The sequence below is a fragment of the Mammaliicoccus sp. C-M13 genome, assembly GCF_022386845.1.
Classification (GTDB): Bacteria; Bacillota; Bacilli; order Staphylococcales; family Staphylococcaceae; genus Mammaliicoccus; species Mammaliicoccus lentus.
On the sequence record NZ_JAJNHQ010000004.1, the window covers coordinates 115,343 to 173,013 of the forward strand.

The 57,671-nt window shown below is 32.0% G+C and carries 54 protein-coding genes (2 of these 54 running past the window's edge); 24 read left to right on the forward strand and 30 right to left on the reverse strand.

Annotated elements, in window-relative coordinates:
* The 5 genes in view from lplA to LQ615_RS04705 are tightly spaced (at most 18 nt apart) and all read right to left on the reverse strand, a layout consistent with a single transcriptional unit that may run on beyond the window.
* On the reverse strand, positions 1 to 546 hold the 5' portion of the coding sequence (lplA, locus tag LQ615_RS04685) for a lipoate--protein ligase (protein WP_103268971.1). It extends 477 nt beyond the left edge of the window; only the first 546 of its 1,023 coding nucleotides appear in the window; the start codon lies at positions 544 to 546; its stop codon lies off the left edge, out of view.
* 10 nt (positions 547 to 556) lie between these two features.
* The gene (locus LQ615_RS04690) at positions 557 to 1,447 is read right to left on the reverse strand and encodes an SIR2 family NAD-dependent protein deacylase (RefSeq protein ID WP_103268972.1); all 891 of its coding nucleotides are present in this window, start codon (positions 1,445 to 1,447) and stop codon (positions 557 to 559) included.
* Positions 1,440 to 2,225: a protein-ADP-ribose hydrolase gene (locus LQ615_RS04695; protein WP_239703736.1), complete on the reverse strand. Its 786-nt coding sequence runs from the start codon at positions 2,223 to 2,225 to the stop codon at positions 1,440 to 1,442. The genes LQ615_RS04690 and LQ615_RS04695 overlap by 8 nt, the downstream gene beginning before the upstream one ends.
* The gene (locus LQ615_RS04700) at positions 2,226 to 2,558 is read right to left on the reverse strand and encodes a glycine cleavage system H family protein (protein ID WP_103268974.1); all 333 of its coding nucleotides are present in this window, start codon (positions 2,556 to 2,558) and stop codon (positions 2,226 to 2,228) included.
* Positions 2,559 to 2,576: 18 nt separating this feature from the next.
* Positions 2,577 to 3,581, reverse strand: coding sequence for an LLM class flavin-dependent oxidoreductase (locus tag LQ615_RS04705; protein ID WP_218688778.1), 1,005 nt, complete (start codon positions 3,579 to 3,581; stop codon positions 2,577 to 2,579).
* Positions 3,582 to 3,846: 265 nt separating this feature from the next.
* Here LQ615_RS04705 and LQ615_RS04710 point away from each other — a divergent pair, with 265 nt between their 5' ends.
* On the forward strand, positions 3,847 to 5,037 hold the full coding sequence (locus tag LQ615_RS04710) for an NADH-dependent flavin oxidoreductase (protein ID WP_016998954.1): 1,191 nt from the start codon (positions 3,847 to 3,849) through the stop codon (positions 5,035 to 5,037).
* Between the two features lie 83 nt (positions 5,038 to 5,120).
* Here LQ615_RS04710 and LQ615_RS04715 read toward each other — a convergent pair whose 3' ends face one another.
* Positions 5,121 to 6,095: a ketoacyl-ACP synthase III gene (locus LQ615_RS04715; RefSeq protein ID WP_016998953.1), complete on the reverse strand. Its 975-nt coding sequence runs from the start codon at positions 6,093 to 6,095 to the stop codon at positions 5,121 to 5,123.
* Positions 6,096 to 6,357: 262 nt separating this feature from the next.
* Between LQ615_RS04715 and LQ615_RS04720 the strand changes: the two genes are divergently transcribed.
* Both LQ615_RS04720 and LQ615_RS04725 read left to right on the forward strand, forming a co-directional pair.
* Positions 6,358 to 7,512 carry a hypothetical protein gene (locus LQ615_RS04720; RefSeq protein ID WP_016998952.1) on the forward strand — a complete coding sequence of 385 codons (1,155 nt, stop codon included), beginning with the start codon at positions 6,358 to 6,360 and terminating at the stop codon, positions 7,510 to 7,512.
* A gap of 1 nt (position 7,513) precedes the next feature.
* The gene (locus LQ615_RS04725; protein WP_064211386.1) at positions 7,514 to 8,746 is read left to right on the forward strand and encodes an MFS transporter; all 1,233 of its coding nucleotides are present in this window, start codon (positions 7,514 to 7,516) and stop codon (positions 8,744 to 8,746) included.
* Positions 8,747 to 8,898: 152 nt separating this feature from the next.
* On the opposite strand, the gene LQ615_RS04730 is transcribed toward LQ615_RS04725, so the two are convergent.
* Positions 8,899 to 9,648 (reverse strand): glycerophosphoryl diester phosphodiesterase, encoded by a 750-nt coding sequence (locus LQ615_RS04730; RefSeq protein WP_016998950.1) that lies wholly within the window; start codon positions 9,646 to 9,648, stop codon positions 8,899 to 8,901.
* A gap of 279 nt (positions 9,649 to 9,927) precedes the next feature.
* Here LQ615_RS04730 and LQ615_RS04735 point away from each other — a divergent pair, with 279 nt between their 5' ends.
* Both LQ615_RS04735 and LQ615_RS04740 read left to right on the forward strand, forming a co-directional pair.
* The gene (locus LQ615_RS04735) at positions 9,928 to 11,679 is read left to right on the forward strand and encodes a purple acid phosphatase family protein (RefSeq protein WP_228064687.1); all 1,752 of its coding nucleotides are present in this window, start codon (positions 9,928 to 9,930) and stop codon (positions 11,677 to 11,679) included.
* Positions 11,680 to 11,767: 88 nt separating this feature from the next.
* Positions 11,768 to 12,418: a hypothetical protein gene (locus LQ615_RS04740; RefSeq protein ID WP_070045024.1), complete on the forward strand. Its 651-nt coding sequence runs from the start codon at positions 11,768 to 11,770 to the stop codon at positions 12,416 to 12,418.
* 84 nt (positions 12,419 to 12,502) lie between these two features.
* Here the strand turns inward: LQ615_RS04740 and lacG are convergent, their stop codons facing one another.
* The 8 genes from lacG to LQ615_RS04780 form a co-directional block, all read right to left on the reverse strand.
* Positions 12,503 to 13,906 (reverse strand): 6-phospho-beta-galactosidase, encoded by a 1,404-nt coding sequence (gene lacG, locus LQ615_RS04745; protein ID WP_064211389.1) that lies wholly within the window; start codon positions 13,904 to 13,906, stop codon positions 12,503 to 12,505.
* Between the two features lie 18 nt (positions 13,907 to 13,924).
* Complete coding sequence (locus tag LQ615_RS04750) at positions 13,925 to 15,658, reverse strand: lactose-specific PTS transporter subunit EIIC (RefSeq protein ID WP_082894590.1); 1,734 nt, start codon at positions 15,656 to 15,658, stop codon at positions 13,925 to 13,927.
* A gap of 2 nt (positions 15,659 to 15,660) precedes the next feature.
* Positions 15,661 to 15,975 carry a PTS lactose/cellobiose transporter subunit IIA gene (locus tag LQ615_RS04755; protein ID WP_016998946.1) on the reverse strand — a complete coding sequence of 105 codons (315 nt, stop codon included), beginning with the start codon at positions 15,973 to 15,975 and terminating at the stop codon, positions 15,661 to 15,663.
* A gap of 24 nt (positions 15,976 to 15,999) precedes the next feature.
* Complete coding sequence (gene lacD / locus LQ615_RS04760) at positions 16,000 to 16,980, reverse strand: tagatose-bisphosphate aldolase (RefSeq protein WP_016998945.1); 981 nt, start codon at positions 16,978 to 16,980, stop codon at positions 16,000 to 16,002.
* Between the two features lie 4 nt (positions 16,981 to 16,984).
* Positions 16,985 to 17,917 carry a tagatose-6-phosphate kinase gene (locus tag LQ615_RS04765; protein ID WP_070045022.1) on the reverse strand — a complete coding sequence of 311 codons (933 nt, stop codon included), beginning with the start codon at positions 17,915 to 17,917 and terminating at the stop codon, positions 16,985 to 16,987.
* Positions 17,918 to 17,929: 12 nt separating this feature from the next.
* The gene (gene lacB / locus LQ615_RS04770) at positions 17,930 to 18,445 is read right to left on the reverse strand and encodes a galactose-6-phosphate isomerase subunit LacB (RefSeq protein WP_016998943.1); all 516 of its coding nucleotides are present in this window, start codon (positions 18,443 to 18,445) and stop codon (positions 17,930 to 17,932) included.
* 17 nt (positions 18,446 to 18,462) lie between these two features.
* Positions 18,463 to 18,891, reverse strand: coding sequence for a galactose-6-phosphate isomerase subunit LacA (lacA, locus tag LQ615_RS04775; protein ID WP_016998942.1), 429 nt, complete (start codon positions 18,889 to 18,891; stop codon positions 18,463 to 18,465).
* 186 nt (positions 18,892 to 19,077) lie between these two features.
* Positions 19,078 to 19,833 carry a DeoR/GlpR family DNA-binding transcription regulator gene (locus tag LQ615_RS04780; protein ID WP_064211393.1) on the reverse strand — a complete coding sequence of 252 codons (756 nt, stop codon included), beginning with the start codon at positions 19,831 to 19,833 and terminating at the stop codon, positions 19,078 to 19,080.
* 419 nt (positions 19,834 to 20,252) lie between these two features.
* On the opposite strand from LQ615_RS04780, the gene LQ615_RS04785 reads away from it, so the two are divergent.
* The 4 genes from LQ615_RS04785 to brnQ all read left to right on the forward strand — a co-directional run bounded on the left by LQ615_RS04785 (position 20,253) and on the right by brnQ (position 26,269).
* Positions 20,253 to 22,643: an MMPL family transporter gene (locus LQ615_RS04785; protein ID WP_070045021.1), complete on the forward strand. Its 2,391-nt coding sequence runs from the start codon at positions 20,253 to 20,255 to the stop codon at positions 22,641 to 22,643.
* 14 nt (positions 22,644 to 22,657) lie between these two features.
* A complete protein-coding gene (locus LQ615_RS04790) occupies positions 22,658 to 23,587 on the forward strand; it encodes a glycine betaine ABC transporter substrate-binding protein (RefSeq protein ID WP_016998939.1) in 930 nt (309 codons plus the stop codon).
* 231 nt (positions 23,588 to 23,818) lie between these two features.
* Entirely contained in the window at positions 23,819 to 24,367 is a 549-nt protein-coding gene (locus LQ615_RS04795) for a TetR/AcrR family transcriptional regulator (RefSeq protein ID WP_016998938.1), read from the forward strand.
* Positions 24,368 to 24,904: 537 nt separating this feature from the next.
* Positions 24,905 to 26,269, forward strand: a complete 1,365-nt coding sequence (brnQ, locus tag LQ615_RS04800) for a branched-chain amino acid transport system II carrier protein (RefSeq protein WP_070045020.1) — start codon at positions 24,905 to 24,907, stop codon at positions 26,267 to 26,269.
* Positions 26,270 to 26,308: 39 nt separating this feature from the next.
* Here the strand turns inward: brnQ and LQ615_RS04805 are convergent, their stop codons facing one another.
* Positions 26,309 to 26,734 (reverse strand): MaoC family dehydratase, encoded by a 426-nt coding sequence (locus LQ615_RS04805; RefSeq protein WP_070045019.1) that lies wholly within the window; start codon positions 26,732 to 26,734, stop codon positions 26,309 to 26,311.
* Positions 26,731 to 27,909, reverse strand: a complete 1,179-nt coding sequence (locus LQ615_RS04810; RefSeq protein WP_070045018.1) for a hydroxymethylglutaryl-CoA synthase — start codon at positions 27,907 to 27,909, stop codon at positions 26,731 to 26,733. The genes LQ615_RS04805 and LQ615_RS04810 overlap by 4 nt, the downstream gene beginning before the upstream one ends.
* 101 nt (positions 27,910 to 28,010) lie before the next feature.
* On the opposite strand from LQ615_RS04810, the gene LQ615_RS04815 reads away from it, so the two are divergent.
* The 3 genes from LQ615_RS04815 to LQ615_RS04825 all read left to right on the forward strand — a co-directional run bounded on the left by LQ615_RS04815 (position 28,011) and on the right by LQ615_RS04825 (position 31,584).
* Positions 28,011 to 29,168 carry a thiolase family protein gene (locus LQ615_RS04815; RefSeq protein ID WP_070045017.1) on the forward strand — a complete coding sequence of 386 codons (1,158 nt, stop codon included), beginning with the start codon at positions 28,011 to 28,013 and terminating at the stop codon, positions 29,166 to 29,168.
* Positions 29,168 to 30,445 (forward strand): hydroxymethylglutaryl-CoA reductase, degradative, encoded by a 1,278-nt coding sequence (locus tag LQ615_RS04820; protein ID WP_016998933.1) that lies wholly within the window; start codon positions 29,168 to 29,170, stop codon positions 30,443 to 30,445. The genes LQ615_RS04815 and LQ615_RS04820 overlap by 1 nt, the downstream gene beginning before the upstream one ends.
* Before the next feature lie 395 nt (positions 30,446 to 30,840).
* Positions 30,841 to 31,584 carry an alpha/beta fold hydrolase gene (locus LQ615_RS04825; protein WP_239703735.1) on the forward strand — a complete coding sequence of 248 codons (744 nt, stop codon included), beginning with the start codon at positions 30,841 to 30,843 and terminating at the stop codon, positions 31,582 to 31,584.
* Positions 31,585 to 31,605: 21 nt separating this feature from the next.
* On the opposite strand, the gene LQ615_RS04830 is transcribed toward LQ615_RS04825, so the two are convergent.
* Positions 31,606 to 31,752 carry a hypothetical protein gene (locus LQ615_RS04830; protein ID WP_239706023.1) on the reverse strand — a complete coding sequence of 49 codons (147 nt, stop codon included), beginning with the start codon at positions 31,750 to 31,752 and terminating at the stop codon, positions 31,606 to 31,608.
* 163 nt (positions 31,753 to 31,915) lie between these two features.
* Positions 31,916 to 32,437, reverse strand: coding sequence for a TetR/AcrR family transcriptional regulator (locus tag LQ615_RS04835; protein WP_239703734.1), 522 nt, complete (start codon positions 32,435 to 32,437; stop codon positions 31,916 to 31,918).
* A 140-nt stretch (positions 32,438 to 32,577) separates the two neighbouring features.
* Here LQ615_RS04835 and LQ615_RS04840 point away from each other — a divergent pair, with 140 nt between their 5' ends.
* The 5 genes from LQ615_RS04840 to LQ615_RS04860 all read left to right on the forward strand — a co-directional run bounded on the left by LQ615_RS04840 (position 32,578) and on the right by LQ615_RS04860 (position 36,968).
* The gene (locus tag LQ615_RS04840) at positions 32,578 to 33,495 is read left to right on the forward strand and encodes a ketopantoate reductase family protein (RefSeq protein WP_239703733.1); all 918 of its coding nucleotides are present in this window, start codon (positions 32,578 to 32,580) and stop codon (positions 33,493 to 33,495) included.
* Positions 33,496 to 33,826: 331 nt separating this feature from the next.
* The gene (locus LQ615_RS04845) at positions 33,827 to 34,900 is read left to right on the forward strand and encodes a hypothetical protein (protein ID WP_239703732.1); all 1,074 of its coding nucleotides are present in this window, start codon (positions 33,827 to 33,829) and stop codon (positions 34,898 to 34,900) included.
* A 114-nt stretch (positions 34,901 to 35,014) separates the two neighbouring features.
* Positions 35,015 to 35,875: a WYL domain-containing protein gene (locus LQ615_RS04850; RefSeq protein ID WP_017000014.1), complete on the forward strand. Its 861-nt coding sequence runs from the start codon at positions 35,015 to 35,017 to the stop codon at positions 35,873 to 35,875.
* An 11-nt stretch (positions 35,876 to 35,886) separates the two neighbouring features.
* Complete coding sequence (locus LQ615_RS04855; RefSeq protein ID WP_017000015.1) at positions 35,887 to 36,615, forward strand: hypothetical protein; 729 nt, start codon at positions 35,887 to 35,889, stop codon at positions 36,613 to 36,615.
* Positions 36,616 to 36,617: 2 nt separating this feature from the next.
* Positions 36,618 to 36,968: a hypothetical protein gene (locus LQ615_RS04860; RefSeq protein WP_239703731.1), complete on the forward strand. Its 351-nt coding sequence runs from the start codon at positions 36,618 to 36,620 to the stop codon at positions 36,966 to 36,968.
* Between the two features lie 218 nt (positions 36,969 to 37,186).
* Here LQ615_RS04860 and LQ615_RS04865 read toward each other — a convergent pair whose 3' ends face one another.
* Both LQ615_RS04865 and LQ615_RS04870 read right to left on the reverse strand, forming a co-directional pair.
* A complete protein-coding gene (locus tag LQ615_RS04865) occupies positions 37,187 to 37,348 on the reverse strand; it encodes a hypothetical protein (RefSeq protein WP_239703730.1) in 162 nt (53 codons plus the stop codon).
* A 143-nt stretch (positions 37,349 to 37,491) separates the two neighbouring features.
* Positions 37,492 to 38,643 carry an MFS transporter gene (locus LQ615_RS04870; protein WP_239703729.1) on the reverse strand — a complete coding sequence of 384 codons (1,152 nt, stop codon included), beginning with the start codon at positions 38,641 to 38,643 and terminating at the stop codon, positions 37,492 to 37,494.
* Positions 38,644 to 38,757: 114 nt separating this feature from the next.
* Here LQ615_RS04870 and LQ615_RS04875 point away from each other — a divergent pair, with 114 nt between their 5' ends.
* Positions 38,758 to 39,654 carry a LysR family transcriptional regulator gene (locus tag LQ615_RS04875; RefSeq protein ID WP_103269220.1) on the forward strand — a complete coding sequence of 299 codons (897 nt, stop codon included), beginning with the start codon at positions 38,758 to 38,760 and terminating at the stop codon, positions 39,652 to 39,654.
* Between the two features lie 29 nt (positions 39,655 to 39,683).
* Here LQ615_RS04875 and LQ615_RS04880 read toward each other — a convergent pair whose 3' ends face one another.
* The 3 genes from LQ615_RS04880 to LQ615_RS04890 form a co-directional block, all read right to left on the reverse strand.
* The gene (locus tag LQ615_RS04880) at positions 39,684 to 42,032 is read right to left on the reverse strand and encodes an immune inhibitor A domain-containing protein (protein WP_239703728.1); all 2,349 of its coding nucleotides are present in this window, start codon (positions 42,030 to 42,032) and stop codon (positions 39,684 to 39,686) included.
* Positions 42,033 to 42,211: 179 nt separating this feature from the next.
* Positions 42,212 to 42,730 (reverse strand): transcription repressor NadR, encoded by a 519-nt coding sequence (locus LQ615_RS04885; protein WP_064211441.1) that lies wholly within the window; start codon positions 42,728 to 42,730, stop codon positions 42,212 to 42,214.
* Between the two features lie 4 nt (positions 42,731 to 42,734).
* Positions 42,735 to 43,823 carry a cysteine desulfurase family protein gene (locus tag LQ615_RS04890; protein WP_239703727.1) on the reverse strand — a complete coding sequence of 363 codons (1,089 nt, stop codon included), beginning with the start codon at positions 43,821 to 43,823 and terminating at the stop codon, positions 42,735 to 42,737.
* Positions 43,824 to 43,908: 85 nt separating this feature from the next.
* Here LQ615_RS04890 and LQ615_RS04895 point away from each other — a divergent pair, with 85 nt between their 5' ends.
* From LQ615_RS04895 to LQ615_RS04910, 4 genes are read left to right on the forward strand one after another with little or no spacing between them, the layout of a single operon-like run.
* Positions 43,909 to 45,483 carry an L-aspartate oxidase gene (locus LQ615_RS04895; RefSeq protein ID WP_239703726.1) on the forward strand — a complete coding sequence of 525 codons (1,575 nt, stop codon included), beginning with the start codon at positions 43,909 to 43,911 and terminating at the stop codon, positions 45,481 to 45,483.
* Positions 45,434 to 46,267: a carboxylating nicotinate-nucleotide diphosphorylase gene (gene nadC / locus LQ615_RS04900; protein WP_064204735.1), complete on the forward strand. Its 834-nt coding sequence runs from the start codon at positions 45,434 to 45,436 to the stop codon at positions 46,265 to 46,267. The genes LQ615_RS04895 and nadC overlap by 50 nt, the downstream gene beginning before the upstream one ends.
* Positions 46,268 to 47,368, forward strand: coding sequence for a quinolinate synthase NadA (gene nadA / locus LQ615_RS04905; protein WP_239703725.1), 1,101 nt, complete (start codon positions 46,268 to 46,270; stop codon positions 47,366 to 47,368).
* A 46-nt stretch (positions 47,369 to 47,414) separates the two neighbouring features.
* On the forward strand, positions 47,415 to 47,837 hold the full coding sequence (locus tag LQ615_RS04910) for a pyridoxamine 5'-phosphate oxidase family protein (RefSeq protein WP_239703724.1): 423 nt from the start codon (positions 47,415 to 47,417) through the stop codon (positions 47,835 to 47,837).
* 529 nt (positions 47,838 to 48,366) lie between these two features.
* On the opposite strand, the gene LQ615_RS04915 is transcribed toward LQ615_RS04910, so the two are convergent.
* Together LQ615_RS04915 and LQ615_RS04920 are read right to left on the reverse strand one after the other, a co-directional pair.
* Entirely contained in the window at positions 48,367 to 49,140 is a 774-nt protein-coding gene (locus LQ615_RS04915; RefSeq protein WP_103269228.1) for a cytochrome c oxidase assembly protein, read from the reverse strand.
* Positions 49,127 to 49,588, reverse strand: a complete 462-nt coding sequence (locus tag LQ615_RS04920; RefSeq protein WP_017000043.1) for a DUF2243 domain-containing protein — start codon at positions 49,586 to 49,588, stop codon at positions 49,127 to 49,129. Before LQ615_RS04920 ends, LQ615_RS04915 begins: the two co-directional genes overlap by 14 nt.
* Before the next feature lie 318 nt (positions 49,589 to 49,906).
* Between LQ615_RS04920 and LQ615_RS04925 the strand changes: the two genes are divergently transcribed.
* Entirely contained in the window at positions 49,907 to 51,304 is a 1,398-nt protein-coding gene (locus LQ615_RS04925) for an MFS transporter (RefSeq protein WP_103269229.1), read from the forward strand.
* Between the two features lie 174 nt (positions 51,305 to 51,478).
* Here LQ615_RS04925 and xylE read toward each other — a convergent pair whose 3' ends face one another.
* From xylE to LQ615_RS04945, 4 genes are all read right to left on the reverse strand, one after another.
* The gene (xylE, locus tag LQ615_RS04930) at positions 51,479 to 52,936 is read right to left on the reverse strand and encodes a D-xylose transporter XylE (RefSeq protein WP_064204730.1); all 1,458 of its coding nucleotides are present in this window, start codon (positions 52,934 to 52,936) and stop codon (positions 51,479 to 51,481) included.
* A gap of 20 nt (positions 52,937 to 52,956) precedes the next feature.
* A complete protein-coding gene (xylB, locus tag LQ615_RS04935) occupies positions 52,957 to 54,447 on the reverse strand; it encodes a xylulokinase (protein ID WP_103269230.1) in 1,491 nt (496 codons plus the stop codon).
* 5 nt (positions 54,448 to 54,452) lie between these two features.
* On the reverse strand, positions 54,453 to 55,775 hold the full coding sequence (gene xylA, locus LQ615_RS04940) for a xylose isomerase (RefSeq protein ID WP_103269231.1): 1,323 nt from the start codon (positions 55,773 to 55,775) through the stop codon (positions 54,453 to 54,455).
* Positions 55,776 to 55,922: 147 nt separating this feature from the next.
* Positions 55,923 to 57,077: an ROK family transcriptional regulator gene (locus LQ615_RS04945; protein WP_103269232.1), complete on the reverse strand. Its 1,155-nt coding sequence runs from the start codon at positions 57,075 to 57,077 to the stop codon at positions 55,923 to 55,925.
* Positions 57,078 to 57,296: 219 nt separating this feature from the next.
* Here LQ615_RS04945 and LQ615_RS04950 point away from each other — a divergent pair, with 219 nt between their 5' ends.
* A protein-coding gene (locus LQ615_RS04950) for an NAD(P)-dependent oxidoreductase (protein ID WP_103269233.1) crosses the window boundary here: on the forward strand, positions 57,297 to 57,671 show its 5' portion. The gene runs 246 nt beyond the window's last position; only the first 375 of its 621 coding nucleotides appear in the window; it begins with the start codon at positions 57,297 to 57,299; its stop codon lies beyond the right edge, outside the window.

Below are 57,671 nucleotides of genomic sequence, written 5' to 3' on the forward strand. Positions count from 1 at the left end.
GGATTTTATACCTTTAGATTCAATTTTTTTACGATTTGGTTTAAGTACATTTACCATTGGCTCATAATCGACATCTAATAATAAAGAATAGCCGCCATATATACGATTGTTAATAAGCGTCATAGCTGCTCCTGATACTTTTTTATCATGAATTGCTAAATCATTACGCCCGCTTTGAATCACTTCTGTAGCTCCTAAATTATGTAGGGCATCGATTGCTGGCTCGTAAAACCTCTGAAAATCTCCATAAATAGAAGTATCTTTTTCAAGAATACAGCACATATTTACAGCACCACGATCAACATATACTGCGCCTCCCCCTGTATCTCGGCGGACAACTTGTATATCATGTTCGTCTACATAATCTTGATTAATTTCTATAGCTGTATTTTGGAAACGGCCAATCTCGACTTTCGGATCACAGTAATATGGAAACAAAATATCATCATCCAAGAAAATATTCTGACTTACATAAACTTGCATTGCTAAGGCTATTGCGCCGTCTGCAATATATTCTCCATTACGAATAGGTTCAATTAAATACATATCATCACTCCTAATTTTGTAAGATTTGTTGTGCATCTGTTATTAAAGTAGAAATGTCTTCTGTTAAATGTATCGTTCTATCTTCTATATTTTTAGGAATGCGATACGCTTTTTTGTTTAAAGTCATATAAACTGCATTTTCGTTATGACGTGTCATACGTTGGAAAGGATGTTTCACAAATTGAGGTGTTGTGTAACCAATGCCAATTTCTATATAAAGAACTTTGTCATCTTGATGTTTTTCTAAAAATGCATTATACCGATCTAACTGTGCATGAAAGTCAGCATCTTCTACCATACCTACTTGTGCTTTACGTTTATTTATTTCCATAGGTGCATCACATTTCGGACAATGTGGAATGAGGTCCCAAGGGATTTTCATATCTTCTTGTTGTTCTACCATTTGTCTAATTGCATCATCATCTCGATACGTTTGAGCATGACAGTGTTGACTACATTGCCATAAAATATATTTACCTTGGATGTGGAACACTTTACCCATATCATATTCAGCTATATCAAAAGCATTATCCGCATTAGTTGTTATAATATGGTGTTCTTTACCTTTAAGCATTTCTTTTAATGCAATATATGACTTACCTACAGGTTGATCTATATAATTTAATTTTACAAATCGACTTTCAAAAGCCCAATATTCTTGCCAACTTTCAAAAGGATGTAAACTCGCTTGTAACATATCAAAAAATCCATACTTTTCGATAAAGTCTGGAAAGTTCTTTGTAAAACGATCGCCAATATACGTGAAGCCATCAGAAGCTGACATACCAGCACCAATACCAACTACGACCGCATCCGCTTCTTTAAAAGCTTGAGCAATTACTTCAGCTTGGGTATTGTCGGTTTGGTTCAATGTTAATGCATCCCATGTTTCTTTATTCATGTTGACTGAGTGCCTCCTTGTATAATTGGAAATCTTTATCTTTAAAAACATTAAAAATAACTTTTATAGGTGAATTTGTTTCGTTTAAATAATTTAACGTTGTTTCTATTGCAATTTTTGCCGCCTCTTCTTGTGGAAATCCAAATACACCAGTTGAAATACAGCAGAATGCTAAATGCTTCAATCCATTTTCATCAGCCAGTTTTAAACAACTTCGATATGATTTCGCAAGCAAGTCTTTATTCATTTGTGAGACAGGTTTTCTTTGAACTTGTGGTCCTACTGTATGAATCACATATTGGGACGGTAAATTATATGATGACGTAATTTTAGCTTTACCTACGCCTTCTTTTTTACCTTGTTTTTTAATAATTTCATCGCATGCTAAACGAAGCTGTACGCCAGCTTTTGTATGAATAATATTATCAATACAATTATGGTTAGCCTGCATACAACCTAAGAACTTACTATTAGCAGCATTCACAATACCATCTACTGCTAATGTAGTGATATCACCTTGCCATAAATAAATATTTCGGTTTAATTCTGGCTCCAAATCTTCAATATATGTTACATGCTTTTGGTTAATTTCTGATAAATAAGCATCTTGTACTTGGATAAAAGCATCGTCTATTGGTTTAGGGGGACGAACATTTTGGAGTCCGCGATACAGCTCCCACTTACTTCGTCCCTCATCAACAATAGGGTTGTCTCCATGTGCTTCATTCCATAAATAAGCTGTGAGATAAGCGAGTCTCTCATCTTGTGTTTGTTTCATTTATGCCTCAGGTAATGCGTTAAATGCAGTTTCGTCTACATTTTCTAATTTAACTAACCAATTTTCTTCAGGTTTTTCAGAGTTTAAAATTGTTGGCTCATCTTCAGCTTTTTTATTACGTTCCACGATTGTACCTGCTAATGGAGATTGTACATCTAACACTGTTTTAGATGCTTCAATACTTACAATTTCATCATCTACATTTATGTCGTCTGGTCCCATAAATTCTACATAACCTACAGTTCCAATATCATCTTGTAACTCCGGTGTCATTCTAAAAACATATTGATTATTTACTTTTTCTACCCATAAGTAATTCGCTAATTTTTTCATTAAAAATCTTCCTTTCATTTATAAATATATTTCTGATAATAACTCTAAAGTTCTACATCTCTGTTTAATTCCTGGATGTAATGGTACTAATAAGACTTCATTTGCTTGGAAATCTTCGACAAGTCGATCTACTTTAAGTTTAACTTGTTCTTTCGTCCCTACAATAACACGTGCACGATGTTGTTCAATCAAACGTCGATCTCGTTCACTTAATTTATATGATTTAGCAGTTTCAATAGATGGAAATCGACTGAATTCAGCAAACTGTTTTTTGCCTAGTAACCATACATCTAATGATTGTAACAAGTCTTCAGCTTCTTGTTCAGTATCTGTAACAATAACAAATGTTGTTATCATAACAGTGGGGCTCATATTTAATGATGTGCGATTAAAAGCTTTGCGATAAGTATCGACACTTTCTTTTGCACTATCAATTTGAGCTTGATTAGGTAATAAAAACGTACCTAACGTCAAGCCTATTCCTTGCTCAGCTGCAATCTGAGCTGATTCAGCACTTGTACAAAGTAGCCACATATCCGAATGATGAGATAAATGAGGTTGAGCAATTAATCCTTTATAGCGCTGACTTTCATCTTGATTCGTAATATAATGACGTATATCTTTGATGCTTTGCTCATAATCTAGGAGGTCTGTTTTACCTTCATTCAAAGCACGTTTAACAATCGCAGTTCCTAAATTGCTACCAATGCCTAAATCCGTTCTATTTGGAAACAAACCTTCTAACAATCTAAAGTTCTCTGCTATTTTATACGGGCTATAATGTGGTAACATAACTCCACCAGAGCCTAATTTAATTCGCTTTGTTTCTGATAATAAATGCATCATCATTAATTCAGGACTACTGCAGGCAAACGCTGGCACATCGTGATGCTCTGTTAACCAAAATCTCTTAAAGTTAAGCTTGTCTGCTAACTTAGCCAGTTTCACAGTATCTTGCAAAGCTTCTTCAGCGCTTTTCCCTTCATCTATCACAGCGTAATCCAATACACTTAATTCAACCAAACCATCATCTCCAAGATTACTTACATCACTGCTAAAATCATGTTCGACTATATTATGCATGATGATGTATGAAATATCACATTTATTGCTTAATCCCTTTTTGTCCAATATATATTATAACTTTTTTATCAGTATTTTGTTAACCATTTATGCAATTATTAAATTTCCAGCATATAAATATTCATTTAGCTATTTGTTTATTGATTATTAAATTTTTCAATGTTAATTTGAAAGTAATGAAAAGCGCGAAAGAGGATGTTATAACATGAATAAATACTCACCTTTATTAGAATCACTTCAATTGCCTAATGGCGTTGTATTATCAAACCGTTTTGTACTTTCACCGATGACAACAAATTCATCTACTAAAGAAGGTCATATTACAGAAGAAGATTTAAATTACGCCAAAAGACGTGCAGATTCAGCACCTTTGCAAGTAACTGGCGCAGCATACATAGAACCTTACGGACAATTATTTGAATATGGATTTAATATTTCTGACGATGCTTGTATACCGGGGTTAACTAAAGTTGCTAAAGCAATGAAAGGTTCAGGCAATAAAGCTATTTTACAACTTGCACACGCAGGTCGTTTTTCTAATCATGCTATTTTAAAATATGGACAAGTTTATGGCCCAAGCCCAATGTCATTAAATTCACCTATTAAACATGAAGTACTAGAAATGTCAGTTTCTAAAATAAATGAAGTAATACAACAATATGCTGACGCAACTTCGCGTGCTATTCAAGCAGGATTTGATGGTGTCGAAATATCTATAGCACAACGTTTACTTATACAGACATTCTTTTCTACATTCTCAAATGAACGAACAGATCAATATGGAAGAAACACATTAGAAAACAGAGCAAGATTCGGATTGGAAGTCATGGAAGCTGTCCAAAAAGTAATCGATAAAGAAGCACCTGATGATTTTATTTTCGGTTATAGAGCGACTCCTGAAGAAACACGAGGAGATAAACTTGGTTATACAATCGATGAATTTAACCAACATTTAGACTGGGTATTAGAAGTTGCAAACATTCATTATTTAGCTATCGCTAGTTGGGGGCGTCATATTTACCAAAATACAACGCGCACACCTGGTAAATATTTTGGCAAAAGAGTAAATCAAGTCGTATATGAACATTTAAATGGAAGAATACCACTTATCGTTAGTGGAGGTATCAATTCTCCAGAAACAGCTTTAGATGCACTCCAAAATGCAGATATGGTCGGAATGTCTTCACCTTTCGTTACAGAACCTGATTTTGTTCATAAATTAAAAGAAGGCAGGCTCGAAGAAATTAATTTAAATGTAACATCAGAAGAACTTGTATCATTAGCAATTCCAAAAGCAGCTTTTAAAGACATCGTACGCATGATGGATTATGGGGAAGGTCTAGAAAAGAAAGCACGAGACGAATTACGAAAATTAGAAAAGAATTATGATGACTAAATTTCCTTAACAAAAGCTCCTAACCCGTTAAATAAAGTTTAACGAATTAGGAGCTTTTTTGAAAAATAGAGTTTCTTGCCCTCTTATATTCCCCATTTTATTAATGAACTTGAATATGTCAAACCACCGCCAAAGCCAAATAACAGTATTGTTTCGCCTTTTTTAATATCTCCTCTGTCTACTGCATCATCTATAGCAAGTGGTATCGTAGCTGAAGATGTATTGCCGTAATAAACTAGACTATGTAGCGTTTGTTCAAATGGATATTCACTTCTCTTACAGATGTTCTGTATCATTTTCAAGTTTGCACTGTGTGGTACAAACCAATCTACATCTTTCAATTCTACATTTGCTTTTTCAGCTACTTTTTCTATTTCTCTTGGTACCATTTTAATTGCCCATTTATACACTTCTTTACCATTTTGATTTACAAAACCGATTTGTTCTAAATCTTTTCCGAACATCGTTTTACTTACATCTGTACAGTATAAACTTTCAGCTAATTTTCCTTCTGAGCCACTTGTGGAGGTGATAAAACTTGATTCTTCATCATTTTCTATTAAAAATGCACCCGCGCCATCACCAAATAAAACACACGTATTACGGTCAGAATAATCAGTGATTTTAGATAAAACTTCACCTGCAACGACAATAATTTTATTGTACATACCTGATGATATATATGCATTTGCCATATTAATACCATATACAAATCCTGCGCACGCTGCATTAACATCTATTGCAGCAGCATTTTCAAGACCTAGTCTACCTTGTACATATGAAGCTACACTTGGCGTTCTATAGTCCGGTGTTAAAGTTGAGACAATTATTAAATCCACATCGCTAATGTCTTTATTATATTTCTTTTCTAAATTTTTAATAGCTTCATAACATAAATCAGATGTAAATTCGTCATCTGCTGCTATACGTCGTTCTTTAATACCTGTACGTGAAATAATCCAATCGTCACTTGTTTCAACTAGTTGTTCCATATCTTCGTTTGTTAATACTTTTGATGGCTTATATGAGCCAACAGCTGTAATTTTTGCATGAGTCATCTTTTCCCCACCTCATCTTGATAGAATTCTTATTTTCTTTTTAAAATAATACTTTTGTTATTCATTAAATGATGTGAACTACTTTTTTTATTATCGTACTATAAACAACTATACTCCTAGATTTTAAATTAATAAATGGTCATATTATATATTTTTTGTGTATAAAGTATGTTATTTGGTTTTTTCTTTTGCTCTGAATATGATTAAATCAGGATAATACGGGAATTAATAAATGGTCATATAAGTTTAAGGAGGTCACCTTATGAAGGCTATAACAGTTGGATTGATTCCTTCTCCAGATATGCCAAATAAATTAATTGATAAAGTAATCAATCAACTAGAGGAAACTTTCAAATCTAATATAGATTCAAACGTGGATTGGCACTTTGAACAGGAAGTAGCTCCTATGATTGGCACATCTGAGCATATGGATGAAACACTCGATTTAATAAAAGATAAAAAAGATCAAAACAATTGGGATTATGTTATTTGTGTCACTGATTTACCGAGTATTTCTGGTAAAAAAGCAGTCGTATGTGATATAAACACAGACACACATTCAGCATTTCTTTCTTTACCAGCTCTTGGTGTAATTAATTTAAAGAAGAAATTGAAAAGCTTTCTAGCTTTTGTGCTTAATTACATGTATCGCAAAGAAGACGATGTTGATTTATTAAAAAATAAAGGATTTAAATTTGCCAAAATATCTAAAGTAACACCTAATGAGGACAATTCAACCCAAACTGTACGAATTATAATAGAATCTGCTGCTATAGGTTGGATTCATATTATTGCTGGGATGACTTATGCTAATGAACCATGGTCAGCAATAGGTGATTTCAAAAAGATTATATCTGTTTCATTTGCGACAGGTACGTATGTGTCTATTTTTTCAACGCCTTGGGATTTAAGTATTTCATATGATTATTGGCGTTTTATTTTATTAACGCTTTTATCTTTAATAGGGATGACTGCATGGTTAATTTATTCTTATAAGCTTTGGGAGCATCCTTCTACAAAAACACAAAGGATTTATCGAAATGCTTATAATTTAACAACATTTATGACGGTAAGCTCGATTACTATATTTCACTACCTTTTACTTTTTGTGTTACTCGGAATAAGTGCGTTACTTTTCGTGCCACCTGAGTTATTTACATCATGGACTTCTTTAAATAGCATACACCCAACTTTCATAGACTATGTTAATTTAATTTGGTTCATTACTTCACTAGGCTTTTTAGCAGGAGCTTTAGGTTCAACAGTTGAGAATGCTGAAAAAATTCGTCGCGTAACGTATTCTTACAGACAATACTATCGTTACGAATACATTTCTCAAAGTCAAAGTGAAGATGATAAAGAAAATGAAGAACAATATGAAGGTGAAAAACAATCGCATAGAAAGGAGGAGAAATAAGATGACTAAAAATAAAATAGTCGTAGGTATAGTTGCAGCCCCTGGCCTCCCTGAAAATTTAGCTTATCAACTTGAAAATGAACTACCTGAAACTTTATCTAAATATATAAATTCAGATGTTGAATGGAAAATTAGTTTAACAATCGATCCTTTAACGGGTTCAGCAGAATCTGTTGAACGAATCTATGAAAAAACAAATGACTACAATCATTCTAATGAATGGGCTTATACGATATGTATAACCGATTTACCAGTCTTTCAAGAAAAATATGTTGTAGCTGTCGATATTAATAAAGACACTGGTACAAGTCTTATTTCTCTCCCTTCATACGGTTGGAGACCAATGAAAAAAAGAGCGAAACATACTATCGTTGGCATTATTAAAGAAGTAAATGAGTACAAACATAAAAATAAAAATAAAGAATCAGAAACAAGCCATGAATTGATGAATAGCCAATTTCCTTTATCATCTCTTAAACGTACATCACACTATATAGAAAATACTAAATCAGAACACGTTCAATATTTAGTATCCAATAAAACATTTGGGGCATTTAGATTAATAAGTGGTATGACTTTTGCGAACAACCCGCTCAATATGATGTCTAGTTTAAGTAGTGTTGTGGCAATAGCTTTTACAACTGGAGCATTCGGTATCGTTTTTACAACAATGTGGAATTTAAGTTATGTTTATACAGAGTGGCGATTATTTTGTATGACGATTGTTGCAGTTTTAGGTATGATGATTTGGACAATTGTAGCACATCGTTTGTGGGAGCCTATTAAACAAAGTGAAGATCGTCGCATTACGAGATTGTATAATTTTACAACGGTTTCTACTTTAGCAATTTCATTGATTATTTATTATGTGACGTTATTGATTTTATTCTTAGTAGCCGCCCTTGTGATTTTACCGCCTGATTATCTCGGTCAAACATTGAAGATGGGCAGATCAGCAGACTTCATAACTTTCTTTAACCTTGCATGGTTCGCAGCATCAATTTCTACTGTTGCCGGAGCAATTGGCGCAGGCTTAAATAATGAAGAATTAATACTCGAAAGTACTTATGGCTATAGACAAAAAATGCGTTACAAACGCATCAAAGAATTACGAGAAGAAAAAGAACAACAAGAAGCTGAAATCGAAGAAGAAGACAAAGCAGAGCAACAAGAAAAAAAACAAGACAATAAAGATCAAACAGTCTATAACACGGATAAAAATCAAGAGAAATAAGACTACCCGTATCAGTACGGTCAGACAACCCTTAGACTCCCTCCATGTAAATTCGTCTATAAATATTAAAATTGTCTCACGTGAAACAGAAATATAAAAAAAAGCCTTAGCTTAAAACCTAATTACATTAGTAGGTTTATAGCTAAGGCTTTTTATGAATTTGATAAATGAATTAATTTATCAGCGTTATCTGTGAAGATACCATCTATTCCCCAATTTGCGAGTTGATTCGCACGGGATGCTTTATTAACAGTCCAAACGTTAATTTCATATCCTGCTTCTTTAATCACACTTATTTTAGATTGCGTTAACTGAGATGAATCTTGAACATTAACAGTTTTAGAATGACAATAATCTAAAATTGTTCTCCAGTCTTCTCTGAAAGATGTTGTCCAGAATAAACAAGCTCGTTTATATTCCGGCATTATTTCATGCGATAACTTGATTAATACAAAATTAAAACTTGAAATAAGAACTTCAAGATTAGAGTTTAACTGAGCTAACTTTTCTTTAACTTGTTTAACCATACTATTGGAAAGTGCAGTTCCATTTGGTCCAGTTACACCTTTTAATTCTACATTCAAATTCATATTATATTCATTTGCTATTTCAATCACATCGTCAAATGTTGGCAAAACTTCATCTTTGAATTTCGAACTATACCAAGATCCGGCAGATGCAGTTTTAATGTCACTATAATTATATTGAGTTATTTCCCCGGTCATATTTGTCGTACGATCTAAATAATCATCATGAATAATAATTAATTGTTCATCTTTCGTAATGGCTACATCAAGTTCCAACCATTTTACATCCTCAATTTCGGATGCTGCTTTGAAAGATGCAATCGTATTTTCTGGAGCTTTACTAGGCAGCCCTCTATGTCCATAAACGGTAAGCATATCTTCACTCCTTAACTATATTGAAGGTTTTATTAATCTACTACCCTCTTTTTTTGTATTTTAGATATAAAGAACGTCCAACACAAGAAATATGAGTCTCTTGTAAAGGTCATTCTATTAGTTGATTAGCGGTTTAAAGCAAGTTAAGTATTTTAACAACATCTTAATATTAATTTAACATCCCATTGCTATAATTCGAAGTAATTATACATAGGAGGTTCTTAAAAGATGAAAAGTGGAAGTTTGTTAAAGTTTGTCACAGCAAGTACAGCAAGTGTTATGTTACTCTTACCTGGTTCACAATATGCAGATGCAAGTGGAGCGGGAAAAGCACCTGAGCAAAACAGTTCCCAAGCCCAAAGTAATCAATCTATCAAGATTATGCAAGAAAAACCTCAAGTAGCGCCCGTGCCTACAAATAACAACCCAAATCGTATAATCGCTAATTTTAATGGTGATACAAGAACACAAATGGGTTTTAGTTGGTACACGACAAATAAGTTTAATGATGCAAAAGTATGGATATCAGAAACGGGAGATTTTAGTGACGCGCAAGTAGTTAATTCAAAGCCTAAAAAAGTAAATTCTAAATATGTCGAACGAGATAAAAACGGGAATTTCATTTTTGCTGATGTAGAGAAAGACGATGAAGGCGAAATTATTAAAGATAGTAATGGTAAAGAAAAAATTAATGGCTATTATACTGATGAGAATGCTAGCGGTGCGGAATGGACTAGCGGTGATAAACACGGTAAGTCTGAATTAACTACCGTTCCAGAGTATACATATAAAGCTAAAGCTCAAAATTTAAAGCCGAATACAAAATACTATTATAAAGTTGGTAGTGCGAGTGGTCCACAAAGTGAAGTTGGTCAATTCAAAACATCTGGTAACAGTGGTGATGAATTTAAATTCGTACAGTATACTGATACACAAAATGCTTACTGGAATGAACATGTAAGAAACGAAGCTCAATTCGGTGCTGATACAATTCAACAAGCAATTCAAACAGCAGGAGATCCAAATTTTGCATTACACACAGGTGATTTTGTTGAAACTGCTGAAGTTGAAGATGAATGGGTAGATTTATACGAGCGCTCAAGACCTTCATTTTTATCTGTTCCAGTCGCTTCTGCTCCAGGAAACCACGATGAATATGCTTTAAGTGAAGACGATGACAAATTATTAGGTCAATTTAACAAACACATGAACGTGCCAAAAGAAAATAATGCAGTAAATGGTGGTTCTTATTACTCATTTGATTACAACGGTGCACACATGGTTGTAGCAAATACAAATGACAACAAAAAATCTAAAGATAATCCTGATGAAAAAGCAATCGGCAAAGAACAAATGGATTGGATTAAAAAAGATATTAAGCAAGCAAAACAAAACGGTGCAAAATGGATTATTTTAAACCTGCATAAACCAATGTATTCAAAATCTTATCATGCACTATCCGATGAAGATGTTAATAAAATTAGAAATGAACTGACAAAAGAGATTGATGAATTAGATGTGGATTTAGTGTTACAAGGTCACGATCATGTTTTATCACGAACTAAACCATTGGAGCATACTTCTACTAAAAATAGCTTTGTAAACGCAAAACCTGAAGATGCACCACAAGTTTTAGGAAAAGACCATGTAGAATATTATGATAATCCAAATGGTTCAGTCTATGTGTTGCCAAACACAGGTGGTACAAAAGCTTATGATGCTATTTATGATCGTTCATTAGAACACATCAAAAAAGTACGTCCTGAATTAGGAGATTTAACACAACAACAATTAGATCATTACAACAGCTTGTTCGCACTTGGCAATCAACCACATAAATCTAAAGCTTTTGATACTAGTCATGAAAATAATCGCGATTCATCCGAGCAAAACTTCTCAGTTTACGAAGTATCAGGAAACAAACTTAAAGTGAAAATTTATCAACTATACGGAGATATTAGCAAAGGAGAACAACGTGAAGTAAAATTAGTCGACGAATTTGGTATTTTGAAAAATAAGCAAAATAAATAGTTATGAATGAATTGGGAGTGGGACAGAAATCTTATTTTGATAAAAAGATTTCGTAATCCCACCCCCTTATACATAAAGGAGTTTATTTATGAAAGCAATATTCAAATACATTTTTCTTACAGTTAGCATCGTCGTTTTTACCGTCGGTTGTAGTAGCCAAAGCCAATCTCAACAACACGTTAAATCAGCACATACAACTAAAGCCCAAAAAACAGATATTAATTCATCAGATAAGAAAAAAATTAAAAAATCTATCATGAAATCATTAGATAAATATGCTCAAGAACAATCTTTAGCAATCTCTAATCGTTATTTGAGCTTCGGTGATTATGCTACTGGTGATGCATATACACTTACAGATGATGGTGAAATTCAAGTTAGTGATAAAGGCAAACCAGGCAAAAAAGCATTTGATATACACAATGTTGTTGGGGCTGTCTCATATCATTCAAGTAATGGCACAACTGGGTTTGATAAAGCAGCAGAAAATTTATCTAATATTGAAGGCTATCAAAATGTAGCAAATATGAATAAGCCTATTACAAAATATTTGTTTGCTGATAATGGTAAAGTTTATGCACACACATTTAATTCAGAAGATGACATTACTCTTTCAACAGGGTTCGCAGCAAAAGATCATAATGACAAAGATCCAAACTTAAAACCTAACTTCATTTTCAAAGAAGTAAAAAATGAGACCTTAACAGAAGGTTGGAAAAAAATTCTAAATAATAAATGATATTAAAAGGAATTTTTACACTTTATCACTCATATAAAAAGCTTATCTTTTGGTCGTAACCAATAAGATAAGCTTTTTACTGTTTTATTCAATTGTTTTTGTTTCTGATAGCTTCTTATACCAATATGCGCTTTTCTTTGGATATCTTTCTTGTGTATCAAAGTCTACGTAGAATAATCCATATCTTTTTTCATAACCGTTTGACCAAGAGAACACATCCATTAATGACCAGATAAAATACCCTTTAACATTTGCACCATCTGCTATAGCGTCTGATATTACTTCTAAATGTTTCTTAACATAATCAATACGAGCATCATCATAAACTGTATTATCTTCAAATTTATCTTTATACCCTAGACCATTTTCAGTAATATAAATTTTCTTATAGTTTGGGTAATCTGCTTTCACTCTCATAATTTGATCATAAAGTCCTTTAGGGTATATCATCCAATCCCAATCCGTGCGTGGTACATCTACATCAAACTCACGTTGCCCTATACCTTTAAGTTGATATTTAGATCCACCTTTATTGCCTTTCGAATTATGTGTAATTTCAGATTCACCGTCAAATGCTTTCATCCAATCACTCATATAATAATTGATACCTAAGAAGTCATTTAAGTCTTTTGAATCATTTAATATTTTTAAATCTTCATCGCGAATATCAAGTTTTCCTCCATTGACTTCAAGTATGTGCTGAACACCTTGCATTGTTTTGTCTGAGTACTCGCCCAAGTATGTTGCATCTAAAATAAATTTATTATGGATAATATCTTCAAGTTCCGCTGCTCTCACATCTTCAGGGTTACTTGGATCATATGGATATTTAGTAGGAAGTGCATGAACAATACCAATTTCTCCTTTATACCCTTTTTCTTTAAATATTTTAATTGCTCTTGCGTGCGCTATCATCATATTGTGATGAGATTGAAATACTTTTTCGAAATCATATTTAATACCTGGAGGGAATTTACCTACTAAGTATTGACCATCTCCTATAGGTCCAATTTCATTAAATGTAGTCCAATAATTCACTTCTTCAAATTCATTAAAGCAAAAATCTGCATATTCAACGAAATAATCAATATTTTGACGGTTTAAAAAGTCTCCGTCAGAATGTAACGTTTCAGGTGTATCAAAGTGATGAAGCGTTACAAATGGTTCTACATTTCTTTTTTGACATTCTTTAAATAAATTATGATAATATTCAACACCTTTAGAATTCACTTCACCGTATCCATCTGGAAAAATTCTTGACCATGCTATCGAAATTCTAATTCCATTAACTCCAAATTTTTCACTAAGCTCTAAATCTACTGGATAACGATTATAAAAATCACTTGCTGGCTCTGCCGTATACCAATAATTCTCTTCTAAATAAGTGTCCCAAGCTACTCTTCCTTTTCCATCTGTTTGAGTTGCTCCTTCAGCTTGATATGCTGCAGTTGCGCCACCAAAAATAAAATCCTCAGGTAATTTTTTCATATATATCTCTATTCCCTTCTAATTATTGAATTGATTTTTTACAAACTCTAATGCGCCTTTACCATCACGCGTTAATTTAATGTATTCTGCACCTTCTGTTTTTGCTAATTTAAGACCTAATCTATCAACGTCCTGTTTAATATCTTCGTAGTTTGAAGCTACTTGTGGTGCAAGAACGATTAAATCATAGTCTTTCATAATGTCCATATGAGCACCATAACTTCCAGCTGCTGCCGTAACGTGTGCTCCAAATTCTTTAGCTGCTTTGTTTAAAGCGTTAGCAAGTAATCCACTCGTACCGCCACCTGCGCATAATACTAATACGTTTTTGGCTTCATCGTTGCTTAAGTCATTATTACTTTGTTCTTCATCATATTCTTGAGTTTCATTATTATTAGAACTACTTATAATACTATCAGCTTTACTTGTATCAAAATTTTCCTTAACTTTATCTTGTAGATTCTCAGATTGATTGAGTCCAGAAATTTCTTCTTCAACAATTTGTCTATCGTACACTCTAAGGAATGGGTAATAAATAATAATATCTACTATCACTAAAGTAATCGCTAAAATAAAGGACCATACTCCTAATCCTGTTCCCATCACAATTCCGAGAGGCGCTGGCGTTGTCCATGGAAGGTTAACACTAAAACTATGCATACCAACTAAATCAACAAATATTTTAAAAATCCATACGTTTGCTATTGGCGCTAATATGAATGGTATGAAGAACACAGGATTCAACACTAATGGTGCACCAAAGAGAATAGGCTCATTCACTCCAAAGAATGTAGGTACTACAGATGCTCTTCCAATCGCTTTATTACGCTTAGATTTAGCTAGCCACATAAACATGAATGGCACGACTAAAGTAGCACCTGTTCCACCCATAGTTGCAATAAACATTTGTGTTCCAGAAGTTATGATTTTGTCTGCATGAGCACCGGAACTTAATAATTGATAGTTCGTTTCAATATTAGCATAAGTTATAGCAGCTATTGCCGGTTCCACTATTGAAGGACCATGAATTCCAACGAACCAAAATAATGCAAAAGCTCCAAATATAATAGTAATACCGATATAGCCGTCTGCTGCCGTAAATAATGGTGCGAAGAACTTGATGATAGCGTGAGCAACATTTGATCCTAATGCTGCTCTACTTAGTAAATCAAAACCATATAACACTAAAATAACTAAAGCGAATGGGATAATATCTTTAAATACTTGTGAAATATTTGGTGGAACTTCTTCGGGCATTTTTATCGTGACGTTTTTCTTAACACAAATGTTATATATTATAACTGTAACGAATGCAGATAAAAATGCTGTTAATAAACCTTTAGTACCTAGAAACTCACTCGCAAATCCGCCCTCTTTTATCGAATCAGAAGCTAAAAATAAAAAGCCACAAATCGATGCTAACATAGTAGATATAAAGTTAATTTGCTTTGTATTTTCTAATCTTCGGTTATACGAATCGGTTAAAGATTTAGCAGTAGTACCCGCAACTAACAATGCTACAATACCCATCGTGTATTGATAAGGCTTCATAAGTGCCGCTTCAATACTCTTGCTCCATGTAAAACCAAATACGTTTGGTACATAAGCTATTAATAAGAAAATACTTGAAAATAAAATTACAGGCATTGCTGAAATAAAACCATCACGGATAGCTCTTAAATAAATATTTCGAGAAATTTTTTCAAAAAGTGGCTTAGCTTTTTCAATTTGTGCGATAAGTGCTTCCATAATTATCAGCTCCCTCTTTTATATAGTTCAACGATATGCTTCATCATATCTTTCAGAAGCAGAGTAGTCATAAGGTGGTCTTGACCATGCATCATCGTTACACTATATGCAATGTCTTCGCCAGATGCTTCTTTAGCTAGCAAATCAGTTTGTGCATTATGAGCACTTACAATACATTGATTAGCTCCTTCTATTAATTGTTCTGCTTCATTGAAATCCCCTTGTTGTGCAGCGTTTAATGCTTCTAGTAATTTTGATCTAGCGTCTCCTGCATAAGCGACTATTTCAAAACCTAACATTGTTGTTTCTTCACGATTCATGGTTAACACTCCTTTAATTCGTTCTTATAATTTCTCCTTAACTGAAACAGCTGTTTGTTTAATCACATTATTCAATGCATTAATATTATTAAAGCCTTCTGTTTGCAACCATTTTCTAGCCGCTTCTTCCCCTTTTTCTATGTAAATAGGTACGACTCCTGCCCAAGTTGCTCGTCCACAAAGTACACCATTGAATTTAGCACCTGATGCATGTGCAAATTTCAATGTTTCTTGGAATAATTTTGCAGATACACCTGCACTTAAGTAAATGTATGGAAGATGTGTGGCATCCTCTTGCTCTCTGAAATATTGCATAGCTTCTTCTTTCGTATATACAATTTCACTTTCTCCAAATCCTTCAACGTAATTCATGTTTACAGGAACTTCTACTTTTAATACATCCACATTAAATCTCTCTTCTGAGAATACTTTCATAGCGCCATTAACCTTTCTAGGTTTAACTTTAGCGAATTCAACACTTCCATTATCAGGAATATTATCGTCATAAGTTAATACTTCTAAGAAAAATGGAATATTTTCAGCTACACACTCAGAACCAATCCTTTCTATATATGCCTTTTTCTTAATATTGATACTTTCAGAATCATCAATGTCATAATATAGAAGGAATTTAACAGCATCTGCACCTTGCTCTTTAATCCTTTTAACTGACCAATCTTCTAAACAATCTGGCAATCGCCCTTTAGTGTTCACATCATAGCCTGTTTTTTCATAAGCTAATAATAATCCTGATTCACTATTACGTACTTTAGAAGCTGGTAAACCATATTCTGGATCTAGCAATATTGAAGAAGCATATTCTGTTAAAGCTTCAGAAACTAATGTCTTTAAATTTTCTATTTGCTCTAAAGTTGGTTCTGTATCTTGATACTTAGCCATCATACGTTTTAAAGCGCCTCGTTGATCGAACGCTAAAGCTGATATGATACCTTTCTCATCGCTTAAACGCCTTAATTGTTCAAATTTATGATCTATTTTATTCATTTGTTCACACCTCAATAATTTTGATTTTGTTATAAAGGTCATCGTAGTTCTTTAAATTGATATAACCCGTAACTGTTTCTTGTGCGTTTAACATACCTAGAGTATTTGCCTTTTTAAGTATTTCTTCATTCGTTGCTTTATTAATTAAAGCAGACGCAAAACCAGCTATCATTGAATCGCCTGAACCAACAGGATTCACAACTTGGATTTTAGGTATGTCCACTTTGTAATATTTATCTTTATGTTTAGCGAATACACCATTTGAACCTAAAGACACAACAACCCATTCGATATTTTTAAATATTGGATTCGATACTGCTTGTTTCAATGAATCAATATTTTCATTTATTTGTTCTCCAAGTAATTCAGCGATTTCATCGATATTCGGTTTAATCAACAATGGTTTATATTGACCTCTCAATACTTCTGTAAGCGCTTTATTAGAACAGTCTAAAATTGATGGAACCGAGTGTTTATCACAGGCCTTTATTAAACTTGAATAAAAATTTGGTTCCACACCTTTAGGTAAACTTCCGGATATCACAGCAATGTCAGATTTACTCACGAGTTCTTCAAAATGTTCATTAAAGCTTTCTATTTCTTCAGTACTAATAGTAGGTCCACCTTCAAGTATTTCTGTTTGGTTTCCTTCGTGTAATATAGCGATACAATTTCTTGTATTGCCTTGAATTTCAAAAAAGTGATTTGCTATATTATGATCATTCAAAGATTGTTCAAGAAATTCTCCGAGTTTACCACCTTTTAAACCAGAAGCCACAACTTGTTCATTTAACTGGTTTAAAACTCTCGTTACATTTAAACCTTTTCCACCAGCGGTTTTATTCAATTTATTTGTTCTATTAACATGATTGATTGATAAATTATCCAATTGATATGATATGTCTACTGAAGGATTCATCGTAATCGTTAAAATCATAATAATATCCCTTTAATCATGATATTCACCTTTATCCCACTTCTCTAAAAATTCATCAAAGAAATGAGCGTCTGTTTGGCTTTCACTTTGACCTTCTAAATATTTAATTTTAGAAATAAGCTTTTTATTCTCTTCTGTAGGTTTATATTCAGCTTCAATAAAAGCTTCAATAATATCGCACATTAATAATTCACCAATGATTTTGCCTCCAAATCCAATCACGTTCGCATTTAATTCTTCTTTAGCATAAATAGCAGAAGTCATATCTCTTACTAGAGCAGAACGTACACCTGGAACTTTATTAACAGCATTATTTATACCAACGCCAGTCCCACATATACATACACCCAAATCTGCTTCTCCAGTTATTACTGCTTCTCCGACCTTTTTTCCGTAAATAGGATAATGTGTTCTCGCAAAATCATAAGTACCACAATCAATCACTTCATGACCAAGCGTTTTTAAAAATTGTGAAACTGCCATTTTTGTATCTGTAACAATATGATCACAACCAATTGCAATCTTCATCTATATTTCCTCCTCATTTAGCACATTTTATTTAACATATCGACACGAATTTGATGTCTTCCACCATCATATTTAGCGTTAATAAACTCTTGAACAATGTTAATTGCGAGTTGTTCTCCAACAATTTCTGAACCTATCGTAATCATTCTCGAATTATTATGTTCCCTTGTCATATATGCTGATCTTTCTTCGGAAACTTCAGCAGCAATCATGCCTTTAATTTTTGTTGCTACCATGAAACTGCCTGCTCCGTATGCATCTATTGCAATACCTAAATTTTCTTCATTTGTTTGAACTTCTTTAACAACAGCTAAGGTCGCATCTACGAAGTCAACATCATTACCTTCTGTAGCATCTACAACTTTATAATTGTTTTTCAATAAATATTGTTTGATACGTGATTTTAGATTTTTCCCATGCTCATCTGAACCAATTACGACATTCATTCAAATCTTCCTTTCTATTTGTTTATTTCTTGTTGCTTTAAACAATATAAACGCTTACAAAATGATTATGTTTAGATTATAAACGTAAACGAACATATAATCAACATTTATTGTTCGATTTTGTTTAAATAATATAAAAAAAGACAAAATCTGTTTAGATTTTGTCTTTTATCGTTTAGTTCTTGTTTATATAATGACTTCTGTATAATCTGCTATTATTTTATTTTTGTCTTCGTCTTTACCATCAGTTATGACACCGTTTAATGATTTCAAATCACAAAATGAAACGAAATCTTCTTTTCCTATTTTTGATGAGTCAACGAGCAAATATTTCTCTATAGAATTTCTAAGCGCTAATTTTTGAGTGTATGCTTCTTCATGTGAAGATGTCATAACATCCATTCCTTTTACGCCATTAGCGCTGAAGAACATTTTACTAAACCTCATTGTTTCTAATGCACTATTCGTCATATCTCCTGCAAATGATTCTGTAATTTCTCTCATTTCTCCACCAATTAAATAGACTTTGAAATATTCATTTTTCTTTTTAAACAAAATATTAAATACAGGCAAACAGTTTGTTATAACTGATAAATTTTTATTATGAATTTCTTCCGCTAATAATTCTACAGTTGTACCTGGCCCTAAAAACACTGAGTTTCCTTCTTCAATAAGAGTAGCTGCTTTTTTAGCTATTTGTTTTTTCTCTTCAATATATTGTGTATGTTTCTCTTTATGTGACATTTCTTTATATTGAAAGGCTGAGTTACTTCTTGCCCCACCATGTATTTTGGTTAATATGCCTTGTTCATCTAATTCAGCTAAATCCCGTCTTATTGTCATATCAGAAACATTGAGTTCTTCAACTATTTCAGCAATTCTTATTGATCCTTTTCGATTAACTAAGTCAGTTATTTCATCTAATCTATCATATTTATTCAATTCTTATGACCCCCTTTATATTATTGTTCGTTTTACAATAAAGTTGTTTGAAAAAGAAACATTTACTTATTAATATATCAGACTTTGTTTGATTATGTTTAATTTTTATTAATATTTAACAAATTAATTACTTTTATAAAACTAACTTCATTTGTTGTTACTAATTTTCATTTTTCAATACTTATTCATACATTTTTACTTGAATTTATAAATTAAATGCCAACAAACTTCTAAAAGTGTTGCATTATTCAACACAAGTTTAAAATTATTGGTGTCTTCTTATTGTATAGAGTGTTAGTGTAATCTTATCAAACCGAAATGAAGTATGAAGTGGTGCGCTATTCATAAATATGGATAGTTTTTTTAATTTACCATTCAATTTGTACTGACATTTAAAAATATTTTAGGAGGAAATCGTTTTGGCGAAATTTTTATACAAGCTAGGAACATTTATAGCTCAGAAAAAATGGTTAGCGGTATTTGCTTGGATTATACTAATAGCAGTTATCGTATTACCTTTAACGTTAAATGCACCAAAGTTTGATGATGATATTCAAATGAATGGTTTAAAATCACTAGATACTAATGAAAAAATTAATAAAGAATTTCATCAGGATAGTGAAAAAGCATCAATGCGTATTGTCTTTCATTCCCAATCTGAAAATGGGATAAATGATAAAGACACTAAAAAAGATATTGAAAAAACGTTAGACGATATTAAACAAGATGATGATGACATCTTAAATGTCTCTAATCCTTATGAAAGTAAACAAATCAACGACGACAAAGATACTGCAATTGCAGATATTAATTACGTTGTATCGCAAACTTCATTAAAAGATTCTTCTAAAAATAATATCATGCACGAATTAAATAAATTAGAAGATGATCATAATCTACAAATTGAAACGACAGAAGGCACATCATCTGATGTAGATATCGGTGGTATGTCTGAAGTTATCGGTGTCATTGTAGCATTTGTTATTTTACTTATAACATTCGGTTCATTAATCGCTGCTGGTATGCCAATTATCAGTGCTGTAATCGGACTAGGTTCTAGTATTGGTTTAATAGGGCTACTGACTTACGTGTTCGATATACCTAATGTCACACTGACACTGGCAGTAATGATTGGTCTTGCCGTCGGTATTGACTATTCACTATTTATTCTATTTAGATATAAAGAAGTATCCAAAACTGAAAAAGATCCAATTAAAGCAATAGGTATGGCAGTTGGGACAGCTGGTAGTGCCGTTATCTTTGCTGGTATCACAGTAATTATTGCTGTTTGTGGTTTATCTCTAGTAGGTATCGAATTCCTAGCAGTAATGGGTTATGCATCAGCTATCAGTGTTCTATTCGCTGTATTAGCAGCATTAACATTATTACCAGCGTTTATCAGTATATTCCATAAACATATTAAAATTAAAAATAAGAAAAATACAGATAATAAAGGGTACGATACACCATGGTCTAACTTTGTAGTTGGCAAACCTGTTATCGCTGTTATTTTAAGTTTAGTTGTTTTAGGTTTAGCGATTATACCTGTCGCACAAATGCGCCTAGGTATGCCTGATGACGGTATGAAACCTGCAGATTCATCTGCATATAAAGCAAATGAATTAGTCTCTAAAGAGTTTGGAGAAGGTTATAACGGTCAAATTGTTATGTTAATCAATACAAAAGACAATGGTAGTGAAAATACAATTAAACGTAATCTAGATAATGTTCGAGACGACTTAGAAGATCTAGATAGCGTCGACAAAGTATCTTCACCACAGTTAACAAACAACAATAACTATGCATTGTTAGCAATAACACCTGAAGAAGGTCCTAATGCTGTTTCAACAAACGATTTAGTTTATGACTTAAGAGATTATGATGACCAAGCACAAGACAAATATGACTTTAATACTGAAATTTCTGGACAAAGTGTTATTAACATAGATATGTCTAAAAAATTAAATGATGCTATACCAGTATTCGCTGGCGTTATCGTAGCTCTAGCATTCGTACTATTACTATTCGTATTCCGTTCAATCCTAGTACCATTAAAAGCTGTTCTAGGCTTTGTTCTATCATTAATGGCAACATTAGGATTCACAACATTCGTTATGCAAGAAGGTTTCTTAAGCGGATTATTCGGAATTGATGCTACAGGTCCAATCTTGGCATTCTTACCTGTCATTACAATAGGTCTCTTGTTCGGTTTAGCAATTGACTATGAATTATTCTTAATGTCACGTGTTCACGAAGAGTTCAGCAAAACAGGAGATAACGCACATTCTATTAAAGTTGGTATTAAACAAAGTGGTCCTGTAATTGTTGCAGCAGCACTTATTATGTTCAGTGTATTCATCGCATTCGTTTTCCAAGATGATGTAACCATCAAGTCCATGGGTATTTCTCTAGCATTTGGTGTGTTATTCGATGCATTCATCGTTCGTATGACACTGATACCAGCACTTACAAAACTATTCGGTAACGCTTCATGGTATATGCCTAAATGGTTAGACCGTCTCTTACCTAGAATAGATGTTGAAGGTCACGCTTTACAAGAAGGTTCAGAAGAAGATACTCATAATAGTACTTATAACTTTGGCGTAGACCCAAATAATCAAAATGTTGAACAAAGAACAACTAATTTATTCAAAGATTTATCAAATGATTCTTCAGATCAAATGATACTATTCAATGCATTAATGCTTTACGCAAAAGAATATAATCCTTCCGTTTATGACAAATATATTAATCAGGAAGATTTAAAAGAAGATAATCAAGAAGACTTGAATGACGATAATAATGAGTAAAGGAGGTTCTCAGATTGTTTAAAAATAGTAAATTCAAAATAATTGGCCTCGTCACAACACTAATGATTGCAATGATATTAAGTGCTTGTGGAAGTGGAAGTTCAGAAGAAAATTCATCTACTAATCTAGGCGGAAAAGAAATCGAAATTCCGTATAAAGGGGATAATTCAGCAGCACGTTCACTTGTTATCGCTGAAGTATTGAAAGATGTAGGCTATGATGTCGTAACTACGCCGGTACCTGCTAGCGGACCATTGTATTCAGCAACATCAGAAAACTCTAACTCGTTTAACGCAGCTGGTATTTTTCCGTCAACAGACAAAAGTTATTTAAATAAATATGATAACTTAGAAGTTTACGATGATAAAAATATAATTGATGAAGCAAATGTTTCATTGGCAGTGCCTAAATATATGAAAGATGTAGACTCAATTGATGATTTAAAAAATGATAATGATTTAGGAAAATCAGTAGATTGGACAATCACGGGTACAGATAATAGAAACGGTGTTATGAAAGAAACAAATGAAGCATTAAAAGATAATGATTTCAGTGATTGGAAACTTGATAAATCTTCAGATGAAGAAATGTTAAAAACAATTCAAGAAAAATATAAAAAACAACAACCTATCATCTTCACTGGAACTCAACCCCACTGGATATTCGAAGAAATGGATTTCAAAATGTTAGACGATCCGGATAAAATATATGGCAGTGGTAAAGAACACGTAAACTTAGTATTCAATAAAAACTTCAAAAACAATCATCCAGCAGCTTATAAAATAGCGACACGTATTGCTAATGATTGGAATGAAGATGACGAAAAAGAGTTATCTAAAAAAATCTATGTGGATAACGAAGACCCACAAAAAGTAGCTGAAGATTACGTTAATAATCATGAAAGTAAAAAAGATAAATGGACTGAAGGCATAAAAGAAAATTAATGTTATAGGTCTAGGGAGTAGGATTGAAAAAATTTGATACAATCACTTTTTCAATCCAGTCACCTACTGCCAATTTAATGATAGAGCCCGAGACAATTGTTTTTGTCTCGGGCTCTTCTTTTTGTATTTTATTTAAATTCTCATTTTATATAATGGATTTTATTTGTTATAAGTTGGTGAATACATTAATATGAGTTTATGAATTCCGTAACCAAAAAGGAGAATTTTACAGTGTATTCGTCTGCGCAAAAAAGAACAGTCCAACACATTACTCAAACTTCTTTTGACTTATTGCATGAAACAGATTTTGATCAACTAACTGTTCAAAAGATCTGTAAAGAAGCAGAAGTTAATCGAAGTACATTTTATCGTTACTTTGAAGATAAATTTGATTTACTCTATCATATTACACAATACATAGCAGAACTTTTATATAACGAAGTAAAAGCTTCACGTTATGATTCGTTATTCGAAGCTACAATCCATTATGTATATAACAATAGAGAGCTACTTAATCACGTAATTAATACATCACATCACGTAGATGTTTTTAATGAATTAACCAAAATAAGTAGTAGACTTTTACAAGAGTTTGCTCCGGTTAATGATGACCCGATATGTAAAAAAGTACGAAACTCAAGCCATCCAGATTTAGTAAGTGATTTCTATGGCAGTGGGATTATACATGTAATCAAACAATGGCATAACAATAAATATGATTATACTATTGAAGAACTATTAGAAATAGTAGAAGAAGGCCCAGACAGTATTTTTGAGTAGAAAACACTACCTCAAAAATACTGTTTTTTTAGGGCTTGAAATTTTATTAATGATTCTGAATGTTGCACGTGATGCTCGTCTTGCAATATCCTGACCTTATATGTTGCACGTGGCACTCGTCTTGCAACATCCTGACCCTCTATGTTGCACGTGGCACTCGTCTTGCAACATCCTGACCTTATATGTTGCACGTGACACTCGTCTTGCTACATCCTGACCTTATATGTTGCACGTGATGCTCGTCTTGCAATATTCAGTGCCTTTCTACCTCCAGATTTCCCAACGCTTATACTTAATACTATATTACAATAAATTCACCTAAGTCTTCTTTCTTTTTTTATAACATTCTTATTTCTCTCAAAACCTTATTGACTTGAATGTCTATAAAAATATAAGATAGTTCATATACAATGCAGTTTGTAATTAATTTATTCATAATTAATTATATTATTACAACTTTTTTGTAATTTTATAGGTTGTAGTGGATAAAAATCACTTACTATTCCGCTAAAATAATAATGGAGGATACATGCAAATATCATGAAAACAAAATTAACAATAAAAGAGAATATTTTTATTGGATCCATGCTATTTGGTTTGTTTTTTGGAGCAGGCAATTTAATCTTTCCGCTTCATTTAGGCCAATTAGCTGGTTCTAACGTATTTACCGCGAATTTAGGATTCTTAATTACTGCAATTGGTTTACCTTTCTTAGGTATTGTTGCTATTGGAATATCTAAAACAAGCGGTATTTTTGAGATATCTTCCAGAGTCAGCGTGATCTATGCTTATATATTCACGATTGCTCTATATCTCGTAATCGGACCATTCTTTGCTTTACCAAGGTTAGCTACGACTTCTTTTGAAATTGCTTTTTCACCTTTTATTTCAAGTTCGTCTAGTACATTATACTTATCTATTTTTAGTATTTTATTCTTTGCAATAGCTTGGTTTTTCGCAAGAAAACCTTCCAAAATTTTAGATTATATTGGAAAGTTTTTAAACCCAATATTTTTAGTTTTACTAGGTATTGTTATTCTTTTAGCTTTTATAAATCCTATGGGTGGTATTTCAGAAGCTCCGATTGATCCTAAATATGACAAGAGTTCATTATTATCTGGTTTCATAGATGGTTATAATACACTAGATGCTTTAGCTTCACTAGCTTTCGGTGTAATTATAGTCTCAACAATTAAAAAATTAGGCATAACAAGTCCGAATGGTATTGCTAAAGAAACAATTAAATCTGGGACAATTAGCATTGTTTTAATGGGTGTTATTTATAGCTTATTAGCTTTTATGGGAACAATGAGTCTTGGCCACTTCAAAATCAGTGAAAATGGCGGTATTGCTTTAGCTCAAATTGCTCAATATTACCTAGGAAATTACGGCATTATCATTTTAGGTTTAATTATTATTGTCGCATGTTTAAAAACAGCTATCGGGCTTATCACTGCTTTTTCAGAAACATTCGTAGACCTATTTCCAAAACAAAATTACTTAGTATTAGCTACAGTAGTAAGTATTATGTCATGTGTGTTTGCAAACGTTGGATTAACTAAAATTATCACTTATTCAACACCTGTACTGATGTTCTTATATCCACTTGCAATCACTTTAATATTACTAACACTATTCAGTCCTTTATTTAATCATTCAAGAACGGTCTATCGTTTCACTACATATTTCACAATGATTGCTTCTTTTGTAGACGGAGTTCAAGCGAGCCCTGAAGTATTCTTAAACACAAAATTTGCTCAAGTTGTTATTTCATTCGGTGAAAAATGGTTACCATTTTTTGATATTGGAATGGGCTGGCTACTTCCGTCTATTTTAGGTTTTGTAATTGGCTTAAGCGTATATAAACTAACTAAAAATCAAAACAAAAAAATTCCTGCTTAAGAATAATAAAACGCGCTTTCAAATTGAAAGCGCGTTTTATTATCTTTTTATAAGTGCTGTTAATTCTGCTTGGTATACTTTTATGTTTTTATCATTAAATGTTGATAAACGAACAGTGAGTAACCCTTGTTCATCATTTAATACTTTCTTGTTAATGACTTCGGCTCGTACACTTAATACATCTGTTGGATATACTGGCTTAATAAATTTAACAGCTTCCATCTTAGTCCCGGCAATCACATCATCACCATACTTACCCTCTTCCACCCATAATTTGAATGATAAAGCGAGCGTATGAATACCTGATGCTATAATACCTTGAAACATACCTTGACTAGCTTTTTCATGATCTAAATGCATGTATTGCGGATCAAACTCACTAGCAAATTTTTTAACATCTTCTTCAGTTAAAGAATATGGTTTTGTTTCAAATATATCACCAATGGAAAATTCATCTAGTTTCATGATTCATTTCCTTGTTGTTTATAGTTTCTAATATGACCTTCGATACTATCTAAATATACTTTTGTATATGGATCTTGCGTTAATTCTTGCTCAAGGTCAAATTCTCCATTATCAAAGCGATTAAAGAAATGTTCGTATTCTTCTACAGTCAGTTCTTTTCGAGATTTAAGCATATCTAAATGTCTTTCTTTATCTAACATTTTCTCATAGCCCGGTACAAGTGAACCGCTGAATATTTCCCCTACTGCTCCTGATCCGTAACTAAATAAACAGATTTTTTGGTCATCTTTAAATTCGTGATTTTCAAGTAAAGATATTAAACTTAAGTATAATGAACCTGTATAAATATTCCCTACATCACGGTTATAGTTAACAGAATCTTGATATGCATCCATCAATCTATTTTTTGTTGAATCTTCTACGTTTTCGCTTAAAATAGTCTTAAAGGCTTTTTGTCCCATTTTAGTAAATGGCACATGGAAACAGAATGATTCAAAATCATTCAAACCATATTTAGTTCTTTTAGTGTATTCATTCCAAAGTGTATTGAAAGAATCAATATATGCGTCTTTAGATAAAGCTCCATCAACTACTGGATATTTTTCAGATGTTGGACGCCAGAAATCATATACGTTTGTGGTATGTGCAACACTGTCGTCGTTTAACGTCAAAATTCTAGGGTTGTGGCTAATTAGCATTGCTACTGCACCAGCACCTTGTGTAGGTTCTCCACCAGAGTTTAAACCATAACGTGCAATGTCTGAAGCAATGACAAGAACTTTCTTGTCTGGACGATTAGATAAGAAATCTTTAGCTAATTGAATAGCTGCTGTAGCTGAATAACATGCTTCTTTCATTTCTATACAACGTGCAAATGGTTGTATATTAAGCATGCTGTGTATTTCTATAGATGCTGCTTTAGAATGATCAACACCAGATTCTGTAGCAACGACTACCATTTCGATATCTTTTTTGTCTTCTTCAGTTAACATATTTTGAGCTGCGTTGACACCCATAGAGATTATATCTTGGCTCACGGGATTTACAGCCATTTTTGTTTGGCCAATTCCAATCGTAAATTTTTCTGGTTCTATTTGACGTGCTTTTGCTAAATCAGTCATACTGACATAGAAGTTTGGGATATAAAAATCTAATTTATCAATACCTATTATCATAATAAATTCCTTTCGAGGTTTATTTTATAATAAAATCATATCAAATGAGGGTATTTAATTACAAATATTAATTAATAAATTTATAAAAGGAGATACAATTCATGAAAAAAGTTGTTATCGTAAGTGCTCAAAGAACACCTGTAGGAAAATTTAGAGGGAAATTAAGCCGTTATTCAGCGGTGGAACTTGGCACTTTTGCCTTAAAATCTGCTATAGATAAAATTCAAATAAATCCAACTCAAATACAAAATGTTATTTTCGGAAATGTTATTCAATCTGGCAGTGGTCAAAACCCTGCTCGACAAATCGGTATTAATTCAGGTGTCCCATACAAGACGCCAGCAATGACAGTAAATGAAGTATGTGGATCTGGCCTAAAATCTATTATTTTAGGTAAACAACTCATACAATTAGGAGAAGCTGAGGTTGTAGCTGTTGGTGGTATCGAAAGCATGACAAATGCTCCAGAACTTATTTTTAAAAAGGACACTGCTCCTGTAAAAAGTTTTATGCATGATGGTTTAACAGATGTATTTAATCAAATACCAATGGGTTTAACAGCTGAACGTATTGCTGAAAAGTATGAAGTAAGTCGTGTAGAACAAGATGAATTTGCGTTAAATTCTCATTTGAAAGCTCATGAAGCAATTCAAGCAGGTAAATTTGATAAGGAAATTGTTCCACTCGAAGATACAAACGGCGAAATGATGAATGCTGACGAATTAGTTAGACCTGAAAGTAACATGGAAGATTTAGGTTCTTTAAAAACAATCTTTAAAGAAGACGGTACGATTACAGCTGGAAATGCATCAGCATTAAGCGATGGCGCATCTGCTTTAATCCTAATGGATGAAGACTATGCTAAAGAACACAATTATACAATTTTAGCTACGTTAGGAGAACATTCAGAAATAGGTTGTGATCCTTTATATATGGGATACGCACCTTTTTATGCAGTTGAAGCATTGCTCAACAAAGTTAACAAAACTATCGAAGATATAGATTTAGTAGAAATGACTGAGGCTTTCTCAGCTCAAAGTATACCAGTTAAGAAAAATTTAAATATTCCAGATGAGATTTTCAACATATATGGTGGCGCAATTGCTTTAGGACATCCGTTAGGCTCCACAGGGTCAAGACTTGTTACAACTTTATCTTATGCACTACATCAAGAGAATAAACAAACTGGTATCGCGACAGCTTGTATCGGTGGTGGCTTAGGTATTGCTTTAATGATAGAAAGAGGAGCAGATCAATAATGGAAAAATTAACAAAAGACTTTAGACATTTATCTCGATTAGAGAAAATTGAACAACTCAAAAAACATGGTTGGCTAAATGAAGAATCTGAACAAATCCTACACAATCATTCTGTAATAGATAAAGAACTATTAGATAATTTAATTGAAAATGTTATTGGACAAGGTACTCTGCCAATAGGTATATTGCCAGAAATAATAGTAAACGACAAAGCATATGTTGTTCCTATGATGGTCGAAGAACCTTCAGTCGTCGCAGCTGCAAGTTACGGCTCAAAACTTTTTAACAATACGGGCGGTCTAAAAATCATTAAGACTGGAACAACAAAGTTAGGGCAAATTGTATTTGATCAAGTGAGCAATACAACAGAACTAAGTAAACAAATATATACATTAGAAGAACAAATCCATAAAGTAGCCGACAAAGTGTACCCGTCCATCAAGAAAAGAGGCGGAGGATATCAAAAAATAGAAATAGATGAATTCCCTAAAGAACACATGCTTTCCTTAAAAGTCCATGTGGATACATGCGATGCAATGGGGGCTAACATTATCAACACTATACTTGAAGGTATTGCGAGCTACTTAGAAACAGAACTCGATAACAAGGAAATATTGATGAGCATCCTTTCCAATTACAACACAACATCTGTTGTACGTATCGAGGGTAAAATAAACATCAAAGATTTAGAGAAAAATGGTATGAGTGGAGAAGAAGTTGCATATCGTATGGAAAGAGCATCTGTATTAGCTCACATAGATCCATATAGAGCTGTCACACACAACAAAGGAGTTATGAATGGTATTAGCTCAGTCGTGTTAGTTACAGGCAATGATACAAGAAGCGTAGAAGCAAGCGCACATGCATATGCTAGTAAAGATGGACAATATCGAGGATTAACAACATGGAAATTTGATAAAGAAAACAAACAACTTATCGGCAGTATTGAACTACCACTAGCAATCGGAACAATAGGTGGTGGTATCGGTCTGTTACCAGCATCAAAAGTTGCATTAGACATACTAAACGTACAAACATCACAAGAACTAGGACACGTAATGGCAGCAGTTGGGTTAGCACAGAACTTCTCAGCATGTAGAGCGCTCGTTTCAGAAGGCATACAACAAGGACATATGAACCTACACTATAAATCACTCGCGATTAAAATAGGTGCCAAAGGAGACGAAATACACGCTGTAACAACAGCCTTAAAACAATCATCTAACCCAAATCTGACTACAGCTGAAGAAATATTAAAAGAAATTAGAAGTAAATAGTAAGAAAAAGAGCTAGGGAGATAAATCCTTAGCTCTTTTTTTGATGTGATGATCAAAAAAGTAAGAGTTGTTACTGTTGTTGGATTAAATATTATGTGAATACACGTAGAGGATCTCTTGTTGGATTTTCTATCTCATTAATCCAAGTACATGCCCTCTTATTGGATTTTCTAACTCATTAATCCAAGTAGACACTCTCTTTTTTTGAGGTATAGAGCGCAAGAAAGTTGCAAGAGAAGGTCCACGTGCAACATATTTTACGTAAATATTGTATCAAACTTCTTCAAATTTGATCTTATGTTATAATACGTTAATATTTACTGAATATTCAAATTTACAAAATTATAAATATAGTTTAATGGTTATATATATGACATAGAAGAGAGGCGTAGATTTTGCGTAAAATTTATTTTTTAAGTGGTTTAGGTAGTCATCGATTATATCTAAAAGATTTACAAAAGTATTTCTCAAGTATTCATTTAATTCAAATTGACCTACCTGGTCACGGTTTAAACTATGATTTAAACGTTCAATCTCTTGAAGATCTTGAAAAATGGTTTTTATCAAATATAAATGAAGAAAAAGTAACTGTCGTAGGACATTCGTTAGGAGCTGATTTATTAGTACATCTGTCTAAGTCCATTAAGAAAATTAAAAACATCATATTACTTGATGGTGGTATATTCTCATTGAATCAGTTGAGTTATGACTTTGATAAGGAAATAACAGATGTAATAACCCATTTAAAGAATCAAACATTCGACAATATAGAGTCTCTGCTAAAAGAAGAAAAAAAAGGCTACAGACAATGGACTAAAAATCTTGAAGAAGCCTCAATTGCAAGAATGTATTGCAACTGCAGTACGAAAAAGTACGAAATGGCTTTAAATCAAGACAGTATTAAAAATTTATTATCATTAAGACGAAATATAAAAATTCCAGATTTCTCAAATATTGAAGCAAACATTCTTATTTTACTACCTAGTATTCAAGACAAATTTATAGAACAAATAAAAATACAAAACATACCAAAAACAATTGAAACACATACTATTCCAGACAGTGGTCATGATATTTACCTTGATAATCCTGAAGCTGTTAATATAAAAATTAATGAGTGGCTTAAAGATAAAAGTTGATAAGTTTTAAATAAGCGAATATTATATATAAATTAAACACGGATAAGCATGCATAGATTTTTCTAGGTGTGATTTCATAGCTTTTTTAATAATATCTTTAGTTGTTAGCGCTTTGAGTATTTCATTATGTTCTTCAATTACTTCCAACATTCTACCCTGACTTTTCAATCCTTGTGTTCCTATCAAATGTCTTAAATATGTCTTATCACTAAAAAATAATCAGCACCAAATACCCCTCTTACTAGTGACAACACTAAGAGGGGTTTGGTGATACCTATGGAAGTTGTATTATAAAAACATTATACTAAATCTCCTATAAAATGTAAATATTTCATCGAATTTCTTCAATATGTGGTTCTAATAAATACCATAATTTATTACTTAATTCATCTATAGAACATGGTCTAGATTTTTCTATCCACCAAACAATTACGCCTACAATCGCCGATGCTAGGAATTGTATTGTTATTTCATTATTTTCTTGTTTAATATTCGACTTAAATTTATCTGTTAGTGTCTGTTTCAGTACGTTTAAATCTGATTTTTGTACCAATTTCTTAAGTATTTCGTATTGTTTATCTATAACTTTAAATATTTCACGGATGCTTTCCTGTGCATCATCTCTCTCGGACATGAAATTAGCACATTTTTCAATTCCCTCTGCCATTATAAAATCTATTGCGTGGTCAAGGATGTCATATTTATCGATAAAATTTAAATAAATAGTACCTCTATTAATATTAGATTCTTCTGCTATATCTTTCATAGATATTTTAGCAATATCCTTTTCTTGCATTAATTTTATAAAACTTTCAATAATAAGTTGTTGTGATTTTTCTTTCCTCTTATCCATAATAACTCCTTTTTTCTCAACAATTTTTAATATGTGTGCATTAAACATCATTATCTACTTTTTGTTTATTGAGTTTACTCTTTTACAATGATAACTTCAAGTTAATGAACAAATGTTTATTAACTGAGAGGAGAACAAGAATGAATATACTCATATATGGTGCTGGTGTTCAAGGACAATTTTTGGCACATGCACTAAACAAACGTGACAATAATATTACTATACTTGCAAGAGGTAAGACTTACGAAAGCCTACAAGAAAGAGGTGTCAGATTAAAGCACTTTCTACAAAAGAAAAATTCAATCGACCATTTTAACTATATAAGTGAATTATCTGAGACTGACCAATATGACATTATATTTGTGACAATGAAATACTCGGACTTCTATTCCGTTGTACCTGTATTAGCAAAAAACATTACCCAAAACATTATTTTTGTCGGGAATAACACTAATCCACAGAAACTTCGTAAAACAGTTCTTGAACAATCAAATACAGACAAAAATATTTCTTTTGGCTTTTTAATGACTGGCGGTAATAGAGATAAAACAAAAACAACTGTTCTTAGATTTAATGCCGGAGAGTTAAAAGTAAGTCATCTTGAAGGACAAATACCATTTCACAATATACTTGATGAGATATTTAAAGACTTATCTATAAAATTAACTTACGAAGCAAACTTTGAGGATTGGCTTATGTCACATGCAGCAATGATTATACCTCTGAATACTGGTATAATGTTGAAAAATCAATATAAAGGAAGACAAAAGCAACTTATTAAGAAAATCATAAATTCATACAACGAAATACACTTATTATTAGAACACAGTAACTATAAAATCATCCCAAGAGCACAAGCTACACTATTTAAGAAATTTAAATTTATCGCATACCCTTTACTGAAAATAATTTTAAACATTAAAATTATGAATCAAGTCCAAGGTTCAATGAGTGAAGTAGATTCACTATATGAAGATGTTAAATTACTAAATATGCAAAGTGTAATAACAACTAGACAATTAGATCGGATAGTTAAAGAAGTAAATATACTAACTTAACATTCTCGTTCATAGACATAATTTAAATAAACAAGTGAATTAAATATAAAAATTGTTGAGCGGTAATTTTTTATAATAAATTATATAAAATTGATGAATTTACCACTAAATAAAAATACTTTTGCATATGCAAAAGTATTTTTATTTTTTCGAATTTTTATTTTGGTTATATTTTATAGAAATAGCAGAATTTATCAAACTAAAATGGCATTAATTATTCAAAAGGACACAATATGTCTTTTTGAAATGTTAATTTATTTTTATTAGTTAATTAAATAAATTTTAAATTAAATTTCTTATAACTAAAATTATATGAAAGGAAGAACTAATAATGTCATTATTTGATAATACGTGGAATAATATCGAAGAATTTTGGAATAAGACAAATATTAATAATATATCTGAGCAGTATATTAACTTAAAAAATGAAAATATTAATAACCTAAATAACAAATTTTCTTGGATTCATGATGAAGATAAACCTTTTATCAATACCGATAATTGCAAAGCGGCTGATTGGGGCATACCTAATCAAGTGTTAGGTAATCTTGAAAATGCAAAAATCATCATTGGACTATTTAACCCTAAGAGTCATATGTCGAATAGCCAAGCTAATAAATGTTTATCTGTAAATGAATATATCAAGAATGAGTTAGCTGAAAGTCAAAATGATTATAATTTAGAAGCTCACGAATTCTTTATAAATATTGAAGATTATAAAAACCACATCTTTTCTAAAGATAATGTTATATCTCAAGAACTTAAAAGTTTATATAAACTACATAACGAATCAGTGCCTATTCTAGATCAAAAGCAAACAGAAATAAAAAAAGTAGCTTATTATTATAGTTTATATTTTAGTAAATCTTTTAATAAGCCTTTTAGAGAAGTAAATACTTATTATAAAAATATGTTCGATAAAATAAATAAATTAAAAAGTTATTCAAGCTCTAACTATGACATTGAAAATGAATTTTATTTTCATTTAAGCACTATGAGAATATGTAGTGTAGAACTTGTACCATACCGGAGTAAAAATAAAAATGACTTGAAAGTAAAAACTGATAAATTACCAAGTAGTATATTTATTGCGAAACAGATAATTAATTGTATTTTAAATGAAAAAGACATTAAGAATAAACCAAAAGTAATTCTTCGTTCTATTAAAGATTGGGTAAATGTTATGCAAAAAATATGCGAAAAGCTCGACATCAACTTTAATAAGGAGATTGCTCCATATTTGTATTCATTTAAGTCTCAAAATGCTTCTTTATCTCAAAATAATATATTACCTTATACCACTAAAAATCAAAATGTTTCAGAAGTTATTAACCTTATTTATCAAGAAATTTCATTAACTAATTTTTATCAGGTAATATCTCAACGCTTAGAAAATATAAATTAAGTGATTATTTTTAATATCATTTTTGTTACAATTTATTATTTATGATATTTTTTTATTAAAAAGACACATTTTGTCCATTTTAATTTTTATATTATATATTAGGAGTTGTTTACGTTGGATAAAGCGACACGTGTACTAACACTACTTACTCGTTTATTAAATGATGATGTAGTAAATACTTTTGAGTTTAGTAGAATTGCTGGGGTATCAAGCAAATCGATTCAAAGAGATATCAATGATTTAAATAATTTCTTTTATGAAAGTGATTATTGGAATAATAAACATACAAAAGTTGTATATAGTCGTAACTTAGATGGTTATCAACTTTCTAATGGCTCTTATTCGAAAAATAGTTTAGCTTTATTAAGTTTATTAATTACAATTAAAAGTTTAACACCTATTCTACATAATAATGTATACAATTTATTCTTGGATGAAATTTCTAAAAATCGTTTAGAAGATAAATTTGTGTTAAAAAGCGTATTAAATCATTTTAATATACGTCCCGATATTTTACCTGGTGAACACCTTATGACTTTGCAAAAAAGTATCGCCAAAAAATTAATGGTACGTATTACTTTAGATAAAAAAATTGTAATAAAGCCTTTATCACTAATATATATGCATTATGACTATTGGTTTACATATGAATATCAAAATAATATTTATACTATTAAAGTTCGAGATATTCTTGATATCCGATTATTAGAATCAAAATTTGACGAAGCCAAGAATAATAAACCTTTCAAATTTGAAATAGACAAATCTATTTGGAAACAATTTGAACAACAATATTCTATTCAAAAAATTTTAAAAAATGAAGGCAATAAAATTATTACTGAGGTATCATGCACTGATTTAGATGCCTATTATATCGCTTACCAACTTGCACCTTTAGCACGTATGTTAGCACCAAAGTCTTATATCAATAGCTTTATTGATCGTTTAGAAACAATAAAAGGTCTATATAGTTAAAGGAGATGAAAATGTTGAATAAGGAACAAACATTGCATGATTTAGGATTTTTAATTAATGCACATCAAAAAGTTATAGCTGAACAAGATACTATACGTGCTTGTAGAAATACAATAGCCAATGAAAAAGAAGCAATCAATTATAAACATCGTCGCAAGCAAATGATCATATTAAATTGGGTATGTCTTCCACTATTATTTTTTACTTTTATAGGTTGGAAATTTTTCGTCATTCTTTTAATTTATATTATTTTATTTAAAAAATTTAAATTAAAACCTTTTGCCACAAAAAAATACAAAAATGAAATGAATGAACTAGAAAATACTGTTGTAATACCTAGTTTAAATCAAATCAAAAATTCTGAACAACTTATCCCAAGGATTAATAATCTTATTTTACAATCTTCTGAATATCAGCGTATTCCAAATTCATACTCTCACTTAAATGCACTTGTAAATTTATTTATATATTTAAGAGATGGTAGAGCTGATAACTTAAAAGAAGCAATTAATTTATATGAAACTGAACAACATAGAGCACGTATGGAACAGAATCAGCAAGTTATGATTAGTAATACAGAACAAGCTGCAATTGATGCATATGCCGCTAGACAAAACTCTGAAATAGCAGCTGCTCAAAGTGCTGATGCTGTGAATAATAGTAGAAAGGCCAGTGCATATGCGAGTGACAATAATGATTTATTAAATAATAGAAAACAACCAGAATATAGGAGGTATTAATAATGAACAAGTTATTCATTCTTTGTTTATCAAGCTTATTTTTATTAACTGCATGTGGTAGTAAAGTTGATGGTACTTATTCAAATAACGATATGAGCATTACTGCAGACAGTGATTCAGGTAATGCTTCATTACACCTTAATGCAATGGAATCTGAAGGGTTTTTAGGTATAGGTGAAAGTGATGGAACAATTGATGGTAACATTAATCCTGATGAAAAAGTTATGACCTTTAGCTTAGAAGGAGAACAGATGAAATTAAATTATAAAGTTAAAGGTGATAAATTAGTCATAGAAAATCCAACACAATACGGTAATGAAGACGACACGTTAGAATTAACAAAAGAGGAATAAAACTCAACATTGAATAAATAAGATACAAGAGTAACATGCGCAAACATGTTACCCTGACAAGCACGTTCGAAAGACGGTGCCTTTATGTGATTTTGTAATAACCATCCGCCAAAGTTGGATGGTTATTTTTTTGTTTCATTTTGATAATTGCGAACACTAGACTAATCAGTGTTAGTATGAATATACTAATATTGATTAGTCTTTTGTCTCAATAAATATTAAGGGTGTATATCAATGCTTACTGATCTAATAATTGCAATCGTGTTAATTACTGTTTCAATAATTCTTTCTATATACATATCAATAACAAAGAACCTCAATATAATCTCAGGTATTGAACCAGAGAAAATCCCTGCAAATAAAATTAATACTGTTATCAAAATTTTTAATACTTGTTTGTTAATTTCTACTATTTTAATAGCTATTAGTTTTTTATTTATTGAAAACAATATAGTGTTAGGAATAATATTTTTGTTTACTGGTGTGGTTGTCTTATATTTGTTTTATATTTACTACATGAAAATCATAAAGAATTAATTTTTTTATTTCTAATGATTACGAATACAATGTTAAGTATACTTATTAATATTCCAGCTAATATAACAAAGTTAGATCCTAATGACGCTATAAAAATACCACCTAAGAAAGTCCCTACTGTAGTTCCTAAGTTTACAGATGATAGAAAGATCCCATTTGATAAGTCAGGTGCATCTGGAGCCGACGATGTAATGACATATTGTGTAACGTTAGCAGATATTCCTGCTAATGTTCCCCATATTATTGAAATAACAATCATTAAAGCAAAGTATTTTCCTAAACTAAACATAAGTATATAAGTTACGATTAGCCCAATTGGCAAGAAAAATATAGCTTTTTTGGGGATACTCGTTAATAGACGACCCGCTATAATGTTACCTACTATATTAGATGCTCCATACAGAAACAGCACTGCAGTTACTGAACTACTTGATGCTTGTGTAACAATATTTAAATAATCCGTTAAATAACTGTATACACCAAATACTGCCGCATTAAATAGAAATGATACTGTAATTGAAATCCATGTTAAAGGGCGTTTCAATACACTTAGTTGACCACCGTAACTTGTTGAAGTTTTCGCTGACATTTTTGGAACAAAGAGCAAAGTCATAATAAGTACGATTATATTAACTACTGCAAAGAATAATAAAGCTACTTGTAAATTAAATTGTGTAGCTAAGAAATTCACAATTGGAACACCTACAACCATCCCCGCTGATACTCCTATAAATACACGTGCCACCGCTTTAGGTGCATCTTTTTTATCTACTGAATCAGCAGCGACTGAAAAAGCTAATGATATATATACTGGATGAAATATAGCCGGAATTATTCGAGCAATCAATAATACTGTAAAGCTTGATGTAAATAATGTTACAAAGTTACTAATAATAAAAATGACAAGTACAAACATCATAACTTTCTTTCTGTTTATTTTTGATAATAACAAAGGCATAACTGGACCTGATATTGCTATACCTATAGCAAAGCTAGAAACAAGCCATCCTGCAGTTGATACACTTACATCAAACGCATCTGCAATAATAGGTATGAGTCCAATAAAACCCATCTCTGTGTTCAAAATACCGAATACACCTATAGTGAGTATAAGAATAACCAATTTATTATGTTTCAATACATCACCGCTCCTGAATTTCTTGATATATAAAGTGTAGTGTGTAAAATGAGTTATAACAAATACTTTTAAATCATCATTAGAAATGCCTAAAAGGTATAACGAGGTGTATAAATGGAATTAAGAATACTAAAATACTTTGTCACCATAGCTAAAGAAGAGAACATTACAAGAGCCGCGAATTCATTACATGTTACTCAACCTACCTTATCTCGACAAATTAAAAATTTAGAAGAAGAACTAGGTGTATCTTTATTTAAGAGAAGCAATCACAATATACATTTAACAGAAGAAGGACAACTTTTTAAAAAGAGGGCCGAAGAATTACTAGCTATGTCACAAAAAATGCAAGATGAATTTAAAGTGATAGATAAACAAGTAGAAGGCGATATTTATTTAGGATGTGGCGAGACGAAAGGTATGCAGTTTATTGCTCAAATCTTTAAAAATATTCAAACTACCTACCCGAATATCAATTTACACATATACAGTGGTAATGCTGATGATATTGCAAATAGATTAGATAAAGGTTTATTAGATTTCGGTATCCTTATACAACCTGCTAATTTAACAAAATATAAAGCATTAACATTACCTTCATACGATAAATGGGGAGCAGTCGCTAAAAGAAATAGTCAATTAGCAAAAAATAAAACCGTCACTAAAGATGATTTAATAGACTTACCATTATTATGTTCTAGACAAGCAATCGATCCAACTATCATTAATAATGAATTTACAGGATGGTTTGGAGATATGTTCGACCAATTAAATATTGTATCTACTTTTAACTTAGCTTATAACGCTGGACTGATGGTTAAAGAAAACGTAGGATATGCATTAACTTTAGACAGCATCATTAATACATCAGAAGAAAGCGACTTATGCTTCATACCATTCAAACCAGAACTTATAGCAAAACATAACATCGTATGGAGAAAAGACCATAGCTTCTCCAAAGCCGCACAAGTATTTCTTGATAAGGCAAAAGAGCTTGAAACGACTTTTTAAAGTTATTTCAAGCTCTTTTTATCTATACTTTATTTTGTGATTTTTACTTTCCCTACTGAATTGTCTTTACTTTTTGCTGCTACTTCAAATTTTAAACCATGGTTTGGCACTAAGACGCCTGCGTCTTCTTGCCCTTTATTTGAATAGTCTTGGCTATCATCGAATAATGGATTTTTCTTCGTTTTATTATCGTGTAGTTCGTATCCTTCTTCATTTTTTAATTTTAATTTTGGTTGGTGATCTAAGCTAAATGCTGCATCTCTAATTTGGAATTGCGTTGCTGCCGGGTCATCTTTGAGACCTTTTTTCTTCCAGTTTAATGTGTTTTGATCTGCATCCACTATACTTATAAATCCTTGTCCTGGATGGTCTTTTACATTATTATCAGAAAAGCTTTTATCTACGTACCAAACTGTTAATCCGGTATTATAAGCCATCGTTCCGCCACCGCGTTTAATGTTCTTTAATCCTTTGTCTGGTCCAGTATAGTTTCTCCATTGTAATAAGTAATAATTTTCATCGTAGCGATTTCCATCACTTTGGGTAAATCCTTGTAGTTCAAAATCAGATTCACTTTCTGCATCATCATTTAATATTTCTTTTCCATCTTTTGATGTTACTTTAATTTGGTCGATAAACCAGCCTGGATATGTTTCATATTTATCTGTAACGTATGAGAAGCGCAGTTTAATCTTTTTACCATCGTATTTAGATAAATCAAATTTAGCATCTTTATACTCGTTAGATTTACCGTCTATACCGTTACCTTGGTTTTGTCCGCTTCCTTCTGGATCATCATTGTTTGTTATATTGCCTTTAATATTCTCCCAATTTTCACCGTTGTCTGTTGATACTTGTACGTAACCATAATCAAACCCTTGTTCAATATCGTACCAAGTTTTGAAGTTTAACTCGCTTGTCTTAGCTGAAGTTAAGTCTAAATCTGTTTCCATCGAATATTGTGTATCATCTTTCGCGCCACTCCAATATGCTTGCTTACCTTGTACAGGTTTTTGGAGCAGAGTTGATTTGTCAGGAAGATTAACTTTTATTGCGTCGTTATTCGTACCTTTCGTTGCTGCTTCATCTATTAACTCTGAAGTTTCACCTTTAAATTCACTTGCATTAATTTCACTTCCCGTTTGCCAATTACCACCGTGTTGTTCTTGCAACATTTCTTTCATATATGGATCAAACCCAGTAGGTTCTGTTCCTGGTATTGCACCAGCCCAACTGCCTGAAGACATAATTGACCAGAATGATACCGGCTCACCTTTACCTGTATATTCTGTGTCATATTCGTCTGGTAATCCTAAGTCATGTCCGTATTCATGGGAAAATACGCCGGCTGCCCCATCTTCTGGTTGTATCGTATAATCAATAGCTGCTAATTTACCATCAAATTGGTCTAATCCTGAATTAGTTCCTGGTATTGTATAAGGCTCACCTTTTTCATCAAAATCAAGCGACCATCTATGTGACCAAATTGCATCTGTTCCAAGTTTACCACCACCTGATTCTTCACCTGGACCAGAGTGCACAATCATGATATGATCGACAATTCCATCTTTTTCGTCATACACTCCATCGCCATCTATATCATCACGATCCCATTGGTCATAATCACTTAAATCGATACTAGGTTCTTTTGCTGCTTGTTCCAATGCTTCTTGCACTAATTCTTTCGGTTTACTATCGCTACCACCTTCGTCTGGTGCGTTACCCCCATAATAACTAGCTGGGTGTTTTGCTTTATACCAACCGTGTACTTGACCATCTATATCATAGCTGCCACCTGATTGATTTTGATAATATTGCTTCATGCTCATCAAGTTTTTACCATTTGGGCCTTTATATCCTTTCTCTCCAAACACCATATCTTGAAAATGAGAAACAGGGTATTCGTCATAATACATATCTGTTTCATCTTTTGTAATAGAGCTATTTGGATAATCTGGAAATTCCATTGCTATAACTAATACTTTATCTTTACGAACTTTACCAGTATATTTTTCTTCTTGAACTTTATCTACTCGTTTACCATTATTCTTTTTCTTATACATTTCTTTTTCATTTTTGTTCAATTGACCTAAACGTTTACCATTATTACCTTTTTTATAGCGCTTATCAAAAAGTCCTTTATTAGGTATGTATTTTTGATGATATTGTTCTCCTTTACCATCCATATATCGTTTTAATCTTTCTTCTTTTTCTTCAGGCGTATTCGTAGATTCAATAACACCTTCTTGTTCTAAAGTTTCAAGTAAACGATTTTCATTTGGTGCGACTTGGTTAGCAGAAGCGCCTTGTGATAAAAAAGGAAGTGCTATTATTGTGCTTAAAGAAACACATGTTAATTTTTTAAACCATGAATTCACTAAAAATCCCCCTTATTTGTGTAATATAAACATATTATATACAATAATCCATAAAATAGTAATGAAAAATTCAAATAATTCAAATAATTATTTTTAGTATATAAAAATAATACACCTCCATATTAGTTCGTTATTATACGAAAAATATGGAGGTGCTTTTATAGATTAAAATTTGATTTTTATTCCACTATAAATTGATGTGCTTTTAAATCTCTAACAGCATTATCTAGAATCTTTTCAGTATGCGCTGAAATCGTATGCAAATGTACATTGTCCGTTAAATGAGCTAACATTTGTCCTTCAAATTTATTCATTGCATGTATAAACTTATCTAAATCGTCTTGTGTTTCTATCATTAAGTTTGCTTTTATATTCCCATACACAGGATGATCAATTGCCACATCATCAATCATGGCCCCGTTATCTATAATTAATTGTAGTTCTTCTTCCATTCTTTCATTGTTATGCTGGCATACAATAACACGTTTATACTCTTTACCTTGAGGCGTATTATTAATCACATATCCTCTGCTTGTAGAATTAATAATATGTTCTTGAGATTTGAGAATAGAGATATCTTTCACAATAATTTGTCGTGAAACACCAAATTGTTGGCTCAACTGTTTACCACTAATTGGCTCATTTGTTGATTCGAGTAACTGCAGAATTGCTTTCCTGCGATTAAAGGGATTATTCATGTCGCTAGTCTCCTCTTAAGATTGTTTTTAAATGTTCAAAGCAATTATTTATATCTGCTTTTGTCGTATATTTACTAATTGAAAAACGAATATATTGGTAATACGTCTTTTCTGCTATTGTATCTATTTTAACTTGTAAACCGTCACTTAACAATGCTCCGTGACCACAAGCTGTACCTGTCGATATACATATATTTCGATTAGATAAGTATTGCATAATATATTGCCCTTCAAACTTTGGAGAAAGTAAAGCTAAAATATGAGGTGCTTCCACATTGTATACTATGGGTGTAAACCTTAATTCGACAGCTTGATTCAATAAATATTGTTTCATTTTCTTCATGTGATTAATATCATCATCAATCGATAATGCTTTTGTCATGGCTACAATACTTGGTGAATCTATCGTGCCATTTTGTGTATTCATCTCATGAAAGTAATAATCATTTAATGGTTTTACATATTCGTGGTTTATTAACAAGCTACCCGAGCCCTTAGTTCCGTGAAATTTATGACTAGAAAAAGCATATGAAGTAAACAATTGTACGTTTATATCTTCTAATTTATGAACAGCTTGAACGCCATCAACATGTATAGGAATATGATTTTCCATTGCAATGTTACTCAAATCATTTATCGGCAAAATATACCCAGTCTCTGAATTCACATGTTGTGCAATAATAAGAACAACTTCATCCATTACCAATTTTGTTGTTCTCTCCACATCAATTTCTCCGTTACCGTCTAAAGGTAAGTCTAAAATTTCGAATTTCGACTTATACATTTCTAATGCAGCATGTATAGAAGGATGCTCGTATGGTGATACAAGTATCGTTCCTCTTTCTTGATATTCTAAATAACTACGTATTGCAATTTCATTTGCATGAGAACCGCTTCTTGTAAAAATAACTTCCTTATCAGTTTCAAAATATTTTTTAATATATTGTTTACATGATTCTAATAACTGATTTGTATGTTGTCCACCTATATGTAAACTCTCTCCATTATAAAACGCTTCTCTTTGAACATCTTGATATACACTTAACACTTCATTATCAGGTATCGTAGTTGATGCATTATCTAAATAAATCATTTCAAAACTCCCCTTGTTATTTATCTTTACATGTGTCAATATAATGTATATAAAATATAACATATATGTAAAGTAAGGTGTAAACTTGAGAAAAGTTATAGTGATAGGTTCAGGAATTGCTGCATTATCAGCCATTAAAGCCTTAGGTCCAAATGTCCAAATTCATTGTATTACGAAAGATAAACTTAATATGCATAATAGCAATTTAGCTCAAGGCGGTATTTGTTTTTCAAAATATGAAAATGATTATGGGAACGCACATATACAAGATACATATACTGCTGGAAATGAATTAGGTGATTTAAGCATCATCCAATCAATGATTCAACAAAGCCATAACATTATCCAAGAGATGATAGATGATGGCTTAAATTTTGATAAAAAATCCGAACAAACTTCTTTAGATTTTGCTATGGAAGGTGCTCATTCGAAAGCACGTATTCTACACATAGGAGGCGATCAAACAGGTTCTTATATTACTAAATATCTCATTCAACATTTACCGTCAGAAAATTTAACTATTTACGAAGAAACTGAAGTGATTGACTTATTAAGAGACGTTTCACATGAAATATCCGGTGTCGTTGCGCTTGATAAGCATGAAAACAAATTAGAAATCATCGCTCATGACGTGATTTTAGCTACTGGTGGTTACAGTAACTTGTTTCCTATCAATTCTAGCGCATCTCAAACAATAAACTCAGGTCATATAGTTGCATATCATAGCAACATCCATCTAAGACATATGGAAATGATACAATTTCACCCGACTTTACTAGGCACTAACAACGAAACATATGGCTTAGTTTCAGAAGCAGTAAGAGGGCACGGCGGTATATTAGTCAATGAAATTGGTCACGAGTTTATGAACGACTTACATCCGCTTAGTAGTTTAGCACCACGAGATGTGACGAGTAGAGCTATTTTCCAGCAACAAAAAGAAGGTCACCAATGTTATATCAACATAAAACATATTGACCACTTCCCTACTAGATTTCCAACGATATATAAAAATCTAGTTAAACATTTTCCGGATGCATATCATAATCAATTGATACCTGTTTCTCCAGGTGCACACTATACAATGGGTGGCGTTAAAGCGCATTTAGACGGTACAACTGAAGAACCACACTTCTATGCTATTGGTGAAGCCTGCAATACAAATTTTCATGGTGCTAATCGATTAGCTAGCAATTCACTTTTAGAAGGTCTTGTTATGGGAAACCTTTGTGGAAGAAAAATAAAAAACTCTTCAAACAGAGAAATACAAAGCATTCAACTATGTAGGTTACAAATACCTCTCATTACAGCACAAGATTTTCATGCGTTACGAAATCAAAGTTTTGAAGTATTAGGTATAGAACGTAATGGCCAAAATATACAACGTTACTTAAAAGATATTCAACTTTGTCTTAGAAATTCAATGGTTACAGATGAATGGAATAAAGAAAATTGGCAAAGGTATGTAGAAATAAAAACTTTAGAAATGGTAAGTTTATCAGCTTTAAATAGAAATGAATCTAGAGGTGTTCATTTTAGAACGGATTACCCGCATAGCCAACCTCAATTACAAACTATTGATATAGAAATCACAATGGAGGATAAATTTCATGCTAAACAAGTTGTATGTCCAAGAAAAGCTCAAACAATTTTACCTTGAGGATAATCATTATGGTGATTTATCTTCAAGTGTTTTTGATTTAAATCAAAAAGGTGAATTAACTCTTATCAGTAAAGCTCAAGGTGTTTTTTGTGGAGAAACTATTATTCAAGAAAGCTTTAAACTAATTGAAAGTAATGTTCATACGAATATATTAGTTAAAGACGGTGAAATTGTAGAAAAAGGACAAAAAATCGCAATTATAAAAGGTTCTATCAAAACTTTACTTACGATGGAACGCATCACTTTAAACTTAATACAACGCATGTCAGGTATTGCCACATCAACTCATCACATCGTACAAAAAGTTCAAAATACAAACGTTAAAATAGTTGATACAAGAAAGACAACACCGGGTCTCGGTATGTTTGAAAAACATGCTGTTCACGTGGGCGGTGGATACAATCATCGTCGAACTTTAAATGATGGATTGATGTTAAAAGATAATCATATTAGTTTTAGCGAATCTATACAAGACCTCGTGTCAAAAGCAAAGCAACTAGTCGGTCCAATGGATAAAATAGAAATCGAAATAGAAGATATAGATTCATTACAAGAAGCAATTAAAGCAGAGGTAGATATCATTATGTTTGATAATTGCAAACCTGAATGGATAGCACAGCATATTCAAGATGTACCTAGTCATATTAAGACGGAAGCTTCTGGAAACATCAATATTGATAATGTTCTAGAATATGCTCAAACAGGTGTTCATTATATTTCGATAGGTTCTTTATTTTACAATCAACAAGCATTAGACATTTCAGCAAAGGTGGTTATTTAATTGTTTAATCCTACAATAGAAAAAGCACAGTCTATACCAGATCAATATTTAAATATGACAACCGAACAACTAGAAGAGAAAATACGAACAATCAAAACTAAATTAGGTGACCAATTATTTATGCCAACACACCATTACCAAAAAGATGAAGTCGCGCAGTTTGCAGATATAATGGGAGACTCTTTAGAACTAGCAAGAATATGTAAAGAAAATACAAAAGCTAAATATTTTGTATTTAACGGTGTACATTTTATGGCTGAGACTGCAGACATACTAACGCACGATAATCAAAATATATATTTACCAGATTTATCTGCAGGTTGTTCAATGGCAGATATGGCAAATATCGACCAGGCATTATATGGCTATGAAGTATTAACACAGCGTTTAGGTGATAACATTTTACCTCTTACTTACGTTAACTCTACAGCAGCTATTAAAAAATTTGTAGGAGAAAATGGTGGTTCTTGTGTGACAAGTGGCAATGCTGATAGCGTTATAGAGTGGGCATTGGACCAAGGTAAGCGTATTTTATTTTTACCTGATCAACATTTAGGTCGCAATACAGCATATAAACTAGGAATAAACCTTGATGAAATGGCAGTTTGGGACCCTATTCAAAAGGTATTAGATTATGATGGCAATGAAGATAATATTAGAATTATATTGTGGAAAGGTCATTGTTCCGTTCACGAAAAATTTTATCCAATACACATTGAACAAGCACGTAAAAAAGATCCAGATGTAAATGTCATCGTACACCCTGAATGTCAATTCGACATTGTTCAAATGGCAGACTACGCGGGGTCTACTAAATATATTATCGACAAGATTAAAAACGCTCCAAAAGGCTCTAATTGGGTAATAGGAACTGAAATGAATCTCGTTAACCGTTTAAAAACAACATATACTGATATCACCATAAACTCACTTAACCCACTTATGTGTTCATGCTTAACGATGAATAGAATCGACTTACCACATCTAGCATGGTGCCTAGACAAAATACAACAAGGTCATCTTGAAAACATCATTAAAGTTGATGAAGAAACGGCATATTATGCAAAGCAGTCATTAGAACGTATGCTAAGTATCGTTTAAGATTTAACTCATATATACAGGGTATAGTTACAGTGAGGTGATAGAAATGGATAAAACTGAAATCCAAGATAAAATTGAAAACATTTTAAATCAATCACGAGTAGGTGTATTATCTACAGCTCATCATAACGTACCAAACAGTCGTTACATGATGTTTTATAACGACGATTTGACACTATATACAAAAACAAGCAAAGAAACGACAAAAGTTGAAGAATTCAGAGATAATCCGAATGCACATGTATTACTAGGATATAATGAAACAACGAACCATAGCTTTTTAGAAATAGATGCTGACGCAGAAATTATAGAAGATCAAGAAACAATAGATTGGTTATGGCAAAACCAAGATAAAACATTCTTTGATTCTAAAAAAGATCCAGATTTATGCGTTATAAAGATTAAACCTAAAACTATAAAACTTATGAATGATGACGATGTAGAGACACCACAGGTTATCACTCTATAATAAAGCTTTTATATTAAATAAAACCTGAAAAATCTTTTAAGATTTTTCAGGTTTTTTATTACTAATCACTTCAAGTAACTACGTGTCACAATAATGTTTAACAAGTATAGAAATAATATATGACCCACTATCCAAATAACATGTTCATTTAAGCTATATTGAAATATATCCCTTTCTGACATTTTTATAAGAATTGGATATAAAACAGTAAATATAATAAAGAGAGTTGTTAAAAAAATAATTTTCAATTTATTGAAATTAACGTAAATAACTATAGTGATAATTACTATTATGAAAGTAGTTAAAAAATGATAACTCAATTCTTCTATTAAAGTTATATTTTGATAATTTCTTACAAAATCTACGTTTAATAACAAGTCAGCAGTATGGTAATTTGTTATTAAATCAATAATTACGAATAAAAAATACGTAATACATGTAAGTATTAAACTGATAAATAATGGCATTATAATTAAACGTGCTTTACCCATTCATACATCTCCGATACACAAAACAAAATTTTAAATCCTTAAACATTGAGCCTTTTACTACTCTGCTTATTATATTGATTTATTCTTTTCGGCCTCACACTTTTATACCATTTTAAACACATTAAAAATATAATAACGAGTTCTATTACATCTCCACCATAGTACATGACCATTGCGCCTTTTTCTGCTTGATTCGTCTCTACCCCTGAAGGAGGATAAGGATAAAATGACTTAGATAATATTTGGTGCAAAGTGACTGAAATCATCATAACAATAGCCCTGTAACGAAATGAATAAGGATTTCGTACTGGATCTATATATAGCATGATAGACGTAAATAAGTATCCTGCTAGAAAAATATGAATATGAACTAAATAATAAATTAAAGCAGAATGATGCATGTACATGAATAAATCAGTCCTATACAATAACCATAAACCGCCAGTATTTAAGACAAGTGCTGTTACTGGATGCATTATAAATTTGACGTAACCAGTATTCATAAACGAAGTTAATTTTCTCGCGCTTTTTGTAGGTAATGATTTTAATAACAACGTTATCGGAGCTGCAAGCACCATTAAAAGGGGTGCTAACATTCCTAATAGTATATGCCCATACATGTGGTTAACAAAATGATGATGCATTAAACTCGCCATTGGTTCAATCATTACAATTGAACCACTACAAACACCAATTACCCATAAACACGTTCTATAAAATGGCCAACTTCGTTCTTTCAATGCCATTCCAATATACGAACCAATTAAGGATAACGCTATGATAACAATAGGCAAAGAATTAAGAATTATCATGCTTTATCATCTCTCTTTTTCGAGACATTAAATACCCAACGATAATCATTAAAGAACCTGTAACAATCCAAACTATATCATAAGTAATGACATTATCTACGTAGCGAATTTGGTGCATTCTCAAAATTTTATGATTAATAATGCCGTCATATACCTGGAATGTACCCATTCCCATTAATACTCGACCAATCCAAAATATCCAATTCGTGCTGAATTTCCGTCTCGCATCTGCCAATAAAAACAAACCAAAAATAATAAAAAATCCACACATTGCGTTTAACACACCATCAGAAAATAAGCCTACTTCTCTCGTCATTTGATCATAAAAATGATGCCACTGTAAAAACTGATGAAAAACCATTTCGTCTATAAAACCCGCTAAACCAAAGCCAAACATAAGTCCGGACCACCTATGTTTTTTATCGTAAAGTTGGCGTTCATTATGCATCAAAATACCCCCTCGAAAATAGCTCTTATTCTAACAAATACCCTCATATGTTTAGCGTAATCTCTCTCTATTTTAAGAATACTCATCTAAACCATTCGAATTGCTGTACAGGAAACTGTACAATAAAGCGAATGATATATAAATCGGTAAGGTAGTTAATTTTTATACATAGTTATTCGGGTAATATTATTTATACTCATAACTTTTATCATTTAACATTTACACTCAAAGGGTATATATTTACTATAAACAGCTTCTGATTCAACATATTTGTATCTTCATTAAAGTGTGCAAACATATTTTTAGGAGGGGACGGGTATGACAAATGAAACAATCACAATACATACGAAACAAGATATCGTCGATTATGTAAATGAGCGAAAAACAACAAAGCGTACGTCACTACTACTTATTATAGTATTAGGGACTATTTTTTTAGACGCTTACGATTTAACGATTTTAGGTACAGCTACTGATCAGCTTACAGAAGAATTTAATTTATCCGCAACATATTTATCTTTTGTTATGACTGCTATGCCTTTTGGTGCTTTAATTGGTGCAGCTATTGGTGGTTTTTATGCTGATAAATTGGGCCGCAAGCTTATCCTATCCATTTCATTAATCTCCTTAATTATAGGCGCTCTCGGTGCAGCGTTATCGCCTACCCCATTCATATTACTCTGTTTCAGATTATTGATGGGATTTGCAATCGGTATGGACAGCCCTGTTGCTTTCACATTCATTGCAGAAATCAGTAATAAAAAGGATAAAGGTCGTAACGTCAATTATTGGCAAGTTGTCTGGTATATTGCAGTGGTATCATCTGCACTGATTGTGATTCTGCTATATGAATTAGGTACTGACACTTGGTTATGGCGTTATTCAGTAGGTCTTGGTGCTGTATTTGCAACGATTATACTAGTTTTGAGACTTTTTTATTTAAGTGAAAGTCCTACTTGGTCCATGAAAAACAAAACACTTACTCAAGCTACAAGAGAACTTGAAAAGAACTACAATATTAAAGTGAAACTTGAACCGAATAAAGGTGAAGATGAATCTTACCGTAAAACAGAAGTAAAACATCCTTTAAGAACATTATTCAACAAACGTTATCGTAAAAGAACAATATTAGCGACTTCAATAGCTACATTGCAAGGGATGCAGTATTATGCAATTGGATTATATATTCCTTTAATTGCTATATACATTATTGGTGACAATAAAATTGAATCATTATCAGGTACAGCTTTGATTAACGTTGCTGGTATCATTGGTGGTTTAGTAGGTGCATTACTGACAACTAAATACGGCGCACGCAAACTAACGATGATTGGTTTTAGTATTGTAGGTTGTTCAATGTTAGTCATCGGATTCTTTTACGGACACACATATACATGGGTAATTGCACTCATGGTAGCATTCTTCCTATTCGGTCATGCAGGTGGTCCAGGCACACAAGGGAAAGCAATTGGAGCCTTATCTTATCCGACTATTTTAAGAGGTAAAGGTACCGGATTTGTTGAATCAGTTAGTCGATTCGGCAGTATGTTTGGAACATTTATATTCCCAATTATTTTAGCTAACTTCGGACTAAATAATACAATGCTATTTTTAGCCGCTGTGCCTATACTTGGTTTAATTATTACTACTGTTATTAAGTGGGAGCCAGTTGGTAAAGATGTAGAACATGAAGACCAATATATTGAAAAAATATAATAACAAAAGGGAGCGGGACAGAAATCTCATTTTAATAAATAGATTTCGTAGTCTCGCCCCAGCGAGGATGGCTAGGGTTGGAAAAAACTTGATATAAGCGCATTTTCAATCCAGTCAGCTACTGCCATTATAATAAAAGAGGCTGAGACATGTATTTATGTCCCAGCCTCTTTACTACTTCGTAACTGTATTTTCATACGGTACATTTCCGTATTCTTCAGTTTGTTTATTCTCGTTAGGCTTATCTTTTTCCCATATACTTTCTAGTTCTTCTAAAGTTTTACCTTTAGTTTCAGGTATGAATTTCCAAACAAATATTCCTGACAATATACTCATTGTTGCATAAAAACCATAAGTCATTGTACCGCTGATATCCATCATAAATGGATAAGTTGATGTGATTGTAAAGTTCGCTAACCACTGAACTGCTACTGCTATAGCCATCGCACTACTTCTAATACGGTTCGGGAATATTTCTGATAATAATACCCAAATAATTGGACCCCAACTCATCATAAATGAAGCAGTATAGATGACCATAAATAGTAATGTGATTACACCGAATATTCCATTTGCTGTTAATATACTCATGCCTATCATACCGATAGCCATTCCTGTTGATCCAATGATAAGTAACGGTTTACGTCCAAATTTATCAACATAAATTATAGCAATTAATGTGAATACCACATTTACTAATCCCATAACGACAGTTTGAATCATTGAAGCATCACTACCTGCACCAAGGGTTTCGAAAATTCTCGGTGCATAATAAAGTGCTACGTTTATTCCAATAAATTGTTGGAATATAGATAGTAATATTCCGATGATAATGACTGTTTTACCAAAACTAAATAATGGTGCTTTTGTATCATTTTTCTTACTTTTTGTAGATAATATATCTTTCAATACTTTTTTAGCATGCTCATTTGATGAATAAATTTTATTCAGAACAGTTAATGCGTCTTTATCTTTATTAGCTAATATTAAATACCTAGGTGTTTCTGGTACCAAGAATAGCAATACAAAGAATACGACAGCTGGTATTGCTTCAGTCATAAACATATAACGCCAACCTATTACATCAACCCAATTTTGTGATTGACCAAATGTAATACCATAGTTTACAAAGTATACGACTAACATACCAAATATAATTGCGAACTGGTTCCAAGATACGAGTCGTCCTCTAATTGATGAAGGAGAAATTTCACTAATATACATTGGAGAAATAGCAGAAGCTAAGCCTACTCCTATCCCACCTATAACACGGTATATATTAAACATGACTAACAACCCTAAACTTGATTGTCCTGCATCAAAGAATAGAAATTCTGGATATCCTGATAAAATTGCTGATACTATAAATAAGATTGCAGCAACTTGTAAAGATTTTTTACGACCTAAACTTCTTGAAATATTTGAAGACAATAATCCACCTATAATACACCCAATTAAAGCACTTGATACTGTTATTCCGTGAATAAAACTACCATAACCTGATGTAATATACTTTTGTAATGATTGTTCTGCCCCAGAAATTACTGCTGTATCATAACCAAATAATAGCCCACCAAGCGTTGCGATTAGTGCAATTTTAAAGATAAATCTCTTATTATCATAACTACTCATTATCCCATCTCCCTAATTCGTTATTTAAATTGAGCTAAGTCTTTCGTTAGTGGCTGAGTTGCAGTATAAATTTGTTTATATATATTAAATAATTTTTGATATGATTCATTATTTTTTGAATCTGGCGTGACTTTTTCATGATAGTTAATCCATGATTGGCTAATATCTTGAAATGTATCAAACCAGTTTTCGCCCATTGCAGCTAACATTGCAGCACCATATGCTGGCCCTTGTTCTTCTGTCCTAGTAATAATAGGCGCATTAAAGATATCCGCTTGTATTTGTAACCATTCTTCATTTTTTGCGCCTCCACCAATAGAAACAATTTCTTTTATATCGACATCTTGATTTTTCATAATCTCGATACTTTCATTAATAGAGTAAGTAACACCTTCAAGTACTGAACGTTTAATATCCTTTTGCGATGTATTAGCATCTAGCCCAATAAAGCTACCCCTGACAGATGCATCGTTATACGGTGTACGTTCACCTAATAGATATGGTGTATACAAGAGTCCATTTGCCCCTATTTTGGATTGTGAAATATCTTGTAAGAATGTACTAAAGTCTTCATCTGGGTTAAGCAATTGCTTTAGCCATTCTAAACTATAGCCAGCTGAAAGCGTAACACCCATAATATACTTTTGATTTGGCACACAATGACTAAAGTAATGCATGTTACCGTCATTTTCGTAATGTTCACTGTTCTCAATAGAAAGTGCAACCCCCGATGTACCAATGCTTACAAGTTGTTTTGTTTCATCTGTTATACCAGAACCAAGTGCACCACAGGCATTATCTGCGCCACCTTGATAAATATTTATTTCCCAGTCAATATTTAATTGATTCTTAATATCTTCTTTTAACACACCACTTTTTTGATGAGAAGGAATCACTTCTGGGCAAATGTTCGAATCAATATCTAATTGATTTAATAATGTTTCAGACCATTTTTCAGTTTTGATATTATACATAATCGTTCCAGCAGCATCTGATGGTTCTGTGAAAATATTACCCGTCAATTTATAGACAACATAATCTTTCGGCAACATAAATTTATGAATCTTTTTATAATTATTAGGTTCATTATTTTTTAGCCAAATTAATTTCGGAAGTGTGAAACCTTCAAGTACAGTATTTTGTGTTTGTTTAAGTAAGAATTCCATACCTAAAGTTTCTTTAATTTCTTCCACTTCTTGTGAAGTACGTGTATCATTCCATAAAATAGCTGGCCTTATACTATCACCAGATTCGTCAACAACGACTAATCCATGCATCTGTCCTGAAAAGCTAATACCTGTGATTGATTGTTTATCAAATTTCTTTAATAAGTGCGTTAAACTATTCACTGTTGCTTCGTACCAAACATCTGGATCCATTTCACTGTAACCAAACTTTGGATGCGTCGTTTTATAACTGATGCTATGAGAGTCGACAACCTTACCATCTTTATTAACAACTATGGACTTTAATCCACTTGTACCAATATCAACGCCAATTACATAAGTCATAATTATCATTCTCCATTATTGATATTTAGAATATATTGATTGATTTGTGATTTTATTACTTCTAAGTGATCTGACTCATTTTCAATTTTTTCTATTTTATGTGCATATTTTTCTAATTCTTTAAATGAAGTTGTTCCTTCTACAATTTCCTTACCGATACCTTCACTAAATGATTTATATTTTTTATTAATGATATTTTCGAAGAAGTTATCTTCAATCATTTTATGAGCGACTCTTAATCCAAGTGCAAATGTATCCATACCTGCAATATGCGTTAATAGTAAGTCTTCTTGTTTAAATGATGTTCTTCTTGGCTTAGCATCGAAGTTTAGACCACCTGGGCTTAAACCATCATTTTTAAGTATTTCGTACATCGCTAATGTCGTGTCATACACGTCTGTAGGGAATTCATCAGTATCCCAACCTAGTTGAGGATGACCTTGATTGGCATCCACTGATCCTAACATTTGATTATCGCGTGCATATCTTAGTTCATGTTGGAATGAATGACCTGCTAAAGTAGCGTGGTTTGCTTCAATATTAAATTTAAATACATCATCTAAGTCATACTTCTGTAAGAAAGCATGAGCTGTTGCAACGTCTGTATCATATTGATGAGTAGTTGGTTCTTTAGGTTTAGGTTCAATTAAGAATTGTCCTTCAAATCCTATTTCTTCAGCATAACTTTTAGCCATTTTGAAGAAGTTTGCTAAATTATCTAGTTCTAACTTCATATCGGTATTTAATAAACTTTCATAACCTTCACGACCACCCCAGAATACAAAGTTTTCTGCGCCTAACTTTTTAGCAATTTCTAAAGATTTTTTCACTTTCGCTGCAGCGTATGCATATACTTCAGCGTTAGAAGATGTAGCTGCTCCGTGTACAAAACGTTCATGTGTGAAATTATTAGTAGTATTCCATAATAATTTCTTGCCCGTCTCGTCCATTTTTTCTTTAATAAGATCGACTATTACGTCTAAGTTTTCATTTGATTCTTTTAAATTAGAACCTTCAGGAGCAATATCAATATCGTGGAAACAGAAATATTCAAGATTTAATTTTTCCATGAATTCAAAAATAGCATCCACTCTTGCTTTAGCTTTGTCCATCTCATTTAAGTTATCCCATTCACGTTCAGCCGTGCCTACACCAAATGGGTCTGAAAGATCTGCAGTAAATGTATGCCAATAAGCGACACTAAACCTTAAATGTTCAGCCATCGTTTTATCGCCTATTTTTTCTTCCGGATTATAATATTTAAAACTATAAATGTTTTGTGATTTTGAACCTTCGTATTTTACTTTATCTATGTCGAAATATGTCATTGTAATCCTCCTAATGATAGTTGGTTAGTTTATTAAACAAACTAACTTTAAAAATAATATATCATATACTATCATTTATGTAAACGCTTTCTACATTAAAAAAAGAACTTGTTAGAAATCTTATATAAGATTTCTAACAAGTTCTTTTTAAATATGAATATCTAATTGAATGTCTTCAATTTGTAGCACTTTTTGAATGATTGCTAAAGTTCCGCCTAACAAAGTAGCATACTTCACATTAGAATTTAGCTTGATTTGAATTTCATTTCGAGAATACTGTTTAAACTGTTCTTTAATTTCTTCTAAAATTTCTGGCATTTCATTGATTAACGGACAGTTAACATAAAAAGCATTTGGATTAAATTGCGTGTTTAAGTTATGTATTAATATAGCAATCTTATTAATAAATTGCTCCATCTCTTGCACAACTACAGAGTTTCGCTCTTTATAATATTGAATTAGTTTACTAAGTGTTAACGTCTCACCTAATTGATGGCTTAAATTTTGTAGTAAAACTTCTTGAGAAAAAATATCTTCAATCTTATGATAAGTTTCCACATTATTGCTTACTTTTGATACAAGTGTTTTTCCAATCTCACCCGCTTCACCATTGGCACCGCGATACAATTTATTATTAATAATTAAGCCCGCACCAATACCTTTATGAATGCTAAGCGCTATAAGGTTATTAATCGATAAACTATGCTTAAAATTACGTTCATACAATGCAGAAAGATTCGCTTCATTTTCGATCATAACAGGAACTTGGGCAAATTCTTTTAGCATTTCTGTTATAGAAACCCCGTCTGTCTTGTGGAATGGTAAATAAATGACATTTTGATCATTATCAACGACACCATGTATAGATACAGACATACCTAATAAACCGTGAATAGTGTTATGTTTCTCACGAACATCAACGTGCTCTTTCAAAATATCTAATATACTACTTACATTGTCATTCGGTAATTTATAAGATTCGTGTTGAATCACATTACCATCAAAGTAGTTATACATCACTTCAACAGAACTATACGTCAAATCTAACGAAATAAAGTAGCCATACAGATGATTAACCTTAAGTAAGATCGGTTTCCTTCCGCCACTTTTCGTACTGTCACCTTCACCAACTTCGCGCACTAAAGATTTACTCTTCAATTTATTTAAAATACTAGAAATGGTCGCTTTATTAATTCCTAGATTCTTTGATATTTCTGTGCGTGAAATATTTTGATGATTAAAAATTTCTTTTAGCACTAATTTTTCATTACTATTTATATTTAAAAATAAGTTATTTTCCATAATTTAAGACCCCATATGCACTTTGAATGTTCTATTTTAAATATCCATTTTATTATATTTATTATTTTAACACATATTAAAATAGCCAAAAGTTTTATCCTTATTTAATATATACCCTCTATTATTCATATTTGTTCAATTTCTTGTATGATATCATTGATATTATATACATCAATCTAAAATCACTTTTTATATAACTGAAAAGGAGCATATAAATTTATGAATATTTTAATTTTAGGAGCAACTGGTCGTGTTGGTCATGAGATTTTAAATCATGCGATTAATGACGATCACCATATAAATGTATTAGTTCGTAATAAAGAAAAATTAAATACTAACTATAATCAACTCAATATTATAGAAGGCAATGTGTTAAACAAAGATGATATTGCTCAGGCAATAAAAGGTGTAGATGTTGTATTCAGTGCATTAGGTACTGATGGTACAACTACATTAACAGAAGCTATGCCTCTTATTATTGAAGCGATGGAACAAGAAAATATTAAGCGTATCATAACTATAGGCACCGCTGGTATATTACAAAGTAGAACTGACCGCGACCTTCTTCGTTATGAATCAAACGAATCCAAAAGA

Bases quoted from the DNA above. Each gene is read 5' to 3' on its own strand.
- LQ615_RS04805 (WP_070045019.1), bottom strand. From the start codon at position 26,734: ATGAAACTAGATGAATTTTCCATTGGTGATATATTTGAAACAAAACCA.
- xylA (WP_103269231.1), bottom strand. From the start codon at position 55,775: ATGACATATTTCGACATAGATAAAGTAAAATACGAAGGTTCAAAATCA.
- LQ615_RS04810 (WP_070045018.1), bottom strand. From the start codon at position 27,909: ATGATAATAGGTATTGATAAATTAGATTTTTATATCCCAAACTTCTAT.
- LQ615_RS04710 (WP_016998954.1), top strand. From the start codon at position 3,847: ATGAATAAATACTCACCTTTATTAGAATCACTTCAATTGCCTAATGGC.
- LQ615_RS04840 (WP_239703733.1), top strand. From the start codon at position 32,578: ATGAATATACTCATATATGGTGCTGGTGTTCAAGGACAATTTTTGGCA.
- LQ615_RS04730 (WP_016998950.1), bottom strand. From the start codon at position 9,648: ATGCTTACCGTTTATGGACATAGAGGGCTGCCTAGTAAAGCTCCAGAA.
- LQ615_RS04855 (WP_017000015.1), top strand. From the start codon at position 35,887: ATGTTGAATAAGGAACAAACATTGCATGATTTAGGATTTTTAATTAAT.
- LQ615_RS04700 (WP_103268974.1), bottom strand. From the start codon at position 2,558: ATGAAAAAATTAGCGAATTACTTATGGGTAGAAAAAGTAAATAATCAA.
- LQ615_RS04920 (WP_017000043.1), bottom strand. From the start codon at position 49,588: ATGCATAATGAACGCCAACTTTACGATAAAAAACATAGGTGGTCCGGA.
- LQ615_RS04860 (WP_239703731.1), top strand. From the start codon at position 36,618: ATGAACAAGTTATTCATTCTTTGTTTATCAAGCTTATTTTTATTAACT.
- LQ615_RS04695 (WP_239703736.1), bottom strand. From the start codon at position 2,225: ATGAAACAAACACAAGATGAGAGACTCGCTTATCTCACAGCTTATTTA.
- LQ615_RS04755 (WP_016998946.1), bottom strand. From the start codon at position 15,975: ATGAATCGTGAAGAAACAACAATGTTAGGTTTTGAAATAGTCGCTTAT.
- LQ615_RS04820 (WP_016998933.1), top strand. From the start codon at position 29,168: ATGGAAAAATTAACAAAAGACTTTAGACATTTATCTCGATTAGAGAAA.
- xylE (WP_064204730.1), bottom strand. From the start codon at position 52,936: ATGAGTAGTTATGATAATAAGAGATTTATCTTTAAAATTGCACTAATC.
- LQ615_RS04715 (WP_016998953.1), bottom strand. From the start codon at position 6,095: ATGACTCATGCAAAAATTACAGCTGTTGGCTCATATAAGCCATCAAAA.
- LQ615_RS04765 (WP_070045022.1), bottom strand. From the start codon at position 17,917: ATGATTTTAACGATTACGATGAATCCTTCAGTAGACATATCATATCAA.
- LQ615_RS04725 (WP_064211386.1), top strand. From the start codon at position 7,514: ATGACTAAAAATAAAATAGTCGTAGGTATAGTTGCAGCCCCTGGCCTC.
- LQ615_RS04690 (WP_103268972.1), bottom strand. From the start codon at position 1,447: ATGAATAAAGAAACATGGGATGCATTAACATTGAACCAAACCGACAAT.
- LQ615_RS04890 (WP_239703727.1), bottom strand. From the start codon at position 43,823: ATGATTTATTTAGATAATGCATCAACTACGATACCTGATAATGAAGTG.
- LQ615_RS04845 (WP_239703732.1), top strand. From the start codon at position 33,827: ATGTCATTATTTGATAATACGTGGAATAATATCGAAGAATTTTGGAAT.
- xylB (WP_103269230.1), bottom strand. From the start codon at position 54,447: ATGACTTATGTAATTGGCGTTGATATTGGTACAAGTGGATTAAAGTCC.
- LQ615_RS04875 (WP_103269220.1), top strand. From the start codon at position 38,758: ATGGAATTAAGAATACTAAAATACTTTGTCACCATAGCTAAAGAAGAG.
- LQ615_RS04740 (WP_070045024.1), top strand. From the start codon at position 11,768: ATGAAAGCAATATTCAAATACATTTTTCTTACAGTTAGCATCGTCGTT.
- nadC (WP_064204735.1), top strand. From the start codon at position 45,434: ATGCTAAACAAGTTGTATGTCCAAGAAAAGCTCAAACAATTTTACCTT.
- LQ615_RS04910 (WP_239703724.1), top strand. From the start codon at position 47,415: ATGGATAAAACTGAAATCCAAGATAAAATTGAAAACATTTTAAATCAA.
- LQ615_RS04915 (WP_103269228.1), bottom strand. From the start codon at position 49,140: ATGATAATTCTTAATTCTTTGCCTATTGTTATCATAGCGTTATCCTTA.
- lacA (WP_016998942.1), bottom strand. From the start codon at position 18,891: ATGAATGTCGTAATTGGTTCAGATGAGCATGGGAAAAATCTAAAATCA.
- LQ615_RS04735 (WP_228064687.1), top strand. From the start codon at position 9,928: ATGTTACTCTTACCTGGTTCACAATATGCAGATGCAAGTGGAGCGGGA.
- lacG (WP_064211389.1), bottom strand. From the start codon at position 13,906: ATGAAAAAATTACCTGAGGATTTTATTTTTGGTGGCGCAACTGCAGCA.
- LQ615_RS04720 (WP_016998952.1), top strand. From the start codon at position 6,358: ATGAAGGCTATAACAGTTGGATTGATTCCTTCTCCAGATATGCCAAAT.
- LQ615_RS04885 (WP_064211441.1), bottom strand. From the start codon at position 42,730: ATGAATAATCCCTTTAATCGCAGGAAAGCAATTCTGCAGTTACTCGAA.
- LQ615_RS04835 (WP_239703734.1), bottom strand. From the start codon at position 32,437: ATGGATAAGAGGAAAGAAAAATCACAACAACTTATTATTGAAAGTTTT.
- LQ615_RS04925 (WP_103269229.1), top strand. From the start codon at position 49,907: ATGACAAATGAAACAATCACAATACATACGAAACAAGATATCGTCGAT.
- LQ615_RS04815 (WP_070045017.1), top strand. From the start codon at position 28,011: ATGAAAAAAGTTGTTATCGTAAGTGCTCAAAGAACACCTGTAGGAAAA.
- lacD (WP_016998945.1), bottom strand. From the start codon at position 16,980: ATGAATAAAATAGATCATAAATTTGAACAATTAAGGCGTTTAAGCGAT.
- lacB (WP_016998943.1), bottom strand. From the start codon at position 18,445: ATGAAGATTGCAATTGGTTGTGATCATATTGTTACAGATACAAAAATG.
- LQ615_RS04945 (WP_103269232.1), bottom strand. From the start codon at position 57,077: ATGGAAAATAACTTATTTTTAAATATAAATAGTAATGAAAAATTAGTG.